This window comes from Pseudomonas sp. GW823-FHT02E01 (assembly GCF_058797535.1).
This window is the reverse complement of the sequence record NZ_JBXAJS010000001.1, coordinates 199,777-250,486: the sequence shown is the minus strand read 5'-3', so window position 1 is coordinate 250,486 and position 50,710 is coordinate 199,777. Positions and strand designations below refer to the sequence as shown.

At 61.5% G+C, this 50,710-nt stretch carries 48 protein-coding genes (1 of these 48 cut by a window edge); 16 read left to right on the top strand and 32 right to left on the bottom strand.

Annotated features, from left to right (window positions below):
• Nucleotides 1-698: 698 nt before the first annotated feature.
• From AC1RDQ_RS01135 to AC1RDQ_RS01125, 3 genes are all read right to left on the bottom strand, one after another.
• Nucleotides 699-1,568, bottom strand: a complete 870-nt coding sequence (locus tag AC1RDQ_RS01135; RefSeq protein ID WP_492585969.1) for an isocitrate lyase/PEP mutase family protein — start codon at nt 1,566-1,568, stop codon at nt 699-701.
• A 142-nt stretch (nt 1,569-1,710) separates the two neighbouring features.
• Nucleotides 1,711-2,745, bottom strand: coding sequence for an arginine N-succinyltransferase (gene astA, locus AC1RDQ_RS01130; protein ID WP_492585967.1), 1,035 nt, complete (start codon nt 2,743-2,745; stop codon nt 1,711-1,713).
• A gap of 49 nt (nt 2,746-2,794) precedes the next feature.
• Nucleotides 2,795-3,811, bottom strand: a complete 1,017-nt coding sequence (locus AC1RDQ_RS01125) for an arginine N-succinyltransferase (protein ID WP_492585965.1) — start codon at nt 3,809-3,811, stop codon at nt 2,795-2,797.
• Between the two features lie 564 nt (nt 3,812-4,375).
• Here AC1RDQ_RS01125 and AC1RDQ_RS01120 point away from each other — a divergent pair.
• The gene (locus AC1RDQ_RS01120; RefSeq protein WP_492585963.1) at nt 4,376-4,948 is read left to right on the top strand and encodes a histidine phosphatase family protein; all 573 of its coding nucleotides are present in this window, start codon (nt 4,376-4,378) and stop codon (nt 4,946-4,948) included.
• Nucleotides 4,948-5,703 carry a precorrin-6A synthase (deacetylating) gene (gene cobF / locus AC1RDQ_RS01115; protein WP_407516547.1) on the top strand — a complete coding sequence of 252 codons (756 nt, stop codon included), beginning with the start codon at nt 4,948-4,950 and terminating at the stop codon, nt 5,701-5,703. The genes AC1RDQ_RS01120 and cobF overlap by 1 nt, the downstream gene beginning before the upstream one ends.
• 63 nt (nt 5,704-5,766) lie before the next feature.
• On the opposite strand, the gene ftrA is transcribed toward cobF, so the two are convergent.
• Nucleotides 5,767-6,795 (bottom strand): transcriptional regulator FtrA, encoded by a 1,029-nt coding sequence (gene ftrA, locus AC1RDQ_RS01110; RefSeq protein ID WP_492585961.1) that lies wholly within the window; start codon nt 6,793-6,795, stop codon nt 5,767-5,769.
• 101 nt (nt 6,796-6,896) lie between these two features.
• On the opposite strand from ftrA, the gene AC1RDQ_RS01105 reads away from it, so the two are divergent.
• Nucleotides 6,897-7,331 (top strand): rhodanese-like domain-containing protein, encoded by a 435-nt coding sequence (locus tag AC1RDQ_RS01105; RefSeq protein ID WP_492585959.1) that lies wholly within the window; start codon nt 6,897-6,899, stop codon nt 7,329-7,331.
• A gap of 144 nt (nt 7,332-7,475) precedes the next feature.
• Here AC1RDQ_RS01105 and AC1RDQ_RS01100 read toward each other — a convergent pair whose 3' ends face one another.
• Complete coding sequence (locus tag AC1RDQ_RS01100) at nt 7,476-8,117, bottom strand: type 1 glutamine amidotransferase (RefSeq protein ID WP_407516551.1); 642 nt, start codon at nt 8,115-8,117, stop codon at nt 7,476-7,478.
• 330 nt (nt 8,118-8,447) lie between these two features.
• Between AC1RDQ_RS01100 and AC1RDQ_RS01095 the strand changes: the two genes are divergently transcribed.
• From AC1RDQ_RS01095 to AC1RDQ_RS01085, 3 genes are all read left to right on the top strand, one after another.
• Nucleotides 8,448-9,227, top strand: a complete 780-nt coding sequence (locus AC1RDQ_RS01095; protein ID WP_090456345.1) for an ABC transporter substrate-binding protein — start codon at nt 8,448-8,450, stop codon at nt 9,225-9,227.
• Nucleotides 9,228-9,419: 192 nt separating this feature from the next.
• Nucleotides 9,420-10,532: a succinylglutamate desuccinylase/aspartoacylase family protein gene (locus tag AC1RDQ_RS01090; RefSeq protein WP_218496439.1), complete on the top strand. Its 1,113-nt coding sequence runs from the start codon at nt 9,420-9,422 to the stop codon at nt 10,530-10,532.
• A gap of 181 nt (nt 10,533-10,713) precedes the next feature.
• Entirely contained in the window at nt 10,714-11,430 is a 717-nt protein-coding gene (locus tag AC1RDQ_RS01085) for an alpha/beta hydrolase (protein ID WP_223504861.1), read from the top strand.
• 3 nt (nt 11,431-11,433) lie between these two features.
• Here the strand turns inward: AC1RDQ_RS01085 and AC1RDQ_RS01080 are convergent, their stop codons facing one another.
• Nucleotides 11,434-12,000 (bottom strand): hypothetical protein, encoded by a 567-nt coding sequence (locus tag AC1RDQ_RS01080; protein ID WP_489338740.1) that lies wholly within the window; start codon nt 11,998-12,000, stop codon nt 11,434-11,436.
• A 138-nt stretch (nt 12,001-12,138) separates the two neighbouring features.
• On the bottom strand, nt 12,139-12,933 hold the full coding sequence (locus AC1RDQ_RS01075; RefSeq protein ID WP_492586392.1) for a hypothetical protein: 795 nt from the start codon (nt 12,931-12,933) through the stop codon (nt 12,139-12,141).
• 167 nt (nt 12,934-13,100) lie between these two features.
• Between AC1RDQ_RS01075 and AC1RDQ_RS01070 the strand changes: the two genes are divergently transcribed.
• Nucleotides 13,101-13,631 (top strand): chalcone isomerase family protein, encoded by a 531-nt coding sequence (locus tag AC1RDQ_RS01070; protein ID WP_492585957.1) that lies wholly within the window; start codon nt 13,101-13,103, stop codon nt 13,629-13,631.
• A 247-nt stretch (nt 13,632-13,878) separates the two neighbouring features.
• Here the strand turns inward: AC1RDQ_RS01070 and AC1RDQ_RS01065 are convergent, their stop codons facing one another.
• From AC1RDQ_RS01065 to AC1RDQ_RS01055, 3 genes are read right to left on the bottom strand one after another with little or no spacing between them, the layout of a single operon-like run.
• Complete coding sequence (locus AC1RDQ_RS01065) at nt 13,879-15,060, bottom strand: acetyl-CoA C-acetyltransferase (RefSeq protein WP_492585955.1); 1,182 nt, start codon at nt 15,058-15,060, stop codon at nt 13,879-13,881.
• A gap of 11 nt (nt 15,061-15,071) precedes the next feature.
• Nucleotides 15,072-15,737 carry a CoA transferase subunit B gene (locus AC1RDQ_RS01060; RefSeq protein WP_008021761.1) on the bottom strand — a complete coding sequence of 222 codons (666 nt, stop codon included), beginning with the start codon at nt 15,735-15,737 and terminating at the stop codon, nt 15,072-15,074.
• A gap of 36 nt (nt 15,738-15,773) precedes the next feature.
• Nucleotides 15,774-16,472, bottom strand: coding sequence for a CoA transferase subunit A (locus tag AC1RDQ_RS01055; RefSeq protein WP_034150336.1), 699 nt, complete (start codon nt 16,470-16,472; stop codon nt 15,774-15,776).
• 175 nt (nt 16,473-16,647) lie between these two features.
• Between AC1RDQ_RS01055 and AC1RDQ_RS01050 the strand changes: the two genes are divergently transcribed.
• Nucleotides 16,648-17,544, top strand: coding sequence for a LysR family transcriptional regulator (locus AC1RDQ_RS01050; protein WP_150814351.1), 897 nt, complete (start codon nt 16,648-16,650; stop codon nt 17,542-17,544).
• Nucleotides 17,545-17,664: 120 nt separating this feature from the next.
• Here the strand turns inward: AC1RDQ_RS01050 and AC1RDQ_RS01045 are convergent, their stop codons facing one another.
• Together AC1RDQ_RS01045 and AC1RDQ_RS01040 are read right to left on the bottom strand one after the other, a co-directional pair.
• Nucleotides 17,665-18,507 carry an NAD-dependent protein deacetylase gene (locus AC1RDQ_RS01045; RefSeq protein ID WP_429521519.1) on the bottom strand — a complete coding sequence of 281 codons (843 nt, stop codon included), beginning with the start codon at nt 18,505-18,507 and terminating at the stop codon, nt 17,665-17,667.
• Nucleotides 18,508-18,634: 127 nt separating this feature from the next.
• Nucleotides 18,635-19,681: a class I SAM-dependent methyltransferase gene (locus AC1RDQ_RS01040; RefSeq protein WP_154862055.1), complete on the bottom strand. Its 1,047-nt coding sequence runs from the start codon at nt 19,679-19,681 to the stop codon at nt 18,635-18,637.
• A 348-nt stretch (nt 19,682-20,029) separates the two neighbouring features.
• On the opposite strand from AC1RDQ_RS01040, the gene AC1RDQ_RS01035 reads away from it, so the two are divergent.
• Nucleotides 20,030-20,872: an HvfB family MNIO-type RiPP peptide maturase gene (locus AC1RDQ_RS01035; protein ID WP_218496446.1), complete on the top strand. Its 843-nt coding sequence runs from the start codon at nt 20,030-20,032 to the stop codon at nt 20,870-20,872.
• Nucleotides 20,865-21,620, top strand: coding sequence for an HvfC family RiPP maturation protein (locus AC1RDQ_RS01030; RefSeq protein ID WP_492585953.1), 756 nt, complete (start codon nt 20,865-20,867; stop codon nt 21,618-21,620). The genes AC1RDQ_RS01035 and AC1RDQ_RS01030 overlap by 8 nt, the downstream gene beginning before the upstream one ends.
• Nucleotides 21,621-22,405: 785 nt before the next feature.
• On the opposite strand, the gene AC1RDQ_RS01025 is transcribed toward AC1RDQ_RS01030, so the two are convergent.
• Nucleotides 22,406-23,998, bottom strand: coding sequence for a hypothetical protein (locus AC1RDQ_RS01025; protein WP_492585951.1), 1,593 nt, complete (start codon nt 23,996-23,998; stop codon nt 22,406-22,408).
• 335 nt (nt 23,999-24,333) lie between these two features.
• Here AC1RDQ_RS01025 and AC1RDQ_RS01020 point away from each other — a divergent pair, with 335 nt between their 5' ends.
• Nucleotides 24,334-25,434 carry a polyamine ABC transporter substrate-binding protein gene (locus AC1RDQ_RS01020; RefSeq protein WP_150814357.1) on the top strand — a complete coding sequence of 367 codons (1,101 nt, stop codon included), beginning with the start codon at nt 24,334-24,336 and terminating at the stop codon, nt 25,432-25,434.
• A 220-nt stretch (nt 25,435-25,654) separates the two neighbouring features.
• Here the strand turns inward: AC1RDQ_RS01020 and AC1RDQ_RS01015 are convergent, their stop codons facing one another.
• The gene (locus AC1RDQ_RS01015; RefSeq protein WP_223503793.1) at nt 25,655-26,443 is read right to left on the bottom strand and encodes an AraC family transcriptional regulator; all 789 of its coding nucleotides are present in this window, start codon (nt 26,441-26,443) and stop codon (nt 25,655-25,657) included.
• Nucleotides 26,444-26,528: 85 nt separating this feature from the next.
• On the opposite strand from AC1RDQ_RS01015, the gene AC1RDQ_RS01010 reads away from it, so the two are divergent.
• The gene (locus tag AC1RDQ_RS01010) at nt 26,529-27,527 is read left to right on the top strand and encodes a bile acid:sodium symporter family protein (RefSeq protein ID WP_218496456.1); all 999 of its coding nucleotides are present in this window, start codon (nt 26,529-26,531) and stop codon (nt 27,525-27,527) included.
• Nucleotides 27,528-27,571: 44 nt separating this feature from the next.
• Here AC1RDQ_RS01010 and AC1RDQ_RS01005 read toward each other — a convergent pair whose 3' ends face one another.
• From AC1RDQ_RS01005 to ribBA, 6 genes are all read right to left on the bottom strand, one after another.
• Entirely contained in the window at nt 27,572-29,287 is a 1,716-nt protein-coding gene (locus AC1RDQ_RS01005) for an amidase (protein WP_407516562.1), read from the bottom strand.
• A gap of 264 nt (nt 29,288-29,551) precedes the next feature.
• On the bottom strand, nt 29,552-30,706 hold the full coding sequence (locus tag AC1RDQ_RS01000; RefSeq protein ID WP_492585949.1) for an ABC transporter ATP-binding protein: 1,155 nt from the start codon (nt 30,704-30,706) through the stop codon (nt 29,552-29,554).
• Nucleotides 30,707-30,723: 17 nt separating this feature from the next.
• Complete coding sequence (locus tag AC1RDQ_RS00995) at nt 30,724-31,533, bottom strand: ABC transporter permease (RefSeq protein WP_090456315.1); 810 nt, start codon at nt 31,531-31,533, stop codon at nt 30,724-30,726.
• Nucleotides 31,534-31,539: 6 nt separating this feature from the next.
• Nucleotides 31,540-32,472: an ABC transporter permease gene (locus tag AC1RDQ_RS00990; RefSeq protein ID WP_173677950.1), complete on the bottom strand. Its 933-nt coding sequence runs from the start codon at nt 32,470-32,472 to the stop codon at nt 31,540-31,542.
• Nucleotides 32,469-33,494 (bottom strand): ABC transporter substrate-binding protein, encoded by a 1,026-nt coding sequence (locus AC1RDQ_RS00985; RefSeq protein ID WP_095967714.1) that lies wholly within the window; start codon nt 33,492-33,494, stop codon nt 32,469-32,471. The genes AC1RDQ_RS00990 and AC1RDQ_RS00985 overlap by 4 nt, the downstream gene beginning before the upstream one ends.
• Before the next feature lie 308 nt (nt 33,495-33,802).
• Entirely contained in the window at nt 33,803-34,912 is a 1,110-nt protein-coding gene (ribBA, locus tag AC1RDQ_RS00980; protein ID WP_349736722.1) for a bifunctional 3,4-dihydroxy-2-butanone-4-phosphate synthase/GTP cyclohydrolase II, read from the bottom strand.
• 70 nt (nt 34,913-34,982) lie between these two features.
• Between ribBA and AC1RDQ_RS00975 the strand changes: the two genes are divergently transcribed.
• Entirely contained in the window at nt 34,983-35,279 is a 297-nt protein-coding gene (locus tag AC1RDQ_RS00975) for a DUF1330 domain-containing protein (protein WP_090456308.1), read from the top strand.
• Nucleotides 35,280-35,413: 134 nt separating this feature from the next.
• Here AC1RDQ_RS00975 and AC1RDQ_RS00970 read toward each other — a convergent pair whose 3' ends face one another.
• The 11 genes from AC1RDQ_RS00970 to AC1RDQ_RS00920 form a co-directional block, all read right to left on the bottom strand.
• On the bottom strand, nt 35,414-35,977 hold the full coding sequence (locus AC1RDQ_RS00970; RefSeq protein ID WP_102671435.1) for an NUDIX hydrolase: 564 nt from the start codon (nt 35,975-35,977) through the stop codon (nt 35,414-35,416).
• Nucleotide 35,978: 1 nt separating this feature from the next.
• The gene (locus AC1RDQ_RS00965) at nt 35,979-36,731 is read right to left on the bottom strand and encodes a GntR family transcriptional regulator (RefSeq protein WP_015095667.1); all 753 of its coding nucleotides are present in this window, start codon (nt 36,729-36,731) and stop codon (nt 35,979-35,981) included.
• An 89-nt stretch (nt 36,732-36,820) separates the two neighbouring features.
• A complete protein-coding gene (locus AC1RDQ_RS00960) occupies nt 36,821-37,210 on the bottom strand; it encodes a carboxymuconolactone decarboxylase family protein (protein ID WP_007991919.1) in 390 nt (129 codons plus the stop codon).
• A 19-nt stretch (nt 37,211-37,229) separates the two neighbouring features.
• Nucleotides 37,230-38,681 carry an NAD-dependent succinate-semialdehyde dehydrogenase gene (locus tag AC1RDQ_RS00955; protein WP_223503801.1) on the bottom strand — a complete coding sequence of 484 codons (1,452 nt, stop codon included), beginning with the start codon at nt 38,679-38,681 and terminating at the stop codon, nt 37,230-37,232.
• A gap of 147 nt (nt 38,682-38,828) precedes the next feature.
• Nucleotides 38,829-39,314, bottom strand: coding sequence for a flavin reductase family protein (locus AC1RDQ_RS00950; RefSeq protein ID WP_046042555.1), 486 nt, complete (start codon nt 39,312-39,314; stop codon nt 38,829-38,831).
• A 12-nt stretch (nt 39,315-39,326) separates the two neighbouring features.
• Entirely contained in the window at nt 39,327-40,808 is a 1,482-nt protein-coding gene (locus tag AC1RDQ_RS00945; protein WP_492585946.1) for an aldehyde dehydrogenase, read from the bottom strand.
• The gene (locus AC1RDQ_RS00940; protein WP_090456298.1) at nt 40,805-41,638 is read right to left on the bottom strand and encodes an alpha/beta fold hydrolase; all 834 of its coding nucleotides are present in this window, start codon (nt 41,636-41,638) and stop codon (nt 40,805-40,807) included. The genes AC1RDQ_RS00945 and AC1RDQ_RS00940 overlap by 4 nt, the downstream gene beginning before the upstream one ends.
• A gap of 44 nt (nt 41,639-41,682) precedes the next feature.
• Entirely contained in the window at nt 41,683-42,273 is a 591-nt protein-coding gene (locus tag AC1RDQ_RS00935; protein WP_007978708.1) for an amino acid synthesis family protein, read from the bottom strand.
• 211 nt (nt 42,274-42,484) lie between these two features.
• Nucleotides 42,485-42,847 (bottom strand): hypothetical protein, encoded by a 363-nt coding sequence (locus tag AC1RDQ_RS00930; protein WP_349736725.1) that lies wholly within the window; start codon nt 42,845-42,847, stop codon nt 42,485-42,487.
• Between the two features lie 137 nt (nt 42,848-42,984).
• On the bottom strand, nt 42,985-43,617 hold the full coding sequence (locus AC1RDQ_RS00925; RefSeq protein WP_090456295.1) for a response regulator: 633 nt from the start codon (nt 43,615-43,617) through the stop codon (nt 42,985-42,987).
• A gap of 39 nt (nt 43,618-43,656) precedes the next feature.
• The gene (locus tag AC1RDQ_RS00920) at nt 43,657-45,015 is read right to left on the bottom strand and encodes a cache domain-containing protein (protein ID WP_492585944.1); all 1,359 of its coding nucleotides are present in this window, start codon (nt 45,013-45,015) and stop codon (nt 43,657-43,659) included.
• Between the two features lie 406 nt (nt 45,016-45,421).
• On the opposite strand from AC1RDQ_RS00920, the gene AC1RDQ_RS00915 reads away from it, so the two are divergent.
• The 3 genes from AC1RDQ_RS00915 (at nt 45,422) to katG (ending at nt 50,208) form a co-directional block, all read left to right on the top strand.
• Nucleotides 45,422-47,479 carry a carbon starvation CstA family protein gene (locus tag AC1RDQ_RS00915; protein WP_492585942.1) on the top strand — a complete coding sequence of 686 codons (2,058 nt, stop codon included), beginning with the start codon at nt 45,422-45,424 and terminating at the stop codon, nt 47,477-47,479.
• Nucleotides 47,480-47,481: 2 nt separating this feature from the next.
• Nucleotides 47,482-47,679: a YbdD/YjiX family protein gene (locus AC1RDQ_RS00910; RefSeq protein WP_007976534.1), complete on the top strand. Its 198-nt coding sequence runs from the start codon at nt 47,482-47,484 to the stop codon at nt 47,677-47,679.
• A gap of 315 nt (nt 47,680-47,994) precedes the next feature.
• Nucleotides 47,995-50,208 (top strand): catalase/peroxidase HPI, encoded by a 2,214-nt coding sequence (gene katG / locus AC1RDQ_RS00905; RefSeq protein WP_223503062.1) that lies wholly within the window; start codon nt 47,995-47,997, stop codon nt 50,206-50,208.
• 409 nt (nt 50,209-50,617) lie between these two features.
• Here katG and alr read toward each other — a convergent pair whose 3' ends face one another.
• Nucleotides 50,618-50,710, bottom strand: the 3' end of a protein-coding gene (gene alr / locus AC1RDQ_RS00900; protein ID WP_492585940.1) for an alanine racemase. It continues 1,137 nt past the right edge of the window; only the last 93 of its 1,230 coding nucleotides appear in the window; the start codon falls outside the window, past its right edge; its stop codon occupies nt 50,618-50,620.

Here is a 50,710-nt window from a genome sequence, read left to right as displayed (position 1 = left end):
CTCGCGATGGCGGCGGGTCAGGCGGCAGGGATGCTGGCTGTGACGGCCTCATCGCGAGCAAGCTCGCTCCCACGGGGATTCCGGGTGAATACAAGATTTGTGCTCAACAGAAATCCACTGTGGGAGCGAGCCTGCTCGCGATGGCGGCGGGTCAGGCGGCAGGGATGTTGGCTGTGACGGCCTCATCGCGAGCAAGCTCGCTCCCACGGGGATTCCGGGTGAATACAAGATTTGTGTTCAACAGAAATCCACTGTGGGAGCGAGCCTGCTCGCGATGGCGGTGTGTCAGGCGGCACGGATGTTGGCTGTGATGGCCTCATCGCGAGCAAGCTCGCTCCCACAGGGACTCCGGGTGAAAACAAGATTTGTGTTCAACAGAAATCCACTGTGGAGCGAGCCTGCTCGCGATGGCGGCGTGTCAGGCGGCAGGGATGTTGGCTGTGATGGCCTCATCGCGAGCAAGCTCGCTCCCACGGGGTTCCGGGTGAATACAAGATTTGTGTTCAACAGAAATCCACTGTGGGAGCGAGCTTGCTCGCGATGGCGGCGTGTCAGGCGGCAGGGATGTTGGCTTTGACGGCCTCATCGCGAGCAAGCTCGCTCCCACAGGGACTCCGGGTGAATACAAGATTTGTGTTCAACAGAAATCCACTGTGGGAGCGAGCCTGCTCGCGATGGCGGCGGGTCGGTTTAAACCGTCATTCCTTCACGCTCATGAACTCCTCCGCGAAACGGATGTATTCCTCGGGTTGCGTATAGGTGTGCGTCAGCTCGGTGGCGCTCAGGTCCGACGTCTGGGTGAGGATCTGGCGTTGTTCGCGCAGGCTGTCGTAGGTCGCCTTGATCGCGGCGAAGTACGCGCCATGGCCGTCGATGGTCACGCGCACACCCAGTTCGGCCAGGCGTTTGTCATCGCGCAGCAGCGGGTTGCCATAGGTCACCAGCATCAGCGGCACGCTCAGGTGCTCGGCGATCTGCTCCAGATGGTCGAAGTCCTTGATGCCCACCATGCAGATCCCGTCGGCGCCGGCGCTCTGGTATTGCCGGGTGCGGCTGATGATTTCCTGCACCGGCAGAATCCCGGCATGGGTGCGGGCGATGATTGCCATTTCCGAATCGCAGCGGGCTTCGAGCGCCGCGCGGATCTTGCCGACGCCTTCGGCGACCGTGATCAGGTCGGTGGATTTACGGCCGAACTGCGCGGGCAGCAGGGTGTCTTCGATGGTCAGCGCAGCCACGCCCGCACGTTCGAGTTCGACGATGGTGCGCATGACGTTGAGCGCGTTGCCGTAGCCGTGGTCGGCGTCGGCAATCACCGGCAACTGGGCGACACGGCCGATGCGAGTGGCCTGTTCAGCGAATTCGCTGAGGGTGATCAGGGCAAAGTCAGGGGCGCCCAGCACTTGCAGCGATGCGACCGAGCCCCCGAGGATCCCGACTTCGAAGCCCAGGTCGGCGGCGATGCGGGCCGACATCGGGTCGAAAACCGAGGCCGTGTGGTAGCAGGTGTTGGAGGCGAACAGTTGGCGAAAATTGTGGCGCAAATCTTGATGGGAAAGCCTGGACATATGAGTTCCACCAATGGAATGGAAGGGCTTGAGCAAAAGTGTCAACGCCGAAGAAATAAAAGGCTATCACGCGCGCAAGGGGAGAATGATGACGAATTTGCTGGGTCAGGCCGATTGACATCGCCGCGATGGAACTGATAGGTCACGCCGCCACGGCCTGTTGCCGCTGGTCAAGCAGCGGCACGGCGCGCACCGAGTCTCCGGGTTGCAGCTGCAGGCGCTTGGCGGTCAGGCGATCAACCACCAGGCTGTGGCCTACCTGTCGGGCCGGGGCGCAGGTAATGCGACAGTTTTCCAGGCGGCGGTTGTGAATCAGCCAGAGGGGCGCTTTATCGTCCGGCGAGCCGATGGCCAGTGACAGCGGTTGGCTGTCGCGCACGGTGCGGATCCCGGAAACCGGGGCTTCGATGACCGGCCCGCCGTCGAAGATATCGATGTAACCCTGGTGGGCAAAGCCTTCGGCGCTGAGGATTTTCAGGGCCGGCTCGGTATTGGGGTGGGCCTTGCCGATCACCGCCTGGGCCTGTTCGGTGAGCAGGCAGGTGTACAGCGGCTGGCGCGGCATCAGTTCGGCGATGAACGATTTGTTGCCCAGCCCGGACAAGTGATCGGCGTGGCTGAAATCCATCTTGAAAAAGTGCCGGCCGAGGCTGTCCCAGAACGGCGAGCCGCCTCGTTCGTCGGCACTGCCGCGTAATTCGGCGATGAGCCGGTTGCCGAACAGCTGGGTAAACTCGGCCACAAACAACAAGCGCCCGAGGGAAAGCAAACGGCCGTTGCTGCCCTGGCGCTGATCGGGGCGCAGGTACAACGAGCAGACTTCCGATTGCCCGGTCAATTCATTGCTCAGGAACAGGGTCTGGATCTGGCGCTGGATACCCAGGTCCGCCGAGGCGCTGACCGTCAGTCCGACCCGGTAGTTGTACCAGGGCTCGCGCAGACCGACGCCCCCCGTCAGGGCGCTGACGCCCACCACTTGCTGCTCGTCATCCTCGAGCACGAACAGGTAATCGGCATCGGCCCGGTCGACCTGTCCGGCGAAGGTGCGTTGGGCCCAGCGAATCCGGTAGGCCAGGCGTTCTTCATCGGCCGGCAGGCTGGTAAGCCCCGGAATGGCTTGCCGCACCAGCGTGAACAAGGCGGGCAGGTCGGTGATCTGGACCGGACGGACAATCATGGGGCGGTTCCTTGTGCGCGGGTGCTCGGGCGTTGAATCTGGCGGGTGTTCACAGGGCCACCAGCCGGACGGGGCTGCCCTCGGTCACCTTCAGCGCCGTGCACATGGCTGCGTCAAGGGTCACGGGTTGTCCGGGGATGTAATCAAGATCGGCGACGATGGCTCGGTAATCCTTCAAGGACTCGTTGCTCACCAGAAAGCTGCCGCGGGTGTCGATCACCGGGCCAGGCTGCGTTATGCCGCACTGGCTGTGGGCGATGGAGCGAATACTCGAGGTGCGCGCATAGAGCGTCGGGCCTCCATCGAACAGATCGATGTAACTGTTGGTTTCGAAGCCTTCCCGTTCGAGGATATCGAAGGCTTCCTGGCCATCGGGGTGGATGCTGCCGATGCAGTCCTGTGCCGCCTGGGGCAGCATGGGCACGTAGATCGGATACTGCGGCATCAGCTCGGCGAGAAAGGTGCGGCTCTGCAGACCGCAAAGCCGTTCGGCCTCGACGTAGGGCAAGTCGAAGAAATGCTTGCCCACGGCGTCCCAAAATGGCGAGTGGCCTTCATCACTGCTGTAGCCGACGATCTCGGTGATCACCGTTTCGGAAAAACGCCGGGCGTGGGCGGCGATGAACAACAGGCGCGCCCGCGACAGCAGTTCGGAATGCGCGCTGCGCACTCGCGCGGCATCGATATGAAAGCCCCGCAGCAAGGTGTGACCACTGAGGTCGTGACACAACGACAGGGCCGGTACACCGTGCTCGATGTTCAGTTCCCGCGAGGCACTGGTGAAGTGCCGGTTGCGCAGGCTGTAGAACGGCTCGTTGTAACCCGCCGTGGCGAGGATTTCCGAGCAGCCGGCCAGGTGCCGCGTCGTCAGGTCTTCAAGTACAAAGAAATAGTTTTCCGGGCCATGAGCCTGCACGTCCTTTTCGAACGAGGCACAGGAATCGAGGATTTTTCCGCGCAACCGTTCGCTATCGTCGGGCAGGGACGTGACGCCCACGAGGCTTTCACGGGCCAGCCTCTGCAACTGGGGCAGGTCGGCCAACTCGACTGGACGCAAGACCAGCATGGAGACACTCCTGTATCAAACGATTCGGCGGCTTGAGCCGAACCTGACTATCACTGTCGGTTTTTCCACACATTAAATCGGTGGTCATCTGAACGTTGTCAGGCGCCACGCTTTTTCTTATCGGATGTTTCTTGGGATGGACCGCATTAAACGAGGAGCAGGCGGTTCGGTCGGAGGTGGTGCCTGGCCAGGCGCGTTGATCGGGTGTTCGAGTAAAGGCATCCGGGCTCCTGCTGGATGAGTGTGGCACGTGTTTTAACAATCCGTTGAAAGGAGTATTTAATCATCGCGTACTGCCTGTCTAGTGAATTTTCGCGTGGTCTGCTGGTGCCCGAAAAAGGTGCGAAGTGCCTGTACTACGGGGCTACGCCGATGTCGTAAAGTCTTGTAGGCGATTGCCTGCATTGCGGTCAGCCATGACAGAAAATCTCGCAGGAAATGACTGAAGGAATCCGTTTCAAACAGGAAAATTAAACACCACCCGGGCCTGCTTTCTTGCGGCACAATTGCGCGATGGCGGTCACCTGACGCCGTCGTTTCTTTCCATCCCTGGAGTGATTGCTGGTGCAGGCAACCCGTTTAACCCTGATTTGCCACGCTCGAACCGTCGCACAGAAATTGGCGCGCTTTCCTCTGGACGAGCCTCTGGAGATGGATTGGCAAGCGCTCAGGCTTTCCCGTCGCAATCAGTTCAAGGGCGCTCAACGCCTTGTCTGTGGTCCGGAGTTGCGCACCCGGCAAACCGCTGGACTGTTCGGCAGTGCGCCGCAGATTGTCGACGCCTTGAAGGACTGCGATTTCGGGCGCTGGGGCGGTGAGCGCATCGGTGATCTGCAAAAAACCGAAGCCCAGGCGCTCCAGCATTGGCTGGACGACCCGGCTTCGGCCCCCCACGGTGGTGAGTCGCTGGTGCAACTGGGCGAGCGGGTGGGCGCCTGGCTGAAAACCTTGCAATCGACGCCAGGGCACATCGTTGCCGTTACTCATCCCTTTGTCATCCGCGCCGCGCTGACGCAAGTGTTGCAGGGGGGCGCGTCCAACCTGATTGATGTCGAACCCCTGTCGGCCGTCGAGTTGAGGTTCCATGACCGCTGGCGGCTGCGCTTTCCGGGCATCGATCCCGAGGAGCTGTTGTGATGAAAAAACTCCTGGTCATCGGGATCGGTGCCGGCAACCCCGACTACATCACGATGCAGGCCGTGAAGGCGCTGAATCAGGTCGATGTTTTTTTTCTCATGGACAAGGGCCAGAGCAAAGACAAACTCATCGATCTGCGCCGCGAAATCTGCGAGCGCTACATCACCGGCCACGACTACCGTTTTGTCGAAGCCCACAGCCCCGAGCGTGAGCGCGGTGAGGTGGACTACAAGAGCAGTGTCGACGACTTGAACCTGGCCAAACAACAGACCTTCGAACGGTTGATCAATGAAGAGCTGTCCGACAGCCAGTGTGGTGGTTTTCTGGTGTGGGGCGACCCTGCGCTGTACGACAGCACCATCCGTATCCTTCAGGCGATCCAGGCCTCGGGCGCCTGTGGGTTCGAGTTCGAGGTGATTCCCGGGATTACCAGCGTCCAGGCATTGGCGGCACAACACAAGGTGCCGCTCAACCAGATTGGCCGCTCCGTTGAAATCACCACCGGCCGGCGCCTGGCGGCAGGGCAGGTGAGCGATGCCGACAGCCTGGTGGTGATGCTCGATGCCCAGGATGCTTTCCATCAGGTGGTGGATCAGGACACCGAGATTTACTGGGGGGCCTATCTGGGGACGCCGGATGAAATCCTGATCAGCGGCAAGCTCAAGGATGTCGCGGATGAAATCGAACGGGTGCGCAAGGCGGCGCGGTTGGCCAATGGCTGGATCATGGATACCTATCTGCTGCGAAAACCCTGATCAGTCGGTGACCGGGCTGACGCCTTCGCGAGCAAGCCCGCTCCCACAGTGGATCTTCAGTGTTCACACCATCGGTGTGGGAGCGAGTCTGCTCGCGATTGGGCCTTGAAGGTCAACCGAAGGTGAAGTGTTACCCCCACGCCCAAACCGCTCCCGATACACCGAAGGCGGCACGCCAACCACCGTTCGAAACGCCACCCGGAAACTTTCCACCGAGCGATAACCACAGCGTTCGGCAATCTGCTCGGTGTTCTGGTCGCTGCTTTCCAGCAGTTCACGGGCGCGGCCCAGACGTTCGTGCTGCAACCAGGTTTTCGGTGACTGGCCGCTGGCTTCGGTGAAGCGGCGCAGGAAGGTGCGTTCGCTCATGGCGGCTTCGCTGGCCAGGTCGCGCACCTCCAGCGGCTCGTGCAAACGCTCACGTGCCCACTGCATGACGCGGGAAAGATCGTTGCGTGGTGCAGGACTGACCGGCGTCGGAATGAATTGCGCCTGACCACCGCTGCGTTGCGGCGACATGACCAGGCGCCGCGCCACGGAGTTGGCCACCTGGGTGCCGAAATCCCGCGCCACCAGGTGCAGGCAGGCATCGATGCCTGCTGCGCTGCCGGCGGAGGTGATCAATTGGCCGGAATCGACATACAGCACGTCCGGGTCCACGAGGATGCCGGGAAACCGCTCGGCCAGTTCCGAGGTATAGCGCCAGTGCGTGGTCGCACCGTGCCCGTCGAGCAACCCGGTGGCGGCGAGGACGAAAACACCGGAGCAGATCGACAGCAACCGCGCCCCCCGGGCATGGGCCTGGCGCAAAGCAGCGATCAGTTCTGCTGGCACCGTGGCGCTGCGGTCGCGCCAACCGGGGATGATGATGGTGCGGGCATCGGCGAGCAACTCCATGCCGCCATCGGCCAGTACCTGGATGCCGCCCATGGCCCGCATCGGACCTTGATCGACCGCGACGATACGATGCTCGTACCACGGAAAATCGAATTCAGGTCGTGGCAGGCCGAAGATCTCCACGGCAATGCCGAACTCGAACGTGCACAGGCCGTCGTAGGCCAGAATCGCGACCATTCCTGGAATGGGTTGCATTTGGCGGAAAGTTCCCGGTGAGTGTCTTGTACGCCACTGTAGCCGCAAGTGGCTGGCGGATAAAGTCTTTCCACACCCACCACCTCTTTGGAGTACAGCCCATGACCAGCCTGGTTCGCGAAATTCCCGCCGCCCCATCGGCCATCGCCCTGATGCATTTCAGTAACCGTCTGACGTTCGAAACCGACTGTTCCGACGTTTACGGCAGCCAGCAGGCTGGCGAAGTCGATTTCATTCTGGTGGATGTTCGGGGTCCGCTGGCGTTCGAACGCGGGCATGTACCGGGAGCGATCAACTTTCCCAGGCGCTTGCTGAGCGCCGAAGGTTTGGCGGGTTATCCGAAAAACAGCCTGTTTGTGGTCTATTGCGCCGGGCCTCACTGCAACGGCGCCAACAAGGCGGCGGTGAAACTGGCGGCCCTGGGTTATCCGGTCAAGGAGATGATCGGCGGCGTGACAGGGTGGCTCGATGAAGGGTTTGAGTTGAGTGTCGGGGTGCAGCGGCCGGTGAATGCTGTGATGGGTTGTGAATGCTGATATCCAAACACCATTGATCATTGTGGCGAGGGGGCTTGCCCCCGTTGGGTTGCACAGCAACCCCGGAATCTCTGAAATAGTCGAGAGTGTCGGGAGCGCTTCGCACTCCAACGGGGGCAAGCCCCCTCGCCACAGGTATGTATTTCAGCGAAAGGAAGCGGCCGCCCACCACTCATCCAGTGTCGCCTGCAACCACGCCAGCACATCGGCGTAGGCCGCATCGTCCTGCGGCCCTCGGGGCAAAGGCGACTCATCGCCAAAATGCGCATTGAGCAGGGCCACCGACTCGGCGTTCCACTCCGGATGAAACTGCAGACCCAGCCGCGCCGGCCCGGCGCGGTACATCTGCTGCACACAGTGCTCGCTGCTGGCCAACAGCTGCGCCGCAGGCGGCAGGTCGATGGCGTCTTCGTGCCACTCCAGCACCTTCAGCGTTTTCCCATCGATAAAGGTCACGGTGGTCCATCCGGTTTCGGTCCGGTCCATCCGCCGTACATTCCCGCCCAGGCTCAGCGCCAGCAACTGTGCCCCCAGGCATATGGCGAACACGGCCGCGTCCTGATCCAGCGTGCCTCTGAGCCATTGCCGTTCGGCTTCCAGCCAGGCCGGGCCGGCATTGGATTCATAAGGCCCGCCCAACAGGATCACGGGATCGGCGCTGACGGGCGGCAATTGGCCGAGGTCGGCGCGAAACACCTTCAGCGTCAGCCCTCGGGATTCGGCCCAGATGGCGATGGCGCCCGGACCTTCGGCGCAGTGGTGCTGGATCAGGTTCAACGTGGGCATCACGCTACTCTCGATGGGACGCAAGGGCGCTCAATGTGCCGCAAAACACCGGGCATCGCCAGCCGTCCCGTTCTGTCGGATGGAGCCGGAAAACCTGTAGGTTTGCTCTGAAAACGCGGCATGTCTGACAGACTTTGCACCGTCATGGCGCGTTCACCTCGGTGCCTCTCTCCGGGTGCCACTTTTCTATAAATATTTGTCGCCTTGGCGTAATTTACCCTCCTGTAGCCGCTCTAGACTGCCGGCCACTTCGGTTTCCGCTCACGAAGCGATGACCGAACGCTGCCAATCGAAGCTGCCAATAAAAGCCTCCGCACACAGGAGTTAAAAATGAAGAAGCTAGTGATGTTCGGTGCCCTGGCACTGTCGATGTTGTCCCTGACCGCCGTGGCCGAAGACGCCAAGCCGATCCGCATCGGTATCGAAGCCGGCTACCCGCCATTCTCGATGAAAACCCCTGACGGCAAACTCACCGGTTTCGACGTGGATATCGGCGATGCGCTGTGCGAGCAGATGAAAGCCAAGTGCACCTGGGTCGAGCAAGAGTTCGACGGCCTGATCCCAGCGCTGAAGGTCAAGAAAATCGACGCCATCCTGTCGTCCATGACCATCACTGACGACCGCAAGAAGAACGTCGATTTCACCATCAAGTACTACCACACCCCGGCGCGCTTCGTGATGAAGGAAGGCAGCGACGTCAAGGACCCGCTGACCGAACTCAAGGGCAAGAAAGTCGGTGTGCTGCGCGCCAGTACCCACGACCGCTTCGCCACTGAAGTGCTGCAACCGGCGGGGATTGTCCTGGTGCGCTACGGCTCCCAGCAGGAAGCCAACCTGGACATGGTCTCCGGCCGCATTGACGCGCTGCTGGCCGACTCGGTCAACCTGGACGACGGTTTCCTGAAAACCGACGCCGGTAAAGGTTTTGCCTTCGTCGGCCCTGAGTACAACGATCCGAAATACTTCGGCGGCGGCGCAGGCATTGCCGTGCGCAAGGGCGATAAGGAACTGGCGGACAAGTTCAACACCGCCATCACCGAAATCCGCGCCAACGGCAAGTACAAGCAAGTGCAGGACAAGTACTTCAAGTTTGACGTTTACGGCGAGTAAGCGAGCCGTTCAAGAAAGTGGTAGCCGTTGACGCGGCTGCCACTTTTTTTGTGCAATTTTTTCAGCGAAGAAGATACCTGTGGGAGCGAGCTTGCTCGCGATAGCGGTGGGTCAGGCAAAATGGCTTCGACTGAATGAACGCCATCGCGAGCAAGCTCGCTCCCACAGGTTTCTCTGTTTTCAGGAGTTTATATGCAACGCATCGACCACAAACTGCCCTGGAGCCACCTGGGCAGCGAGCGTACCCTCAGCGTGTTTCGTTATGGCGCGGGCACGCGCAAGGTGTACATCCAGGCCAGCCTGCACGCCGACGAATTGCCGGGCATGCGCACGGCCTGGGAGTTGAAGAAGCGCCTGACCGAACTTGAACAACAGGGACAATTGAAGGGTGTGATCGAACTGGTGCCGGTGGCCAATCCCATTGGCCTCGACCAGCACCTGCAAGGCAGCCACATGGGGCGTTTCGAGCTCGGCAGCGGCAAGAATTTCAACCGCTCGTTCGTCGAACTCAGTGCGCCGGTGGCCGCGTTGATCGGTGATCGTCTCGGCAGCGATGCCCAGGCCAACATTGCGTTGATTCGCCAGACCATGGGCCAGGTCCTCGACAGCTTGCCGGCAGCGGCATCGCAGCTGGAAGCCATGCATCGACTGTTGCTGCGCCATGCCTGCGACGCCGACATCACCCTCGACCTGCATTGCGATTTCGATGCGGCGATCCACATCTACGCGTTGCCGCAGCACTGGCCGCAGTGGCAATCCCTGGCGGCGCGTTTGCAGGCCGGCGTGGCGTTGTTGTGTGAAGACTCCGGCGGCAGTTCGTTCGATGAATCCTGTTCTTCGCCATGGTTGCGCCTGGCCAGGGCGTTCCCGGCGGCGGCGATTCCACCGGCCAACCTGGCGACCACCCTGGAACTGGGCAGCATGGGAGACACCCGCGTCAATCAGGCCCAGGCCAATTGCGAGGCCATTCTCGGGTTCCTCGCCGAGCAGGGATTCATCTCCGGCACCTGGCCGGCGGCACCGGCCGAATGCTGTGAAGGCATGCCATTCGAAGGCACCCAATACCTGTTCGCCCCGCATCACGGCGTGGTCAGCTTCCTGCGCGAGGCCGGGGAGTGGGTGGAGAAGGGCGATGCACTGTTCGAGGTGGTCGACCCGTTGAACGACAAGGTCACCACCGTGCAGGCCGGCACCAGCGGTGTGCTGTTCGCCATCGACCGTGGGCGCTACACCCAGCCAGGCAGCTGGCAGGCGAAGGTCGCCGGGCGCGAGCCGATTCGGGTGGGCAAGTTGATCAACGACTGAGCCAGGTACTTCGCCGTCTGTTCTGGCCTCTTCGCGAGCAAGCCCGCTCCCACAGGGTTTACGCGTTCCCTGTGGGAGCGGGCTTGCTCGCGAAGGCGGCATCGGCCACGCCTGAGATGTTCCTGTCTACTGCACAGTGTTAGGCTCTTGCGCGAATCCTGCATTCAGTGAAGGAAGACCCATGTTGAAGATTCTCGCGCTGCTTACGCTCCTGGTATCCACCGCTGTCCACGCCCAAACTCCGCTGCAAACCGACTTGCCGCTCAAGTATCTGGAGCAGGCCAACGCCGATTCGAACCATCAACCCCTGGTGATTTTCCTCCACGGTTACGGCAGTAACGAGCAGGACCTGTTCGGCATCAAGGATGACTTGCCCGCGTCCTACACCTACCTGTCGGTGCGGGCACCCTTGGTGATGGAGGCGGGGAGCTATCAGTGGTTTCGCAAGAAGGGCGAAGGGGCCTACAACGGCGAGACCGATGATCTGAAGTCCAGCGGCCAGTTGTTGCTGGATTTCGTCGCACAGGCCACGAAGAAATATCACACCGAACCGGAGAAGGTGTTCCTGGTCGGCTTCAGCCAGGGCGCGATCATGACCTACGAAACAGGCCTGCGGCATCCCGAGGCGCTAGGCGGGATCGCTGCGTTGAGCGGACGGATTCTGCCGGTGCTCAAGTCCGAGCTCCAGCCGGATGAAAAACGCCAGTCGCTGGCTATTTTCATCGGGCATGGCGAGCAGGACAAACGCCTTCCCTACAGCGACGGTACTGAAGCCAACAGCCTGCTGCAGAGCGTGTCACTCGAACCCGAGTTCCACGGCTACCCAGGTGTCGGTCACAGCATCAGCGCCGACGAGATACAGGACTTGAGCGCCTGGTTGCAGCGTCTCAACCCCTGACATTCATTTTCCGCTGACGATCTGCTTGACCAGGGTTTCGTGGGCCGCCATGTCGCCGGGGCGGGAAATCACCTGGATTACCGCCATGCGAGTGCCGGATGCGGCCATCAGCGTGGTGGTGAGGGTCATGCCACCGCCTTGCGTGGCAGTGCCGTCGATCTGGCGCAGGCCCAGCCCGGTTTTCTGGGTCAGGGCTTTCTCGCTGAGCTTGTTGTAGTCGGGCAGGGATTTGTGTTGCGCCGCATCGAAATCGGCCACGGTGCCGTCGAGGAACCCGCCGTCGTTGTCCTTGACGCTGATACCGTTGGGTAGAGTGTTTTCAGCGGCGATCACCACGGTCTTGGTGGTTTCATTGCTGTAGAGGGTGCCGCTGGCACCGTCCGGGCTGGCCGGCAGCGGGTTGGCGACGAAACCCTTGGGCAGGTTGAAGGTGAACTTGCTGCCGAGCATGGAGACTTTATGGGCGGGCGCATCGCTGGAAGTGGACTTGGCGGCCTGCGCATTCAAAGCCCCAAGGCCGGTAGCGGCTGCCAGCAGCAGTACAAGGGCTTTTTTACTCAACAATGACATCGGAATCTCCAGGGATGTGCGCGCGGTGGGGCGCGATCATCCCATGGAGGTTGCGATGCATTCCAGCGTGCTCTACCCAGCGGTCACCTTGGCTGAACACCCACCTATGCTCAGGGCCGCTCGATGAGCTGATGCAGCTTAGCGTTTGATGGCTGCTCTTTGAGTGTCAGTCGCCGGGCTGGCTGGCCGCGCCAGCAGGCGTTTGGTCACGCCCAACATGGCCACCGACACCGCGACGCCCAGCACAAAAGCGTTCATTCCCATCGTCGGCAGGGCCAGGGCCAACACCAGGCAGAAGGCGGCGAACGAGTACATGCCGGTGGCAGTGGCGCGCAGCAGCGCGGCGGTAAAGGCCGGGCCACGGGTTTGCTGGGAGAACACCGCCATCACGCTGCCCAATACGGGGAACACTGCCAGCAGGCCGCTCCAGCGGTCACCGACGGTGCTGGCCAGCAGTGTCACCACCAGGGTGAGCAATGCACCGGCCACCATGCGCAACAGGAGCTTGTCGGATTTCGGCACCGGGCCACTGAGCACGGGTTGCACAGTGGGGAACAGGTACGGTGCGGCGAGCAGCGCGGTGGCGGCGGCGCACACCGAAAACACCAGGGAGGCCGGGATCAACGACAGGACAACCGCCACCAGTGCCCAGACCGACAGCGAGCTCAACAGCGCCAGCGGCCATCCGGCCCGTTGTGCGACCTGGGCGTAGCTCACGCAAAACGCAATCATCGCGAACATGGCTGACAGCGCGGCGGTGGCTGATTGCGCAGCGAACGACTGGCCTTGTTCGAGGGCGAGGAACAACAGGATCGGCCCGACCACCACCGGCAACCCCGACAACCAACCGGCCACGCTCGGCCCCCAGCGTTTGCCAGCCAGGGAAATCAGCAGCAGGAAGCCTGGGATCACCAGCAGTTTGAGGATCAACACGCGCACGTCTCCGACCTTGTGAGGTGGCAACGGTAACATTGCAGCGGGTAGATTGCTTTATGTGCATGTAAGTTTTGTATACAAAAATAGAGATTTTCTCGAGTTCTACGAAAGGCTCTTTTGCGCAAACGTTTTATCAAGGCATCCCACGATGAGGACAGCTCACCTTGAAACGCCAACGTTCACCCCTGCGCCATGGTCTGTGGCTGCTTGTCTTGCTGAGCTGCCAGGCCCTGGCCAATTGGCAGGACTCGCTGCCCGGCGCGCAAATCCTCGGCAGTGGTGAGTTTCGCAAGTACGGCTTCGATGTCTACAGCGCACGGCTCTGGAGTACTTCGCGCCCCCTGGCGAACGATCAGCCGTTCGCCCTGGAGCTGATCTACCAGCGCAGCATTTCCCGTGATGACCTGGTGAATGCCAGCGTCAGGGAAATCAAGCGACTCGCCGGCACCTCGGTCAGTGCCGAGCAACTGGCGTCCTGGCACGTGCAGATGCAACAGTCGTTCGTCGACGTACAGGCCGGCACGCGGCTGACCGGTGTCTATCTGCCGGGGCAGGGCGTGCGGTTTTTTCTCGGTCAGCAGCTGCTGCGTGATGTGAAGGACCTGCAATTCGCCAAGGCGTTTTTTGCCATCTGGCTCGATCCGCGTACCGGCAACCCCAAGTTGCGTCAGCAGTTGTTGGGCGTGGCGCCGTAAACTTTGCGATGATCCGGGCCTCATCGCGAGCAAGCTCGCTCCCACAGTGTTTGGCGGTGTGGCTCCATTTTGTGACCAGTACAAAAACCTGTGGGAGCGAGCTTGCTCGCGATGAACGATGACGCGGTCCATCTGAAAAAAAACGCAGGCAAAAAAGAACCCGGTGCGACTTGCATCGCACCGGGTGTTTTTCCAGGCGGTCACGGATCTTCGTGGGTCCCCGCGCCGTCTGTTGAACGCTGTTGGCTTAAGCCCGTTCGAGCGCCAGTGCCACGCCCTGACCACCACCGATACACAGGGTGGCGAGGCCTTTCTTGGCGTCACGCTTGAGCATTTCATGCAGCAGGGTCACCAGCACGCGGCAACCCGAGGCACCGATCGGGTGACCCAGGGCGATGGCGCCGCCGTTGACGTTGACCTTGTTCAAGTCCCATTCCAGGTCCTTGGCCACGGCCAGCGATTGCGCGGCGAAGGCTTCGTTGGCTTCAACCAGCTCAAGCTGGTCGATGGACCAGCCGGCCTTGTCCAGGCAGCGGCGGGTGGCCGACACCGGGCCGATGCCCATGATCGCCGGGTCGACGCCTGCGTTGGCGTAGGCGGCGATTTTTGCAAGGACTGGCAGGCCCAGGGCCTTGGCCTTTTCGGCGCTCATCAGGATCACGGCCGCGGCACCGTCGTTCAGCGACGAAGCGTTACCGGCGGTCACCGAACCGTCCTTCTTGAAGGCGGCTTTGAGTTTGCCCAGGGATTCGGCGGTGGTGCCGGCCCGTGGTTGTTCGTCGGTGGCGAAGGACAGCGGATCGCCCTTGCACTGCGGGATCAGGATCGGCGTGATTTCATCGACGAAGCGCCCGGCTTCGATGGCGGCCACGGCTTTCTGTTGCGAGGCGGCGGCGAACGCGTCCTGTTGCTCGCGGCTCAGGCTGTATTTCTCGGCCAGATTCTCGGCGGTGATACCCATGTGGTAATCGTTGAACGCATCCCACAGGCCATCGCTGATCATGGTGTCGACGATTTGCGCGTGACCCATGCGCAGGCCGGTGCGGGCACCGGGCATGACGTAGTTGGCCAGGCTCATGTTTTCCTGGCCACCGGCGATGATCACGTCGGCATCGCCGCAGCGAATCGCCTGGGCACCCAGGTGCAGGGCCTTGAGACCGGAGCCGCAGACCTTGTTCAGGGTCAAGGCCGGCACGGCGAAGGGCAGGCCGGCCTTGATGGCGGCCTGGCGCGCAGGGTTTTGCCCGGCGCCGGCGGTCAGCACCTGGCCCATGATCACTTCATCGACTTGCGCAGGATCCAGGCCGGTTTGTGCGAGCAGCTGGCGGATCACCGCAGCGCCCAGGTCGACGGCGGACACATTGGCCAGCGAACCCTGGAAACTGCCGATCGCGGTGCGCGTGGCGGCAACAATGACGACTTCTTGCATGGAATGATTCCTCACTGGGCAGCGAACTGCATTTCCGGTACGTGGTCCGGCACGATCAGTTTACCTGCGGTCTTGGCGACGATCTCTTCGACGCTGACGCCCGGCGCACGTTCTTTCAGGATGAACGCGCCGTTTTCGATTTCCAGGTAGGCCAGGTCGGTCAGTACACGCTTGATGCACCCGGCGCCGGTCAGCGGCAGGCTGCATTGGGACAGCAGCTTGGACTCACCGTCCTTGGATGCGTGGGTCATGATGACGATGATGTTGTCTGCGCCGGCGACCAGGTCCATCGCGCCGCCCATGCCCTTGACCAGTTTGCCGGGGATCATCCACGAGGCGATGTTGCCTTGCACGTCCACTTCAAAGGCGCCCAGCACGGTCAGGTCGACATGACCACCGCGGATCATCGCGAAGGACTCGGCCGAGGAAAAGATCGAAGCACCGATACGTGCGGTCACGGTTTGCTTGCCGGCGTTGATCATGTCGGCATCGATGGTGTCTTCAGTAGGAAAAGGACCCATGCCCAGCAAGCCGTTTTCCGACTGCAGCATGACTTCCATGCCTTCGGGGATGTAGTTGGCGACCAGGGTCGGAATGCCGATGCCCAGGTTCACGTAGAAGCCGTCCTGCATTTCGCGGGCGACGCGTTGAGCCATTTGTTCGCGGGAAAGTGCCATTGTTTTTATTCCTTCATTCGGTCCGGGGGCAGGGGATCACTTACGCACGGTGCGCTGTTCGATGCGCTTCTCGAACGTGCCGCAGATGATCCGGTCGACGTAGATGCCAGGGGTGTGGATCTGCGCCGGGTCCAGCTCGCCGGGTTCGACGATTTCTTCGACTTCGACCACGGTGATCTTGCCGGCGGTGGCCGCCAGCGGGTTGAAGTTCTGGGCGGTGTGGCGATAGATCACGTTACCGAAATGGTCGGCTTTCCAGCCTTTGACGATGGCGAAGTCGCCGGTGATGGATTCTTCCATCAGGTACTTGCGACCATGGAATTCGCGGACTTCCTTGCCGTCGGCGACAGGCGTGCCAACGCCGGTGGCGGTGAAGAACGCCGGGATGCCGGCACCGCCTGCGCGCATTTTTTCAGCGAGAGTGCCTTGCGGGGTCAGGGTGACTTCGATTTCGCCCTTGAGCAGCTGCTCTTCGAACAGCTTGTTTTCGCCGACGTAGGACGCGACCACTTTGCTGATCTGGCGGTCGGTCAGCAGTACGCCAAGGCCGAAACCGTCGACGCCGCAGTTGTTGGAAACCACGGTGAGATCGCGGGTGCCCTTGCGCTTGATCTCGTTGATCAGGTTTTCCGGGATCCCGCACAGGCCGAAGCCGCCAGCGATCACGGTCATGCCGTCTTCAAGACCTGCCAGAGCTTCCTCGTAGGAACTCACGCGCTTGTCGAAACCTGCCATATGCACCTCTTTTATTCTTTGTGGGCGGCTGGCTAGCCGAATGGAATGGAGTGTCTCGCTGTCAGATTAATTTGTTAAGTTGTTTTTTAGAGCGGATTGATTGATAAAGCTCAATAATGTGCTGCCCAGTCTCTTGCAGCTTAGAACCTGTAGCTTACAACCGGAGCGTTGCCCCATGACCGTCAAGCAGATCCGCGCCTTTCTGGCCGTGGCCCAGAGCCTGAGCTTTGCCGTGGCCTGCGAGCGCCTGCACCTGTCGCAATCGGCCCTGAGCCTGACCATCAAGGCGCTGGAGGAGGGCCTGGGCGGGCGCTTGTTCACCCGCAACACGCGCAACGTGGCGCTCACCGCCGAAGGCGAATCCCTGGTGCCGCTGGCGCGCCGGTTGATCGCCGACTGGGACAATGCCGAGGATGAACTGCGTCAACGCTTCACCCTGCAGCGCGGTCGCGTGACCCTGGCGGCGATGCCGTCGTTCGCCGGCAACCTGCTGCCGCCGATCCTCAAGACCTTCCGCGCCCGTTATCCGAATGTCAACGTCACGGTCAATGACGTGATCAACGAGCAGGTGCTGGAAATGGTCCGTGACCGCCAGGTGGAGCTGGGAGTGGCCTTTGAACCGACCCAGAGTTCGTCGCTGCAATTCACGCCGTTGTACATCGACCGTTTCGTCGCGGTGGTGCCTCTGGATTCGGCACTGGCCGAACTCGATGACATCGACTGGCAGACCCTGCTCAAGGAGCCGTTCATTACCTTGCAGCGTCCGTCCACTGTGCGAGTAATGCTTGAAGAGCATCTGCAGGCCCGCGGCATGAAGCTGCCGGTGGAATTTGAAAGCCATCAACTGGCGACGGTCGGGCGCATGGTCGCCAGTGGCCTGGGCGTGAGCGCGGTGCCGGCCTTGTGCGCGGGGCAGATGCGTGAACTGGGGGCGCGTTGCATCACCTTGCGCGACCCGGTGGTGGAGCGGGCACTGGGGGTGTTGACGTTGCCGGGGGGCGAGCTGTCGGCGGCGGCGCAGGCGATGTTTGATGTGCTGAAAGAGGAAAACCTTGGGCAGCGATTTTCGTGAGTTGTATGGGGGACCTTGTGGGAGCGAGCTTGCTCGCGATGAGGCCAGCACATCCAGACAGTTTATTGGCTGATCCACCGTCATCGCGAGCAAGCTCGCTCCCACAGGGATCGGGTTTCGTCAGTTGCCAAGTAGCTTCGCCAATATTGGCAACAACCGCTCGCACGACCCCTCGATCTTCAAATCCAGAATCTCGTCCGCCCGGGTCTTGCCCAGGTTGATCGCAATCAACGGCTTGCCCTGATCCACCACCGCCCGGCACAAGCGAAACGCCGAATAAGCCATCAGCGACGAGCCGATCACCAACAGCCCGGCAGCCTGTTCGACGGCGGCCATCGCTTTCGCCGCCGTGGCCTGTGCGACGTTCTCGCCAAAAAACACCACATCCGGCTTCATCCGTTCCCCGGCGCAATGCGGGCAGTGCGGGACCTGGAAGCGTGCCTCAAAGGCCGGGTCGAGCAAGGTGTCGCCGTCCGGCGCTTGCACCGCGTCGACGCCGGCCAGGTAGGGGTTCTGTGTTTCCATCAAGTGCTGGATCGAATCGCGCTCGCTGTGCCGGCCGCAATCCAGGCACAACACCCTATGCAGACTGCCGTGGAGTTCGATCACGTCACGGCTGCCGGCCTGGTCGTGCAGGGTGTCGACGTTCTGGGTGATCAGCCCTCTGATCTGTCGCGTGTCTTGCAAGCGAGCCAGGGTGTCGTGGGCTTCGTTCGGCTGCGCCAGACGCACCCTCGGCCAGCCGAGCATCGCCCGCGCCCAGTAGCGTCGCCGGGACTCCGGGGCCGAGAGAAACTCCTGGTACATCATCGGCTGCCGGCCCCGTCGCACGCCCTGGCTGTCGCGATAATCCGGGATGCCCGAAGGCGTGCTGATGCCGGCCCCGGTCAGCACGGCAAACGGCTGATCCGCCATGAGCTGATGGAGGCGATCGAGCTGTTCATGGATCAGATTGTCGAACATGCTGTGCAGGCCTGTAGGAGCGAGCTTGCTCGCGATGGTCGTCAACGATAACACTGTAAGCCTGACACCCCGCGGCGTGATCGCGTTTATCGCGAGCAAGCTCGCTCCTACAAAAAGCAGACAGTATTTATTTACGCGCCTCCAGGATCAGGTTGAACGGTGTTTCCGTGGCCCGCCGGAAACGGGTGAAACCGGCCTCGCTGAACACCTTGCGCAAACGCGCCTCACCGGCCTGGGCACCGAGGCCGAGGCCGACTTCCTGGGACAGCGAATTGGGCGTGCAGATGAAGGTCGACGCCGCGTAGAACAGGCGTCCGATCGGGTTGACGTTGTCGTCGAGCAAATCGTTGGCGTAGGGCTCGACCAGCAGCACCGTGCCGTCGTCCTTCAACGACTCATAAGCATGCTTGGCCGCGCCCACCGGGTCGCCCATGTCATGCAGGCAATCGAAGTAGCAGATCAGGTCGTAGTCGCTGCCGGGGTAGCTTTTGGCCGTGCCCTGGAAGAACCTGGCCCGACTGGATACGCCCCCTTCTTCGGCCCGTTGGGTGGCAACGGTAACGGACGGCGCGTGGTAGTCGAAACCGACGAAGCGCGAATCCGGAAACGCCTGGGCCATGATCACCGTCGAGGCGCCATGGCCGCAGCCGATGTCCGCCACTTTGGCCCCGGCTTCCAGTTTGGCCACTACGCCGTCGAGGGCCGGCAACCATTCGGCGACCAGATGGGCTTTGTAGCCGGGGCGGAAGAAGCGTTCGGTCCCGCTGAACATGCACGGATGGTGATCGCCCCAGGGCAGGGCGCCGTTGCCGCGCATGGCGTTGACCAGTTTGTCCTTGTCATGGAAAAACGACGCGACCACGCCGATCCCGCCCGCCACATAAACCGGTGAGTCTTCTTTTGCCAAAGCCATGGCCTGCTCTTCGGGCAGGCGGAACTGGCCGTCCTGGTGTTCCATGTAGCCTGAGGCGGCGTGGGCACTGAGCCATTCGCGCAGCAGGCGGGTGTTGCAGCCGGTTTTCTCGGCAAGGGTTTCAGGGGTGATGGGCTGACTGTCGGCCATCGCCCGGTACAGGCCGAGTTCTTCGCCGAGGATGACGTTGGCGAGCATCGCCGCGCCGCCCATGTCATTAACCAGTTTGCCCATGAAATCGTTGAGTCTGGCCTCGTCCATCATGTGTGCTCCTTCAGTAGGATCACGGTCCAGAGGCATTGTCTGGCGAGGGGATCGCCACTGGGCGGTGGTCGTGGGAATGTACAGGGCACCAAGCGGGCCCTGTGTGCAGTAAGTTTAGTTCGGGCCTTGTACCGCGCGGTCTGGCGCGACGAAAGCAACGTTTTTTCTGGCGGTACACGACCCTGTGGGAGCGGGCGTGTATCCCACTGTATCCAGACCCCTTTTCGACACAGTGACCTCTAATTCCGGCCCCAGCCGAACACAGTCCTGATACACCCCTTCGATTAACTCTGTCTCATGGCGGGCACCGGCTCGCGTCCTTGAACATCTTGTGAGATCGACACCATGCAGACCTCCATTCCCCCCGTAGCCAAGGCCAGCGCAGGGCTTGGCCTGCGTCGCGGTTTACTCAAAGACCTCCAGGCCGCACCAGCAGGCGATTTCGACTTTCTGGAAATCGCACCGGAAAACTGGATCGGCATCGGCGGTGCCCACGGCGCGGCATTGCGGGCCCTGGCGGAACGCTATCCATTGTCCTGTCATGGCCTGTCCCTGTCCCTCGGTGGGCCGTCGCCGCTGGACGTTGGTTTTTTGCAGGAAGTTCGGGGTTTTCTCGATCACTACAACGTGCCGCTGTACAGCGAGCATTTGAGCTATTGCAGCGATGACGGTCACCTGTACGACCTGTTGCCGTTGCCTTTTACCGAAGAGGCGGTGCACCACGTCGCCGCGCGTATCCGCCAGGCCCAGGACATTCTCGGGCGACGCCTGGCGGTGGAAAACGTCTCTTACTATGCCGCGCCTCAACAGGACATGGACGAGGTGACCTTCACCAATGCCGTGCTGCGCGAGGCCGATTGCGACCTGTTGCTGGACGTCAACAACGTGTACGTCAATTCGATCAACCACGGCTTCGATCCGCAGGCGTTCCTGGCTGGCATCGATTCGGGGCGGGTGGTGGCAATGCACATTGCCGGACATTTCGATGAGTCTGACACCTTGAAGATCGACACCCATGGCGCTTCGGTCAAACCGGCGGTGTGGTCGTTGCTGGCCCAGGCTTATGCCCGGTTCGGTGCGCAACCGACCTTGCTGGAGCGGGATTTCAACTTTCCCGTCTTCGCTGAACTGGTGGCGGAATTGCAGACCATTCGCCGCCTGCAACAGGAGGGCGTGAACCGTGGGTAAGTCGAGTCTTTTGCATCAGCAAACCACCATGGGCCTGTACCTGCGCGACCCTGAACGCAACGGGCCACCCACCGAAATGGACCCGGCGCGGGCCCTGGTTTATCGCGATCTGGTGTTCGCCAACCTGTCTTCGCTGCTCAGTGGCACCTTTCCGGTGTTGGTGAAGATTCTGGGTGACGAGCACTGGCGTTCGCTGGTGCGGATCTTTCTACGGGACTACCGCGCCCGCACGCCGAAATTCGGTGAGATTGCCCAGGAGTTTGTCGAGTTTCTCGCGGCCGGGCCTCAGGCGTTGAGTGATGGGCCGTGGCCGCCGTTCATGGTGGAGCTGGCGCATTACGAGTGGGTGGAAATGGCGTTGCAACAGTCTGACGCCGAGCTTCTGGTGGGTGGTGATGCCGCGTTGCTGCTGGATCGGCCCTTGCGGGTATCGCCGCTGGCCTGGCCGTTGGCGTATGCCTGGCCGGTGCAAAGGGTGGGGCCGGATTACCAGCCTGATGTGGCGCCTGCTCAACCGACCTTGTTGCTGGTGCGTCGCGCCGAGGACTGGAGTGTGAGGTTTTCTGAATTGAGTCCGTTGGCGTGGCGGTTGTTGCTGCGAATTGGCGAGTTTCCCGAGTTGACCGGGCGTGAGCAGTTGCAAGGACTGGCGGTCGAGGCGGGGGCGGTGGGGGCTCCGGAGTTTCTGGAGGGTGGGGTGGTGTTGTTGCGGCAGTTGCATGGGGAGGGGGTTGTTGGTGTTGGTTGATATTCTTTGACCTTGGCGGCCTTTGGGCCGACCAGGTTCTTGGTTGATTGAGTACATATCCGTTGCTGCGGTAACGGCGGCTGGCGGTTTCGCCCTTACGGCGAGTCCCTTTGGCAAACGCCCCAAAGGAACCAAAGGTCTCGCCCCGAACGTACGGCCCCTCGCCAAGGCTCGGGGTTCCTTCGCTCCGGCATTCATCCGGGGGCATCGCCCTCCGGTTGGCTTCGCTGGCACCTACATGCGATGTGTTCGACTGCGTCGAACGGCGCTGCGCGCCAATCCCCGGATGAACACCTCCACTCAGCCTGCCGAGGGGGCGGGTGGATCAAGATCAAAAGCTGCAGGCGAGCTAACGCTCGACCTGATGAGTGGTGAAGAGCGTTTGTGTACGCCGATCTGCTTTTGCTCTTCTGTGGGAGCGAGCTTGCTCGCGAAGGCGGTCTGACAGCCGACCAATTTCTTGCTGATGTACACCGATCAAATTGTGGGAGCGAGCTTGCTCGCGATGGCGGCCAGCCAGCCGACCAATTTCTTTCGAGTGTACCCAGCCCAACTGTAGGAGCGAGCCTGCTCGCGAAGACGGCCTGCCGGCCGACCGAAATCTTGCAGATGTACTCGATACCTGTGGGAGCGAGCTTGCTCGCGATGACGGCCTGCCGGCCGACCGAAATCTTGCAGATGTACTCGATACCTGTGGGAGCGAGCTTGCTCGCGATGACGGCCTTGACAGCCGACCAATGTCTCAAAGGTGCCCCCGATCCCCTGTGGGAGGCTCGAATCGCTTTTCAGGGTTGGCTGCCACTGGCACTCACGCGTGGTTGCTCGTTTGTTGCATTCACACCCTTGTCCCAAAGAGCAACCAACCCACCGAAAGTCCCGACATAGGCCGTGCCGTCCGGCGCCAGTGTGATCGGCGACCAGTTGTTGTCGAAGGCCTGGCCGACCCCGCTCAGCGCCTTGAACCGGGTCTGGCCGCTGTCGAAATCCAGCGCCATCAGGTACCAGGCGTTCTCGCCGTCGGGCTGCGGCTCGAAGGTGTAGAAGTACAGCAGACCGTTGCTCACCGAGAGTTTGGGGACCACCGAAGGCGAACGTTCCTTCGATTCCCAGATCCGGTCGCAGCCCGACTCATCGTTGCGGATGTCGATGCGGCTGATGCCGCCGTGCACAGCCTGCCAGTCCTTCTGCGCGAAGGCGCTGGTGTAGCCGGCGTTGTTCTCGAGGATGATCGAGCGACCCCAGCCGATGGCCGAGTTGTCGGTGGCCGAGGCGTTGTTGTCGAACACCGGCAGCTTGCAGATCAGGCGATTGCCGGCGTAGTCCTGCTCGCGACGGTAGACCAGCAGGTTGATGCGTCCGTCGCTGTTGTCGGTGATGGTGACGTAGCGCTCGCCGAGCAGGGTCGGGGTGGTACCGCTGCCCTGATTGATCGCGCCGACCTTGCGCCCGGTGCCGCGGTCATAGACTTCGCGCCAGCCTTGCAGGGGCTTGCCCTCGGCATCGGCGACGAAGCGGTACATGGCGTGGTCGGACACCAGATAGACACCATCGGCCGCCACCGACATGCCGTTCTGGATTTCTTCGTTGGCCAGTTGAATGCCCTGGACCTTGCCGGTGTCGGGGTTCAGGGTGCCGATGCGGCCGCGCCGGGTGATCCACCAGATCAAGCCCCGGTGATCGGGCATGACCCCGGTGACGGGGTCGCATTCGCCTTTGGGGAACCAGTTGGCAGGCTTCACACAATCGTGGGGGACCTTGTCGCTCAGGTCCCAGTTGTCGACCGCTTCGAACGACCACGCACCGGACTCATCCTGACGATGCACGACGCGCTGGATGTGCTGCTCGGCATCGGCGATGACCACGCGATTCTGTTCGTCGACATAGAAATAGGCGCCGGAGGTGTCGGCCATGATCTTGTCCGGGTCCAGGGTAATCAGCGCGTGGAAAGTCGACGGACGCGGCGGCAGCGGATAGCGGGCCAGCAGCTTGAGGGTGCGTGGTTCGAGCAATTGCAGTTCGAACTGCATCAGGTTGGCGCACAACACCACCAGGCGACCCTGCTGATCGAAGGTATGAATCGGGCACATGCCGCCGGGCTTGCGGCTGCCATCGCGACTGTTCACCTGAACATCCCGGCCCAACGGACCTGGTCCCGGGTGCGTGTCGGAGCTGTAGCCATCGGAATGCATGTAGCTGCTGCCGTTGCTGGTCATGTAGGGGTTGGCGGGAATGGTACCGTTCAGCGGTTGCGCGACAGCGGCGCTACCGATCAAGGGTGTGGCGCTGCCGTTGCTGGCCAGCGGTTGCGGTTTATAGGGTTCGGAACAGGCACTGAGCAGGCCGAGCAGGGGCAGGGCAAGCAGGAGTGGAGCACGCATCGAAGCCTCGCGATCTTGTTATTGGTGTGTTGCGCAATAAGCAGCAACGGGGCTGCCCGGGCATCGGCTGTTTGGACTAACCTTCGGTGAAAGGCCTCGCACCGCTGATCAAAGCGGACATGTATTTTGGCCATTTCGATCTCCTTTTGGCCTGCCTCACGCTGTGAACCGGCGACGCCGTCAGCAAGAATCAGACGCGGGTGGCTGAGTCGGCAACCCAAGGTGAAAACCACAACCAGACGCTTCACTTCCTTGCCCTTGGCTGTTTTCAAGGCTGCTGCCGTGTACAGAACATAAAAACCATCGAACTCACGCCACACTTGGGGAAATGATCCATGGACTCAATGAAACGCATACTGGGCGCCACCGTTTGCGGACTGTCGCTGCTGGCCAGCGCGGTGCATGCCGAACAGCGCGAATTGCGGGTGTACAACTGGGCGGACTACATCCTGCCGTCCGTGCCCAAGGATTTCGCCAAGGACACCGGGATCAAGGTGACCTGGGACACCTTCGACACCAACGAGTCCCTGGAAGCCAAGCTGCTGACCGGCAACTCGGGCTACGACCTGGTGGTGCCGTCGAACCAGTTCATCGAAACCCAGATCAAGGCGGGCGTGTTCCAGAAGCTCGACAAGTCCAGGTTGCCGAACTGGTCGCACCAGGACCCTGCATTGCTCAAACTGCTGGACAAGAACGACCCGGGCAACCAGTACGGCGTGCCCTACATGTATGGCACCGTGTTGATCGGTTTCAACCCGGCCAAGGTCAAGGCGGCGCTGGGCGAGAATGCGCCGGTGGACAGCTGGGACCTGGTGTTCAAGCCCGAGAACATGGAGAAGCTCAAGGCCTGTGGCGTAGCGATGCTCGACTCACCGTCGGAGATCCTGCCGCTGGCCCTGCATTACCTGGGGCTGGATCCGAACAGCCAGAACCCCGATGACTACGAAAAAGCCAAGGCATTGATGCTCAAGGTTCGCCCCTACGTCACCTATTTCAACTCCGCCAAGTACATGACCGACATCGCCAACGGCGATATCTGCGTGGCCATCGGTTACTCCGGCAGCTTCTATCAATTCGGCAATCGCGCCAAAGAGGCGGGCAACGGCGTGGTCGTCGACTGGCGCCTGCCGAAAGAAGGCGCGCCGATCTGGTTCGACACCTTCGCTATCCCGAAAAGCGCGAAGAACGTCGCCGAGGCCCACGAATTCCTCAACCACCTGCTGGACCCGAAAGTCATCGCGCCGATCAGCGACTTCCTCGGTTACCCGAATGCCAACAAGGACTCGCTGGCGCTGATCAACAAGGACATCACCGGCAACCCGAACCTGACACCGACCAGCGAGGCATTGAAGACGCTGTACGTCGTGCAGCCATTGCCGCAAAAGCTTGAGCGGGTCCGTACCCGGGTCTGGACCAGTATCAAGTCCGATCAGTAACACCGGGATATTTATGTGAAATCCCTGTAGGAGCGAGCCTGCTCGCGATAGCGACCTGACAGTCAATGCAGGTGTCGACTGACCCGGCGCCATCGCGAGCAAGCTCGCTCCCACAGGTTTTTATGTCGAGCACAGGTTTTGTGTATACCCATGGCCCCTGTGGGAGCGAGCTTGCTCGCGATGGCGGACTGACAGGCAACAGAGGTGTACGGTGTTGGACTCAGCGAAAAAACTCCCCCGGTGTTTCGCCGAACTGCTGGCGGAAGGCAGCGATAAACGCTGACGTCGAATCGTAGCCACAGGCCAACGCGACGTCGGTCACTCGTTCGCCCTGTTCCAGTGGCGTCAGGGCGCCGAGCAGGCGCAAGCGCTGGCGCCAGGCGCGAAAGGTCAGGCCGGTGTCGCGCAGGAACAGGCGACTGAGGGTTTTCTCGGTGACGCCGAATTGGTCGCTCCAGTGGCTGAGCGTGGTCTGTTGCTCCGGGTGCGACTCCAGGCTTTGCGCGATTTGCCGCAATCGGCTGTCCTGGGGCAGCGGCAGCATCAAGTCGATCTGTGGCGCCTCGGCCAACTGATCCAGAATCACCTGGGCCAACCGACCGTGCGGCCCGTCCTGATCGTATTCCACCGGAACCTGACTGAAGGCGCGGATCAACTCGCGCAACAAATCACTGACCCCCAGTACATGACAGCCCGGCGGTGCCCACGTCGAGACACTGCAATCGATGTACAGGCTGCGCATTTCCGTGCGTGGCGAACTGAACACCCGGTGCGGCATGCCCGCCGGAATCCACACCGCACGCTCCGGCGGGGCCACGAAACGCCCGACGCCGGTCTGTATTTCGAGCACGCCCGCAATCGCGTAGGAAAGCTGCACCCACGGGTGGCTGTGGCGCCGGGTCAGTGCGCGATTGGGCAGCGATTCGGTACGGCCGTAGAGCGGTCGTGGCAGGCTGGACAGCCCGGGAATACTGCGTCGAACACTCTTGTCATGTCCTTTAGGCGGCATCAGCTGGCTCATCGGCGTTAGTCGGTAATTATCAGGCACGTTAGAGTCACTTTCATGTACTGGCAACCCCCGGATGATCAACCCCATGACTCGCCCCCGTTTGTTACCCGACAACTTCACCCTGACCCTGATCGGCGTAGTAACGCTCGCCAGCCTGCTGCCCGTCAGCGGCCAGGTCGCGCTCGGTTTTGGCTGGCTGACCAACATCGCCATTGCGCTGCTGTTTTTCCTGCATGGCGCCAAGCTGTCCCGCGAGTCGATCATTGCCGGTGCCGGGCACTGGCGCCTGCATTTGCTGGTGTTCAGCCTGACCTTTGTGCTGTTTCCATTGCTCGGTCTGGCGCTCAAGCCGCTGCTGTCGCCGCTGATCGGCAATGACCTGTACATGGGCATGCTGTACCTGTGCGCGTTGCCCGCCACGGTGCAGTCGGCGATTGCCTTTACTTCGCTGGCGCGGGGCAACATCCCGGCGGCGATTTGCAGCGCGGCGGCGTCCAGCCTGTTCGGAATTTTCCTCACGCCGTTGCTGGTGACCCTGCTGCTGAATGTCCACGGCGAAGGCGCCTCGACCCTCGACGCCATCCTCAAGATCAGCGTGCAGTTACTGCTGCCGTTCATTGCCGGGCAGATCGCGCGGCGCTGGATCGGCAACTGGGTGGCGCGAAACAAGAGCTGGTTGAAATTCGTCGACCAGGGTTCGATTCTGCTGGTGGTCTACGGCGCGTTCAGCGAAGCGGTGATCGAAGGCATCTGGCAGCAGATTCCGTTGTTGGATCTGCTTGGGCTGGTGCTGGTCTGCTGCATCGTTCTGGCGCTGGTGTTGGTGGCCTCGACCGTACTGGGCAAGGCATTCGGCTTCAACCAGGAAGACCGCATCACCATTCTCTTCTGCGGTTCGAAGAAAAGCCTGGCGACCGGCGTGCCGATGGCGCAGGTGCTGTTTGCCGGTAGCACCATTGGCTTGCTGATCTTGCCGCTGATGTTGTTCCACCAGATTCAACTGATGGTCTGTGCGGTGCTGGCACAGCGTTATGCCAAGCGGCCGGAATCGATTCCCGAGCTGATGGCCCAGGTTGATCCCTGATTTGCCAGCCATGGCGGCTCGAGTGAGCCGCCATGGTTTACGGGTCAGCGCTTGTCAGCGACCAATGGCGGGGTACGCGGCGGGATCATGCGTTTGCTGCCGGTCGATTCGAACGCCGACGCCAGGTGCAGCAGCGACGAGTCGTCATAGGCCCGCCCGGCAAACGTCAGGCCGACCGGCATGCCGATGTCCGGCATCACGCCCATCGGTACGGTGACCGTCGGCACACCGAGATGACGGATGGCGAGGTTGCCATTGGCGACCCATACGCCGTTGCTCCAGGCGATATCCGCCGATTGCGGATCGACATCGGCATTCGCCGGACCCACATCGGCCACCGTCGGGAACAGCACCGCGTCGAGGCCCAGGCGATCCATCCAGTCTTCCAGATCGATCTTGCGGGTCTTTTCCAGGCCGCGCAGGCCGTCCGGCACCGTGCTGATCTGATCCCACGGCGTGATGCCGCGTTCGGCCATGCGCACGTATTCGTCCATGCCGGCGGCCAGGTCACCCTCGCGGTTGGGCAGGGTGCCCGGGTCATGAGGGAAGATCTGCGGACCGTCGACATCGACGAGGCGATTCAGTTTGGGATCGCCGTTCGCTTGCAGGAAATCATCGAAGGCCCAGGCGGACAGGTCCCACAGTTCATGGTGCAAAAATTCCTTGGAGACGATGCCGCGATTGAACACGGTCGGCGCACCAGGACGATCGCCCTCGCAATTGGAGACCAGCGGGAAGTCCACTTCGAGTACTTCGGCGCCCGCGGCTTCGAGGGCCTTGCGCGCCTGTTCCCAGAGCCCGATCACCGAAGGACGGGTGTTGATGCGTTGGCCAGTCGGGCCACCGATGCCCGGTGCTTCGGAGGTGCCGGCTTCAGGGTCGGCGTTGATGTACATGCGCGGGATGCCGAATTTCTTGCCTTTGAGCGCATCGCTATTCGCGGCCAGCGCGGCATAGGACTCAGGGCGTACCGAAGAAGATTTCGGGATCGGTACCCAGGGCTGCAGGCGCCACAGGTCGCCACGGGTGTCCGGGTCATCGGCCACCACCACGTCGAGCACTTCGAGCAGGTCGGCCATGGTCCGGGCAAACGGCACGACCACGTCCATGGTCGGGGTCAACGGCCAGTTGCCGCGCACCGAGATCACGCCGCGCGAAGGGGTGTAGGCGCACAAGCCATTGTTCGAGGCCGGTCCACGGCCGCTCGACCAGGTTTCTTCCGCCAGGCCGAAGGCCGAGAAACTGGCCGCGGTCGCCGTGCCGGCACCGTTCGACGAGCCGGAGGCGAAAGGGGCGGTGAGGTAGTCAGCGTTGTACGGGCTCTCGGCGCGGCCGTAGACACCACGCTGCATCCCGCCGTTGGCCATTGGCGGCATGTTGGTCTTGCCCAGGCAGATGGCCCCGGCGGCGCGCAGGCGTTCGATGGTGAACGCATCGCGATAGGCGACCAGGTCCTTGAAGGCCGGGCTGCCGGAAGCGGCGGTGAGGCCCTTGACCAGATAGCTGTCCTTGGCGGTGTAGGGGATCCCGTCCAGTGCTCCCAGCGTCTGGCCCTTGGCGCGACGGGCGTCGGAGGCCTGGGCTTCGGCGAGCGCCTCGGGGTTGCGAACCACGACCGCGTTCAGCGCGGTAGGTGTTTCGGGGCCGTCAAAGGCGTCGATCCGCGCAAGATAAGCCTGGACCAGTTCAACCGAGGTGGTCTGGCCGGATTCGAGCGCGGCGCGCAGCTCGGCAATGGAAACTTCGGTAACTTCGATCATGCTGCCACCGCCGCTTGCAGGTGGAGGGTCCCAAACACTTCACTTTTCTCGAAATGGACTTTCATATCGTTATTCTCGTTGCACTGTGTGGCACGACAGGGTCGGGTGTTAAAAATACTGAGCACTATTTAGCATTAAACCGGGATTTTAGGAATCCGTTGTCCAATTTATCTTACAGGCGACAGAAAAAAGGCCACCACAACCCGACGTTGTGGTGGCCCGAGGGTGACTCATTATAGTGGCCCGCGCGCGCAGGCCAATGGATCAGTGAGCGCCGGCGGCCTTGTTCAGGTCGCTTTCGGCCCATTCGGTGTAGACGCAGGCATCCGCGGTAGCCCAGCGCACCCGCACCGGGTCACCGGACTTGAGCGGCATGCCGGCGGCGGACAGCGCCTTGACCGTCATCGAGGTGCCGCCAGCGGTGACCACGCTGCACGTCTGGCTTTCACCCAGAAACAGCACTTCCACGACCTTGGCCGAGACTTCGTTCCAGCCGGCAGCCAAGGGTTCGGCAACGGCCTGTTCATTGCTCAGGGCCAGGGCTTTTTCCGGACGCACCATCAGCAGCACGTTCTGATCAGTTTGCAGGCCGGCCGTGAGTCGGATCGACAGCGGTTGCCCCTCGAAGGTCGCCACCGCATTACCCTGGACCTTGAGTTTGAGGAAGTTGGAGTTGCCAAGGAACGAGGCGACAAAAGCATTCGGCGGATTCTGGTACAGGTCAAAGCCGCTGCCCAGGCCGACGATCTTGCCGTGGCTGAAAATCGCGATGCGCTGGGACAGGCGCATGGCTTCTTCCTGATCGTGGGTCACGTAGACGATGGTGATGCCCAGGCGCCGATGCAGCTGACGCAGTTCGTCCTGCAAGTCTTCGCGCAGTTTCTTGTCCAGTGCACCGAGGGGTTCGTCCATCAGCAGGATGCGTGGCTCATAGACCAGCGCCCGTGCAATGGCGACTCGTTGCTGCTGGCCACCGGACAGTTGCGAAGGGCGGCGATGGGCAAACTGCTCAAGCTGCACCAGCTTGAGCATCGCATCGACCCGGCGTTCGCGTTCGGCGGCGGCCAGTTTGCGGATGGCCAACGGGAAGGCGATGTTGTCGCGTACCGACAGGTGCGGAAACAGCGAATAGCGCTGGAACACCATGCCGATATCGCGTTTGTGCGGCGGCACATTCACCAGCGACTGGCCGTTGACCAGGATCTCGCCGCTGCTCGGGGTTTCGAAACCGGCGAGCATCGACAGCGTGGTGCTTTTGCCCGAGCCGCTGGAGCCGAGAAAGGTGAGGAATTCACCGTCCTTGATGTCCAGCGAGATGTCGTCCACGGCGGCAAAGTCGCCGTAGTATTTGTTCAGGTTGCGCAGGCTCACCAGGGGCTTGTCATTTTGCTGCGCGGTATCTTTGATCACTGCACTCATGTCGTACTCCTGCGCGCTCAGGCGCTGATTTCATTGCGCCGGCGCAGTGCGGCGGCGATCACCATGACCAATACCGAGAGGCCGATCAGCAGCGTCGAGGCGACGGCGATCACGGGCGTCAGGTCCTGGCGCAGGGTGGTCCACATTTTCACGGGAAGGGTTTGCAGGGTCGGGCTGGCCATCATCACGCTCAGCACCACTTCATCCCAGGAGACGAGGAAGGCGAAGAGGGCGCCGGCCACCATGCCCGGACGAATCGCCGGGAAGGTCACCTTGAACACCGCTTGCAGGCGCGAGGCGCCGCAGATCACCGCTGCATCCTCGATCGACTGATCGAACAGCTTCAGCGAATTGATGATCGAGATGATGGTGAACGGCAGCGCGACGATGACGTGGCTGACCACGAACGCGAACATGGTCCCGGTGTAGCCCAGTTTCAGGAACAGCGCGTACACCGCCACGGCGATGATCACCAGCGGCACGATCATTGGCAGAGTGAACAGACCGTAGAGCATTTCCCGGCCGGGGAAGCGGCCACGCACCAGGGCGAAAGCTGTGGGCAGACCCAGCGCGACGGCGAAGAACGTGGTCAGCACCGCGACCTTGAGGCTGGCCATGGCCGCGCTCATCCAGTCGGCGTTGGAGAAGAACTGGCCGTACCATTTCAGCGTCCAGCCCGGTGGCGGGAACACCAGCCATTGCGACGAGCCGAACGACAGCAGCACGATGAACACAATCGGCAGCAGCAGGAACAGACCGATCAGCCCGGTGGTGGCATACAGGCCGAAGCGCATGCGCCGGCTCATGGCATTGGGGGTCAGGAGCATGACGGCTTACCTCGCGTTGCTGGCGCCAACCGGGGATTCCGGCTGGAGCTTCAGGTAGAAGTAGAACAACACCAGCGTGATCACGATCAGCAGCGCGGCGCCGGCGCTGGCCAGGCCCCAGTTGAGGAACGACTGCACCTGCTGAATGATGAACTCGGGCAGCATCATGTTCTGCGCACCGCCCAGCAGCGCCGGGGTCACGTAGTAACCGAGGGACATCACGAAGACCATCAGGCCGCCGGAGAACAGCCCCGGCCGGCACAGCGGCAGGAACACCCGGAAGAAGTTGGTCCACGGACTGGCGCCGCAGATCGAGCCGGCCTGCAGGATCATCGGGTCGATGGCCTGCATGGTCGCCTGCAACGGCAGCACGATGAACGGGATCATGATGTAGCTCATGCCGATCACCACGCCGGTGAGGTTGTGCACCATCTCCAGCGGTTGATCGATGATGCCCATGGCCATCAACGCCTTGTTGATCACCCCGGAGGCTTGCAGCAACACCAGCCAGGAGTAGGTGCGGGCGAGCAGGCTGGTCCACATCGACAGCAGCACGATATTCAGGATCCAGCGCCCCCAGCCGCGCGGCACCAGGGTGATCGCCCAAGCCAGCGGGAAGCCCAGCAACAGGCTGAACAGCGTCACCAGGCCGGCCACCGAGAAGGTGTTGAGCAACACCCGCGCATAGGCCGAGTTGGCGAACAGTTGCTCATAGTTGCCCAGGCCCGGCACCGGTTCCAGCACGCCGCGCAACAGCAGGCCAATCAGCGGCGCGAGAAAGAACAGGCCGAGGAACAGCAGGGCGGGGATCAGGTTGCTCGATCCGCGCCAGCGTTGCGCCAGGGTAGGGGATTGCGTCATCGCAGCCGCCTTGCCGACAGCGCCGGAGGCGCTCCCGACTGGCGTGGATGGACGGGACGCGGTTACCGTCATTTTCATTTGACCAGCCATTCGTTCCACCGTGTCGCGATGGCCGGACCGTTCTTGGCCCAGTACGCGAAATCAAGAGTGATCTGATCCTTTGCGTAGGCGGTCGGCAGGTTCGGGGCCAGCGCCGAATCCAGGCGCGCCACACTGTCGACGTTGACCGGGGCGTAGGCGGTCAGGTTGGAGAAGTCCGCCTGTCCTTTGGCGCTGCTGGCATTGGCCAGGAACTTCATCGCCGCGTCCTTGTTTTTCGAACCCTTGGGAATGACCAGGATGTCGGCCATGACCAGATTCTGCTTCCAGCTTACGCCGACCGGGGCGCCGTCTTCCTGCAGGGCATGGATCCGGCCGTTCCAGAACTGGCCCATGCTCGCCTCACCGGAGGCCAGCAGTTGCTGCGACTGCGCGCCACCGCCCCACCAGACGATGTCTTTCTTGATGGTGTCGAGTTTCTTGAAGGCGCGGTCCAGGTCCAGCGGATAGAGCTTGTCCGCCGCTACACCGTCGGCCAGCAACGCCAGTTCAAGCACGCCTGGGCTTGGCCATTTGTAGAGGGCGCGTTTGCCGGGGTAGGTCTTGGTGTCGAACAGTGCGGACCAGTCCTGCGGCTTGTTGGCGCCGAGCTTGCCTTCGTTGTAGCCGAGGACGAAGGAGAAGAAGAACGAGCCGACGCCGTGATCGCTGACGAAGCGCGGGTCGATCTTGTCGCGTTCAATGACTTTGAAATCGAGGGGTTCGAGCAAGCCTTCGGCGGCGGCGCGCAAGGCGAAGTCGGCTTCGACGTCGACCACGTCCCACTGCACGTTGCCGCTCTCGACCATGGCCTTGAGTTTGCCGTAGTCGGTCGGGCCATCCTGCACGACGGTAATGCCGCTGGCCTTGCTGAACGGGTCGGCCCAGGCCTGCTTCTGCGCATCCTGGGTGCTGCCGCCCCAACTCACGAAGTTGACGCTTTCAGCCGCCAGCAATGCCTGGCTGGTCACGCTCAGCAGTCCCGCAAAAAGAACTGCGGTCGCACGTTTGTTCAACACCATTTTCACGCCCTCATTGTTGTGTTTATGAGCGGGGCTTTGGAGTGCCCGCCTATCGGGAGCAGTAGGTCCGTCGAGTCAGTGCTGACTGTCCGGTCTATGGAATATCATATTATGGTATTCCAAACTTTGTGCAAGCATTTTGCCGTACCGGCTATCAGCCAAACGTGGTTTTTCAGTGGCTCCGAAGATTGCCCGGCGACGCAATCCCTTGTGGGAGCGAGCCTGCTCGCGATGAGGGCGTGTCAGTCGATATCAATGTTGACTGACATACCGCTATCGCGAGCAAGCTCGCTCCCACAGGGGATGCGTCAACCCGTGAAAGGAATACTCTCCACCACTTCCAGGTCATACCCGGTCAAACCGGCATATTTCAGCGGCGGCCCGAGATGGCGCAGCTTGCCGACACCCAGGTTCTGCAGGATCTGCGCACCGGTGCCCACCTCCGAATAAATCCGCGACTGCGAACGGCTGAACTGTCGGGGCGTCTGGGTCAATTGCGGTACACGTTCGAGCAACGCCTGGGAGGATTCGTGATTGGCCAGCACCACCACCACGCCGTGACCTTCGGCGGCGACACGCTGCAAGGCGGCCCACAAGGTCCAGTTGGTCGGCCCGCTGTACTCGGCACCGACCAGATCGCGCAACGGGTCAATCACATGCACGCGCACCAGCGTCGGCTCATCACGGCGCAGATCGCCCATGACCATGGCCATGTGGACACCGCCTTCGATGTGATCCTCAAAGGTGATCAGACGAAAGGTGCCGTGTACGGTGGGCAGATCACGTTCACCGATGCGCACGATGGTGTGTTCGGTGCTAAGGCGGTAGTGGATCAGGTCGGCGATGGTGCCGATCTTGATCCCGTGTTTGCGCGCAAATACTTCCAGGTCAGGGCGCCGGGCCATGGTGCCGTCGTCGTTCATCACTTCGACGATCACCGAGGCCGGGGTATGGCCGGCCAGGCGGGCCAGGTCGCAACCGGCCTCGGTATGACCGGCGCGGGTCAGCACGCCGCCTTCCCGGGCACGCAACGGGAAGATATGGCCGGGTTGCACGATGTCGGCAGGGCCGGCGTTGGCAGCGACGGCGGCGGCCACGGTGCAGGCACGATCGGCGGCGGAGATACCGGTGGTCACCCCGACGGCGGCCTCGATGGACACGGTGAAGGCGGTGCTGAACACGCTGCCGTTGCTCGGCACCATCTGCTCCAGGCCCAGGCGCTTGCAGTGCTCGTCGGTCAAGGTCAGGCAGATCAGGCCACGGGCTTCGCGGGCCATGAAACTGATCGCCTCGGGCGTGCAGCAGTCGGCGGCCAGCAACAGGTCGCCTTCGTTTTCCCGGTCTTCGTCGTCGACCAGCAGGACCATTTTGCCGAGGCGGTAATCTTCGATGATTTCTTCGATGCTGTTGAAGGCCATGCTGGAGTCTCAGTGTTTGTTGGATGGGTATTGTGGTATACCATAATACAAAACAAACCGAGAGGTCACTATGAAGGCGTACTGGATTGCTCACGTGGACATCACCGACCCCGATCAATACAGCCAATACACCCAGCGGGCGCCGAAGGCGTTTGCTCAGTATGGCGGTCGGATTCTCGCGCGGGGCGGGCGCAGCGAGGCGATGGAAGGCCGGCCTACGCCGCAACGCAGCGTGGTGATCGAGTTTGATTCCTATGAGCAGGCGGTGGCTTGCTATCACTCGGCGTTGTATCAGGAGGCCAGGGGACATCGCGAAGGCGTGGCGAAGGCAGAGGTCATTATCGTCGAGGGCATGGCGCCGCTCTGACCAACACCGCTTGACCCTGTAGGAGCGAGCCTGCTCGCGAAAAACGTTAGAGCAACGCGTTCGGTCAGTCAGCACGCGTCATCGTTGACGACCATCGCGAGCAGGCTCGCTCCTAAAGGGGGAGTGGGGTTTTTTCAGCGAATGAAGTGAATCTTCCCGCTGTCGTCATTGCCCATGTAGATGCCATAAACCCCGGCCTGGCGCTCCTCGATATAGCGCTCAAGGATCTGCCGGATCGCCGGATAGTAGATGCTGTCCCAGGGAATGTCTTCGGGCGCGAAGAACTTGTAGTCGAGGGTTTCCGGGCCGTACTGCCCGGTAATCTCCAGCGCGATGGCGCGGAAGATGATGTACACCTCGCTGATCTTCGGCACGCTGAAGATCGAATAGGGCGAGACGATTTCGGCACGCACGCCGCTTTCTTCCCAGACTTCACGCAAGGCCGCCTGTTCGGTGGTCTCGCCACTTTCCATGAAGCCTGCCGGCAGGGTCCAGGTGCCCGGACGCGGCGGAATCGCGCGTTGGCACAGCAAATATTTGCCGTCCTGCTCGATGATGCAGCCGGCAATGATTTTCGGATTGATGTAATGGATGTAGCCGCAACCGCGGCACATCAGGCGCTCGTGCGTATCGCCCGGCGGCAACTGTGACCTGAGGTCTGCGCTGCCGCACTTGGGGCAAAAGCTCGGGCTGAACATTTCAACGACCTATGCGCGGTTCTTTCAGCGCGATGGGCAAGGTAATCGCCGGGATGTCGCCGGTTTCTTCCTGCTTGCGCTTGAGGTAGTCCAGGGCCACGGCAGCGGCCGCGCGCACGTGGTCGACGCAAGCCTGGTGGGCGGCCAGCGGATCACCGCCCTTGATCGCCTCGACCATGCGTTCCATTTCCTGGTTACTGGCGCCGCGACGGTTCTCCTGGGATACCGAGGTCGCGCGCAGGTAGCTGATGCGTGCCTGCAACTGGCGCAATTGAGTGGCCGCGACATGGTTGCCCGAGCCTTCGAGCAGCACATCGTAGAAACCTTGCACCGAGTCGATGACCTGTTGCAGCTCACCGTCTTTGAGCGCCTTGCGATTTTCTTCGAGGGCTTTTTCCAGGGCCTTGATGTCCTTGGCCTTGGCGCGCAGGGTGAACAGTTGCACGATCAGCCCTTCGAGTACGCAGCGCAGCTCGTAGATGTCCACGGCATCGGCCAGGGTGATGATCGCGACACGCGGGCCCTTGGCGTCGGCGAATTCCACCAGGCCTTCGGATTCCAGGTGACGCAAGGCTTCGCGCACGGAGGTACGGCTGACGCCCAGGCGATCGCACAGATCGCGTTCGACCAGACGGTCTCCCGGCAGGAGCTGGAAGTTCATGATGGCGCTTCGCAGTTTATCCAGCACGATTTCGCGCAGGGTAACGGGGTTGCGATTGACCTTGAAGCTGTCGTCGAGTGGCAGGCGTTTCATGGGGTCCGCTCTGATTGTGGCTGTCCATGCAAAAAAGAGCACTTCGATTACGGGAATCTGGGTGCCCGGTCAGATCAAACAGCCAAGGGTTAACTGGAGGCCTCGGCATCGGCTTCGGCGAAGGCTTCACGGGCGAGCCGGAAACTGTCTACGGCAGCGGGGACACCGCAATAAATGCCGACCTGAAGCAATATTTCGCGTATTTGCTCACGACTCAGGCCGTTACGCAAGGCGCCGCGTACATGCAGTTTGAGTTCATGGGGCCGGTTGAGGGCCGAGATCATCGCCAGGTTGATCATGCTGCGCTCCTTGAGCGACAAACCCTCACGACCCCAGACATGACCCCAACAATACTCGGTGACCATTTCCTGCAACGGTCGGGTGAAGTCGTCGGCGTTCTCGATGGAACGATTGACGTAGGCCTCACCCAGCACCTGGGTACGGATCTTCAGGCCTTTTTCATACTTTTCGTTGTTCATTTGCGTAGCTCCCGCGGGCTCAAAGGCCGCCCATCAAGGTGTATTTGAGTTCCAGGTAATCCTCGATGCCGTACTTCGACCCTTCACGGCCCAGCCCCGAGGACTTGATCCCGCCGAATGGCGCGACCTCAGTGGAAATCAGCCCTTCGTTGATCCCGACCATGCCGTACTCCAGCGCCTCGCTCATGCGCCAGGCGCGGCCCAGGTCGCGGGTGTAGCAGTAGGCAGCCAGGCCGAATTCGGTGTCGTTGGCCATTGCGACGGCCTGGGCCTCGGTGTCGAAACGGAACACGGCGGCCAACGGGCCAAAGGTTTCATCCCGGGCGACTTTCATCCGGGTGGTGACGCCGATGAGCACGGTCGGCTGGAAGAATCCATTGCCCAGGGCATGGCGTTCGCCGCCGCACAACAGTTGTGCTCCGTGGGCCAGAGCGTCTTGCACGTGTTCTTCGACCTTGGCCACGGCGCGCTCGTTGATCAGTGGCCCTTGGGTGACGCCATCATCGAAACCGCTGCCGACCTTGAGTTGCGAAACCCGCTCGGCCAGGCGTGCGACAAAGGCGTCGTGGATGCCGTCCTGCACCAGGAAGCGGTTGACGCAGACGCAGGTCTGCCCGGCGTTGCGGAATTTGGCTATCAGCGCGCCGTCAACCGCGCGTTCCAGATCGGCATCGTCGAAGACAATGAACGGCGCGTTGCCGCCCAGTTCCAGCGAGACTTTTTTCAGGGTCGGCGCGCACTGGGCCATCAGCAGTTTGCCGATGGCGGTGGAGCCGGTGAACGACAGTTTGCGCACAAGGCTGCTGCCGGTCAGCTCGCCACCGATGGCGATGGCATCGCCGGTGATCACGTTGAAAATGCCCGCTGGAATCCCGGCCTGTTCCGCCAGCGCAGCCATGGCCAGTGCCGAGAACGGTGTTTCCGGGGCTGGCTTGACGATGCACGGGCAACCGGCCGCCAGTGCCGGGCCGGCCTTGCGGGTGATCATCGCCGCCGGGAAGTTCCACGGCGTGATGGCCGCGACGACGCCAATCGGCTCCTTGCTGACCACGATGCGCGCATCGCCCTTGTGACTGGGAATGGTGTCGCCGTAGATGCGTTTGGCCTCTTCAGCGAACCACTCGATGAAGCTTGCGGCGTAGAGGATTTCGCCTTTGGCTTCGGCCAGTGGCTTGCCTTGTTCGAGGGTGAGGATGTGTGCCAGGGCGTCGGCGTTTTCCAGCATCAGCGCGTGCCAGCGCTTGAGCGTATTGCTGCGCTCCTTGGCGGTCAGCGCACGCCAGGCCGGCCAGGCCTTGTTGGCGGCCTCGATAGCCAGGCGCGCATGCTCGGCGCCGAGGTTCGGCACCTGGCCGATCAGTTCACCGGTGGCCGGGTTGAAGATGTCCTGACAGGCGCCATCCGGCGCGTCCAGCCACTGGCCATTGATGTAGGCCTGCTGACGGAACAATTGCGAGGCTGCTGGGCTCATGCCGGCTCCTGGAAAGAATGAAGACTTAACTGTCTGGTGCAGTACCTGTGGGAGCGAGCTTGCTCGCGATAGCGGACTGACATTCAACATCGATGTCGACTGATACACCGTCATCGCGAGCAAGCTCGCTCCTACAGAAAAGCAGTGTCAGGCCAGGGTGGGCAGGGGCCCCAGTTTGCCTTTGTGGTAGATCATCGGCGTGACCGGTTGCGCGGGCAGGATCAGGTTCTTCACCGCGCCGACGATGATCGCGTGATCGCCGCCGTCGTATTCGCGCCACAGTTCGCACTCGATGATCGCCGTGGCCTTGGCCAGGATCGGGTTACCCAGTTCGCTCAAGTGCCACTCGATCCCTTTGGCCTTGTCCTTGCCTTTACCGGCGAAGGCATAGGCCTCGGCGGTCTGCTCGGCGGACAGCAAATGAATCGCGAACTGCTTGCTGTCGCGCAACACCGGGTAGGTGTCGGAGCCGTAGTTGGGGCAGAACAGCACCAGTGCCGGGTCGATCGACAGCGCACTGAAGGCGCTGGCGGTGATGCCGACGATGCCGCCGTCCGGGTCCAGGGTGGTGACCACCGTGACCCCGGACGGGAACGAACTCATCACGTCTTTGTAAATGCCGGGTTCGATCATTTTCCAGGACTCCTAGCGCATCACGAAGGGATCAGGCATCGGTGCCTGGGACAGGTTGATCCACACCGTTTTCAGCTCGGTGTAGGCCAGCACCGAATCGATGCCGCTTTCGCGTCCATAGCCGCTGTTCTTGAAACCGCCGATCGGCGCCATGGCCGAGACTGCACGGTAGGTGTTGACCCAGATGATCCCCGAACGCACGTCCCGGGCCAGGCGATGGGCGCGGCCCAGGTCGCGGGTCCAGATGCCGGCGGCGAGGCCGAACTGCGAGTCGTTGGCAATTGCCAGCGCTTGGGCTTCGTCCTTGAATCGGATGACCGAAGCCACCGGACCAAAGACTTCTTCCTGCATGATCTTCATCGAATTGCGGTCGCACTCGAACAGCGTCGGTTCGTAGAACCAGCCGTCACCCAGATTCTCTGGACGCTTGCCGCCCAGGCGCAGGCGCGCGCCTTCGGCGATGGCATCGGCCACCAGGCCTTCGACCACGGCCAGTTGCTGCGCGGTGGCCATCGGGCCCATTTCGCTGCTGTCGTCCTGCGGGTTGCCAATGCGGATGCGCTTGGCGCGTTCCACCAGACGACCGACGAACTCATCGTAGATTTCGTCCTGCACCAGCAAGCGCGAACCGGAGACGCAGCTTTGCCCGGAGGCGGCATAGATCCCGGCGATGGCGCCGTTGATCGCGCTGTCGAGGTCGGCGTCGGCGAAGATGATGTTCGGCGATTTGCCCCCCAGTTCCAGCGACAGCTTGGCGAAGTTCTCGGCACTGCTGCGCACCACATGCCGAGCCGTCGCCGCGCCGCCGGTGAAGGCGATCTTGCGGATCAGCGGATGGCGGGTGAGAGCGGCGCCGGTGCTTGGGCCGTAACCGGTGACGACGTTGACCACCCCCGGCGGAATCCCGGCTTCCAGTGCCAGGCGCGCCAGTTCAAGAATCGTTGCCGAGGCGTGTTCCGACGGCTTGATCACGATGGTATTGCCCGCGGCGAGGGCCGGGGCGAGTTTGATCGCGGTCAGGTACAGCGGGCTGTTCCACGGAATGATCGCGGCAACCACACCCATGGCTTCGTGCACGGTGTAGGCAAACAGGTCCGGCTTGTCCAGCGGCAGGGTGCCGCCTTCGAGCTTGTCCGCCAGGCCTGCGGTGTAGTGGAAGAACTCCGGCAAATAGCCGACCTGGCCACGGGTTTCGCGGATCAGCTTGCCGTTGTCACGGCTTTCGAGCTGTGCCAGTTGTTCTTTGTTCTCGGCGATCAGGTCGCCCAGGCGTCGCAGCAATTTGCCGCGAGCGGTGGCCGTCAAACCGCGCCATGCCGGGCTGTCGAAAGCCGTCTGCGCAGCCTGCACGGCACGCTCGACATCGGCTTCGTCGGCATCGGGCAGTTCAGCCCAGGCTTCGGCCAACGCCGGGTTGAGGCTTTCGAAGGTCTTGCCGGACAGGGCATCGACCCATTCACCGCCGATGCACATCTGGAAGCGTGCGAGTGTCATGCAACGATCCCCTTGATCTGGTTTTGTTTGGAGTGCGCGGTCTGCAGAAACTCCAGCAACAGCTGGTTGACCAGGCGCGGCGACTCTACCGGCATCATATGCCGTTGCTCGGCGAGTACGGCAACGGTCGCGCCGGGAATGCGTTCGGCCAGTTGCCGGGCCATTTCCGGGGTTGAGCCGGGGTCCAGTTCGCCGGTGGCGATCAGCGTCGGCACCTGGATGCTGGCCAGGTCGTCGGCGCGGTACATGTCCTGGGTGGCGAACAGTTCATAAGTGGTCAGGTAGCCCTGAGGGTCATTGCCGGCCAGGGTCTGGCGAATCGCGGCGATCTGCGCCGGGTTCGCGGCCTGGTATTCACGGCTGAACCAGCGCGACAATGCGGCTTCGGCATTGGCGTCCGGCCCGTGTTCGGCAGCCTGGCTGGTGCGGGCGATGACCCCGGCACGCTGTTCGGCACTGCGGTTGAACACGCTGTTGAGCACCACCAGGCCTTCCAGGCGTTGCGGGTAGTGCAGGGCAAAGGCCCGCGCCACCAGCCCGCCCATGGAAAAACCGATCACCGTTGCCTTGGGCAATTGCAGGTGGTCGAGCAGCTCCAGCAACTGGTCGGCATAGCCGAGCAGTTGCGTACCGTTCTCCGGTCGCGGGCTGGCGCCATGGCCGAGCATGTCGTAGGCGATGACGCGGTACTTCGTGGCCAGGCCAACGATCTGGCCGCCCCACATTTCTTTGTTCAGGCCCACGCCGTGGATCAAGACCACGGGCTGGCCTTGGCCGGTCGCCAGGTAACTGGTGCCAGCCGGGGTGAGTTCAGCGGTGAGCCGAATCATGGAGCGCTCCTGCAATGCCTTCTTGTTGTCGTTCTGCTGGCCGGTTACTGGGCTTTTTCGGCGGCCAGTTCTTCCAGGTCGATGTAGCGGTTGCCGATGCGCGGGTGCAGGCGGCCGCCGTCGGCGCAACCCAGGACCACGACGATTTCGTCGGCACGCGGCGCGTCTTCGATCTGCATTTCCAGGGTGATGTAGTGCGAGCGCAGGCCTTCGTCGTCCTTGTGCATCATCGGGATCTGAATCGAGGTGCCCGGGCCGCCGCGCTTGTTGGTGAAGCTCAGGTAGCTCTTGGCCTTGACCGCTTCGCGGTAATGGTTGCCGAAGCGCAGGGTGTGGATCACCGCCGAAGCGTGCTCGATTTCGCCATCGGCGCCGACCACCGCAGCCTTGCCGTAGGCCTCGATTTTCTCGGCGCCGCCAATGATGCCCACCAGGCGCTCGACCATCAGCGCGCCGAGGTCGGAGCAGTTGGCGCGGATCTGTGGTTTCAGGTCTTCGACGAAACCGTTGCCCAGCCAGGGGTTCTTCATCACCACGGCCAGACCGACCATGGTCACAGGCTTATCGGTGGCTTTGCCGCCTTCAATAAAGGTTTCTTCGACATAGCTGACGATCTTGCGGATTTCGAAACTCATGAGCTGCTCCGTAGAGGTTTGGGTGTCTGTGCGTCTGATGGTATACCATAATACCAGAAGCACAAGTCCCCGAACGGAGTTTCTGGCTGGATGGCGATAAAAGGGGGGCGGGCGAGGCGCTATGCGTGGCGGGAAGGACTTATAAAAGACGTAAAAAAACCCGGCTGATGAGGCCGGGTTTTTCGTCGAGTCCTGCGGTAAAGCACTGCATTCAGACAGCGCGGCTTTCGATCAGACGATCCGAACCGCCTTCGGCTACACGGTTTTGCAGCAGTTTGTCGGAACCGCCTTCAGCGACGCGGTTTTGGATCAGTTTGTCCGAGCCACCTTCGGCAACGCGGTTTTGCATCAGTTTGTCGGAGCCATCGGCGGCGACGCGGTTTTCGATCAGGCGATCCGAACCACCTTCGGCGACACGATTCTCGATCAGGCGATCGGAACCACCCTCGGCCACACGGCTTTCAATCAGACGATCCGAGCCGCCTTCAGCGACCACAGGTTGAGCGGCGGTAGCGGCGAAAGCGTTAACTGCGAAAACCGAGAAAGCGATGCCGAGAAGGGTTTGGCGTTTCATGATGGTGTGCTCCGGGGTGCTGATGGGTTGGTATGGAGCAGATGTTACGCCGTGGATTTTTTAAGAGAACTTCATTGAATCAATGGTGACTATCGACGCAGTCAATGGTGGATTCGATGCTCCTTGTGGGAGCGGTACTAGCGGGAAATAAGCCCGTGATCGATGGCGTACTTGACCAGCGCCGCCGGCTTGTCGATGTTGAGCTTGCGCCGGATGCTCAAGCGGTGTGTCTCCACCGTGCGCACGCTGATGTCCAGTTCCCGGGCCATTTCCTTGTTGTTCAACCCCTGCGCCATCTTCGACAGCACCTGGCTTTCCCTAGGGGTCAGTTCGTTGTCGGTGTTCCTGTCGGCGATCAGCCGCTGGGCGATTTCCGCGCTGTAGAAGGTTCCCCCGCTGGTGATGGCCTCGATGGCGGCGATGATTTCCCGTGACGGGGCGTTCTTCAGCACGTAGCCGCTGGCACCGGAGCGCACCGATTCACTGACGTATTCGTAATTGTCGTACATGCTCAGCACCAGCACCTTGAGCGACGGGTACTGGCTGCGCAGCACGCGGGTCAGTTCCAGGCCGTTCATGTCCGGCAGGCTGATGTCGACCAGCAGCAGGTCCGGCTGGCAACGTCCGACCATCTCGATGGCCGCGGCGCCGTTTTCCGCTTCGCCGACCATTTCCAGGGGCGACATCACGGCCAGCAGCGCCTTGATGCCGTCGCGGACCAGGGAGTGATCGTCGACCAGGGCGACGCGGATCGGGGAGGGCAGGTTCATCGCAGCTATTCACTCTTGTAGTTTTGGGCCGGGTCAGCGTTATGCGTCTGGTTTCATTGGCAACAGTACGTCCAGCTCACTTCTGCCCGGCATCGAGATCAATTCGAAGCGCCCGCCAAAATGTTCGACGCGTTCGCGGATGTTACGCAGGCCAATGCCGGCCTGACGACGTTCGACCTGGGCGACGTTGAAACCGATACCGTCGTCGACCACCGTCAGCCGCACGGAGTCGTCGCAGCCGCGCAGTGTAATGGACACGTTCTTCGCCTGGGCGTGGCGTTCAATATTGGTCAGGCCTTCCTGGACGATTCGGAACAGCGAAACAGCCGCGCCTTCGACCAATTGGCAGTCGAATTCATTTTCGTCATAGGTCACGGTCAGCCCGCTGCGCTGTTCGAATTCGGCAGCCAATTGGCCGATGGCCGCTGGCAGGCCGAGGGTGTCGAGCAGGGATGAGCGCAGGTCGTGGGAGAGACTGCGAACTTCGCCGATGGCATCGCCCAGGCGCTCGGTGGCGTCTTTCAGCGTGCTCAAGCCCTTGTCGGGGGCCTGTCCGCGCTCCAGCAGATGGCTGGCCAGTTCGAACTGGAACTTGATCGAGACCAGCACCTGGCTGATGCCGTCGTGCAACTCGCGGGACACTCGGGATCGTTCCTCTTCCTGCAGGCTGACGATGCGCTGGGTCAGGCGCTGCAGTTTCTTGTCCGCCAGCCGATGTTCGCTGACGTTGAGGGTCATGCCCGTGGCGAATACGAACAGCACTGCGACGAGGGCAACCACGGCAATCGCCATCATGGTCTTGCGAATTCCCATGGCCACTTCGGCACGGGCCTGCTGGGTGGCGCGTTCGACGTCTTCGAGGTAGATGCCGGTACCGAGCATCCAGCCCCAGCGATCGAGCATCACCACGTAGGCGAGCTTGTCGGTCACCTGACCGGAGGAGGGTTTGTTCCAGGCATAGCGTTGAAAACCTTCGCCCGATTGCGCGCTTTTGAGCAGCGCCTGGATCACCGGCAGGCCGTGGGGATCTTTCATGTCCCACAGGTATTGGCCCACCAGTTCCGACTGGCGCGCATGCATCAGGCTGCGGCCTTCGTGGTCGTAGACGAAGAAGTAGCCGTTGATGCCAAAGCTGAGCTTGCGCAGTTCTTCCAGCACTTGTTGTTGGGCACGGGCGTCGCCGTGGCCGTCGTCGTACAGGGGCGCGATCAGGCTCTGGGCCATTTCCACGTAGTTTTTCAGCTCCGCGCGCTTGCTCGCCAGAATGCTGTCTTCGATCAGTTGTGCCTGTTGATCGCCCAATTGGCGATTGAGGGAAATCACCAGCGCGCAGATGACGGCAATGGCCAGCACCAGCGGCAGAATCCCGAGGGCGACGATCTTGTGTTTGAGCTGCATGTTGACTCCTGCCCGCGCGAAGGCTCGGGATCATATGCCAAAGAGGTGTTCGGCCAGTAGCGTTGCTGGACGGAATGACCGGCGGCCGGGATGCCATTCAGTTGAAATACAGAACCTGTGGGAGCGAGCTTGCGCGCGATGAGGGCGGCACATTCAACATTGATGTGTCTGACAGCCCGCTATCGCGAGCAAGCTCGCTCCCACATTTGATCGGGGATGGCCCCCGGGTCCGGTGGTGAACCCACATGAGATCGGCGTCATCTACGTAGAACTACGTAGACGCCGCGTACGTAGTAACGCGGATTTATTTGTGGACGACATGCGCAGATATTGGGCCAGCTCCGCACTGCGGACACAATTATAAAAATTACCGCCGCAGTCACTGGCTGTCGGCAGGAGACACGCTATGCCCCGTCTGGCTAAACACCTCGCCTGGTTTGCCGTGGCTGTCCTGGGAGCGATTGCGCTGAGTGTCGTGGCCCTGCGCCGCGGCGAAGCGATCAACGCCCTGTGGATCGTAGTCGCAGCCGTCGCCATCTACCTCGTTGCCTACCGCTACTACAGCCTGTTCATCGCCAACAAAGTGATGCAACTCGACCCCAATCGAGCCACTCCGGCTGTGCTCAATAACGATGGTCTGGACTACGTGCCGACCAACAAACATGTCCTGTTCGGTCACCACTTCGCGGCCATTGCCGGTGCAGGTCCGCTGGTCGGCCCGGTGTTGGCGGCGCAGATGGGCTACCTGCCCGGCACGCTGTGGCTGATCGCCGGCGTGGTGCTGGCCGGTGCGGTGCAGGACTTCATGGTCCTGTTCATGTCCACCCGCCGCAACGGTCGTTCCCTGGGCGACATGGTCCGTGAAGAAATGGGCCGCATCCCCGGCACCATCGCACTGTTCGGCTGCTTCCTGATCATGATCATCATCCTCGCGGTGCTGGCGCTGATCGTGGTGAAGGCCCTGGCCGAAAGCCCTTGGGGCATTTTCACGGTAATGGCGACCATCCCGATCGCGATGTTCATGGGCATCTACATGCGCTACATCCGCCCGGGCCGCATCGGTGAAATCTCCATCATCGGTGTGCTGTTGCTGCTCGGTTCGATCTGGCTCGGGGGGCAGGTTGCCGCCGATCCTGTGTGGGCCAAGGCCTTTACCTTTACCGGTATCCAGATCACCTGGATGCTGATCGGCTACGGTTTTGTCGCGGCGGTACTGCCGGTGTGGCTGATCCTGGCACCCCGTGACTATCTCTCCACCTTCCTGAAAATCGGCACCATCGTCGCCCTGGCGATTGGCATCCTGGTGACCATGCCCGAGCTGAGAATGCCGGCCCTGACCCAGTTCGTCGACGGCACCGGTCCGGTTTGGAAGGGCGGTCTGTTCCCGTTCCTGTTCATCACCATCGCCTGTGGCGCGGTCTCCGGTTTCCACGCGCTGATTGCTTCCGGCACCACGCCCAAGCTGCTTGCCAGTGAGGGGCATGCCCGCTACATCGGTTACGGCGGCATGCTGATGGAGTCGTTCGTCGCGATCATGGCCATGGTTGCCGCGTCGGTGATCGATCCGGGTGTGTACTTCGCCATGAACAGCCCGGCCGCTGTAGTCGGTGCCGATGCGGTGACCGTTGCGCAAACCGTCAGCAGCTGGGGCTTCGCCATTACCCCGGAAGCCTTGCAAGCCGTAGCCCATGACATCGGTGAAACCACCATCCTGGCCCGTGCCGGTGGTGCGCCGACCCTGGCGGTCGGTATCGCGCAGATCCTGCACAGTGTTCTGCCGGGTGAAAACACCATGGCGTTCTGGTACCACTTCGCGATCCTGTTCGAAGCGCTGTTCATCCTCACCGCAGTGGATGCCGGTACCCGTGCCGGTCGCTTCATGCTCCAGGACTTGCTCGGCTCTTTCGTCCCGGCGCTCAAACGCACCGAATCCTGGACCGCCAACCTGGTGGCCACCGCCGGTTGCGTGGCCATGTGGGGTTATCTGCTGTACCAGGGCGTGATCGATCCACTGGGTGGCATCAACACCCTGTGGCCGCTGTTCGGTATCTCCAACCAGATGCTGGCCGGTATCGCGCTGATGCTCGGCACCGTGGTGCTGATCAAGATGAAGCGCCAGCGTTATGTGTGGGTGACCTTGCTGCCGGCCGTATGGCTGCTGATCTGCACCACGACAGCGGGCTTCATCAAGCTGTTCGACGCCAACCCGGCGATCGGCTTCCTGGCCCTGGCGAAGAAGTACAGCGATGCGCTGGCCAATGGACAGGTGCTGGCCCCGGCCAAGAGCATCGATCAGATGCAGCACGTGATCTTCAACGCCTACACCAACGCGACCCTGACTGCGCTGTTCCTGTTCGTGGTGTTCAGCATCCTGTTCTTTGCGCTCAAGGTCGGCATCGCTGCCTGGGGCACCAAGGAACGCACGGATAAAGAAGCGCCATATCAAGCGCTGCCGGATGCCTGATCATGTTCAATGACCTGAGTCGCCTCGGTAAATACCTCGGTCAGGCCGCGCGCCTGATGGTCGGCATGCCCGACTACGACAACTACGTCGAGCATATGCAGACCAAGCACCCGGACAAACCGGTGATGGACTACGAGGCGTTCTTCCGCGAGCGCCAGGAGGCCCGTTACGGCAGTAAAGCCGGACCGAAGTGCTGTTGAGTGACATAAAAAAAACCGGCTGAAAGGCCGGTTTTTTATTGAATACAGGAATGCCCCGATGACAACGTCCTTGCAGCCAATGCTGTTCATCCACTGTGCAACTCGTTACTGATTTGAACTGTTTATCAGCTATCTCCAAAGATGAAGCGACAGTTTCCCCGACCGGGACTTTAATGGAGGGTCTGGAGCGACTGATCGCGGGGCTGTCATAGCCTCAAGGCTATGGATCCCATACCGAAAAGCTATTTCATCAATCGGTGATCCGGAGCCACGCTCAAAGGTGGTTAGCTGAAAACAAAATCAAGAGGAGATGCCATGTCAACTGAATCGAAATGCCCGTTCAATCACGCCGCTGGCGGTGGCACGACGAACCGCGATTGGTGGCCGAACCAACTGAACCTGAAGATCTTGAGTCAACACTCGCCCAAGTCTGACCCGCTGGGAGGCGACTTCAACTACGCCGAAGCCTTCAAGAGCCTGGACTTCCAGGCGCTGAAAAACGACCTGACTGCGCTGATGACCGATTCCCAGGATTGGTGGCCAGCGGACTTCGGTCACTATGGGCCTTTCTTTATCCGCATGTCCTGGCACGCCGCAGGCACCTATCGCACCGGTGACGGCCGGGGTGGCGCCGGCTCCGGCCAGCAACGTTTTGCACCCCTCAACAGCTGGCCGGACAACGTCAGCCTCGACAAGGCCCGTCGGCTGCTCTGGCCGATCAAGCAAAAGTATGGCAACAAAATCTCCTGGGCCGACCTGATCGTCCTCGCCGGCAACGTCGCACTGGAATCCATGGGCTTCAAGACCTTTGGTTTTTCCGCTGGCCGCCCCGATGTCTGGGAACCGGACGAAGACGTCTACTGGGGGGCTGAAGGCAAGTGGCTGGGTGGCGACGTGCGTTATGGCAAGGATGCCGGGCAAAATCCCGTAGAGCGCACTCTGGAAACCCCCCTCGCAGCCGTGCAGATGGGCCTGATCTACGTAAACCCGGAGGGCCCTGAAGGCAACTCCGATCCGGTTTCCGCCGGGATAGATATCCGTGAAACCTTTGCGCGCATGGCAATGAACGATGAGGAAACCGTCGCGCTGATCGCGGGCGGTCACGCCTTCGGCAAAACCCACGGTGCGGGTCCCGTCGATCATGTCGGACCTGAGCCCGAAGCCGCCGGCCTCGAACTGCAGGGCCTGGGCTGGAAGAGCACGTTCGGTACCGGTAAAGGTGGCGACACCATCTCCAGCGGCCTGGAAGTCACCTGGACCACCACGCCAACCCAGTGGAGCAACAACTACCTGGAGAACCTGTTCGGTTACGAATGGGAACTGACCAAGAGCCCGGCGGGGGCAAACCAGTGGACGCCGAAAAACGGCGCTGGCGCCGGTACCATTCCGGATGCCTTTGACCCGTCCAGACGGCGCGATCCGACCATGCTGACCACGGACCTGTCACTACGCTTCGACCCGATCTATGAGCCGATTTCGCGGCGTTTCCTGGCCAATCCAGACCAGTTGGCCGACGCCTTCGCCCGTGCCTGGTACAAGCTGATTCACCGTGACATGGGTCCGCTCTCACGCTACTTCGGCCCGGAAATGCCGAACGAAGAACTGCTGTGGCAAGACCCGATCCCTGCCGTCGATCATCCGCTGGTCAATGACAGTGACGTGGCGGGCCTGAAAAGCAAGGTGCTGGCGTCCGGTCTGTCGGTCTCGCAGCTTGTATCTACAGCTTGGGCGGCGGCTTCCAGCTTCCGTGGCTCCGACAAGCGCGGCGGTGCCAACGGCGGGCGTCTGCGCCTGGCACCGCAAAAGTCCTGGGAGGCCAACCAGCCAGAGCAACTGGCCAATGTGCTGGCCAAACTTGAAGGCATCCAGAACGAGTTCAATAGCGCGCAAACCGATGGCAAGAAAATCTCCCTGGCCGACCTGATCGTGCTCGCTGGTGGCGCGGGTGTCGAACAGGCTGCGAAAAACGCCGGCCACAGTGTGACGGTGCCGTTCAGCCCGGGACGCATGGACGCCAGCCAGGAACAGACCGATGTCGAGTCCTTCGGTTTCCTTGAACCGATTGCCGACGGCTTCCGTAATTACCTGAAGCAACAGTACCGGGTGCCGGCCGAAAAATTGCTGATCGACAAGGCACAACTGCTGACGCTCAGTGCGCCGGAAATGACGGTATTGCTGGGTGGCTTGCGCGGGTTGGACATCAATGTCGGCCAGAGCAAACACGGTGTGTTCACCACGCGTCCGGAAGCCTTGACCAACGACTTCTTCACCAACCTGCTGGATATGGGCGTGGAGTGGAAGCCCGTGTCGGATGCCCAGCAAGAGTATGAAGGGCGTGATCGCAAAACCGGTGCAGTGAAGTGGACGGGGACGCGGGTTGACCTGGTCTTTGGTTCCAATGCGCAGTTGCGTGCGTTGGCTGAAGTCTATGCCTGCGCCGATGCGCAGCAGAAGTTCGTCAAGGACTTCGTCGCTGCGTGGACCAAAGTGATGAACCTGGACCGATTCGACTTAAACCGCACTGTCTAGAGGGGATGTTGTCATAACGCTGGTTGTTGATGTTTGGTGGGCTGGCATGGGTAGTTTTAATGTGGTTCCTGCAAGCTATGATCGATACACACACTCAACACAAAAACCCGGCCACCGTGCCGGGTTTTTTGTTGCCCGTTCATCTGCTCGAATGCACCCTGCAATCCACACAGCTTCAAACCAATACGACTTGCGCTGTGACAAGACGCCCGGTGGGATCGATCGGCGAGTCAAGTAAGTCGCGACACGTTTCGCGAATCGCAAGCGTCTGGCCAAGGCATGATGGTCACCTTCCGACAAGAGAAAGCGAGCTCTCTCCTGTCAGTCCCTTTCCTACATTGGAGCTTGTCAGCGCTCGGCAAAGCTGTGCCCGAATGATCGCGCCCTGTGATTTACGATAATGGCGGGATTACTTCTCGACCAGTATTTTCGGGTTGGCGCTGCCCCAGACGGTATAGAGGTCGGCCAGTAGCGCACCGTTGATCTCTTCGACTTCAGCCTG

Bases quoted from the DNA above. Each gene is read 5' to 3' on its own strand.
- AC1RDQ_RS01090 (WP_218496439.1), top strand. From the start codon at position 9,420: ATGCAACGCATCGACCACAAACTGCCCTGGAGCCACCTGGGCAGCGAG.
- AC1RDQ_RS01045 (WP_429521519.1), bottom strand. From the start codon at position 18,507: ATGTTCGACAATCTGATCCATGAACAGCTCGATCGCCTCCATCAGCTC.
- AC1RDQ_RS00995 (WP_090456315.1), bottom strand. From the start codon at position 31,533: ATGCTCCTGACCCCCAATGCCATGAGCCGGCGCATGCGCTTCGGCCTG.
- AC1RDQ_RS01010 (WP_218496456.1), top strand. From the start codon at position 26,529: ATGACTCGCCCCCGTTTGTTACCCGACAACTTCACCCTGACCCTGATC.
- AC1RDQ_RS01105 (WP_492585959.1), top strand. From the start codon at position 6,897: ATGACCAGCCTGGTTCGCGAAATTCCCGCCGCCCCATCGGCCATCGCC.
- AC1RDQ_RS00965 (WP_015095667.1), bottom strand. From the start codon at position 36,731: ATGAAACGCCTGCCACTCGACGACAGCTTCAAGGTCAATCGCAACCCC.
- katG (WP_223503062.1), top strand. From the start codon at position 47,995: ATGTCAACTGAATCGAAATGCCCGTTCAATCACGCCGCTGGCGGTGGC.
- AC1RDQ_RS01055 (WP_034150336.1), bottom strand. From the start codon at position 16,472: ATGGCAGGTTTCGACAAGCGCGTGAGTTCCTACGAGGAAGCTCTGGCA.
- AC1RDQ_RS01085 (WP_223504861.1), top strand. From the start codon at position 10,714: ATGTTGAAGATTCTCGCGCTGCTTACGCTCCTGGTATCCACCGCTGTC.
- AC1RDQ_RS01040 (WP_154862055.1), bottom strand. From the start codon at position 19,681: ATGGACGAGGCCAGACTCAACGATTTCATGGGCAAACTGGTTAATGAC.
- AC1RDQ_RS01050 (WP_150814351.1), top strand. From the start codon at position 16,648: ATGACCGTCAAGCAGATCCGCGCCTTTCTGGCCGTGGCCCAGAGCCTG.
- AC1RDQ_RS01060 (WP_008021761.1), bottom strand. From the start codon at position 15,737: ATGGCACTTTCCCGCGAACAAATGGCTCAACGCGTCGCCCGCGAAATG.
- AC1RDQ_RS01015 (WP_223503793.1), bottom strand. From the start codon at position 26,443: ATGCCGCCTAAAGGACATGACAAGAGTGTTCGACGCAGTATTCCCGGG.
- ribBA (WP_349736722.1), bottom strand. From the start codon at position 34,912: ATGGCCTTCAACAGCATCGAAGAAATCATCGAAGATTACCGCCTCGGC.
- AC1RDQ_RS01000 (WP_492585949.1), bottom strand. From the start codon at position 30,706: ATGAGTGCAGTGATCAAAGATACCGCGCAGCAAAATGACAAGCCCCTG.
- AC1RDQ_RS01080 (WP_489338740.1), bottom strand. From the start codon at position 12,000: ATGTCATTGTTGAGTAAAAAAGCCCTTGTACTGCTGCTGGCAGCCGCT.
- AC1RDQ_RS01065 (WP_492585955.1), bottom strand. From the start codon at position 15,060: ATGCAAGAAGTCGTCATTGTTGCCGCCACGCGCACCGCGATCGGCAGT.
- AC1RDQ_RS01020 (WP_150814357.1), top strand. From the start codon at position 24,334: ATGGACTCAATGAAACGCATACTGGGCGCCACCGTTTGCGGACTGTCG.
- cobF (WP_407516547.1), top strand. From the start codon at position 4,948: ATGAAAAAACTCCTGGTCATCGGGATCGGTGCCGGCAACCCCGACTAC.
- AC1RDQ_RS01125 (WP_492585965.1), bottom strand. From the start codon at position 3,811: ATGCTGGTCTTGCGTCCAGTCGAGTTGGCCGACCTGCCCCAGTTGCAG.
- AC1RDQ_RS01135 (WP_492585969.1), bottom strand. From the start codon at position 1,568: ATGTCCAGGCTTTCCCATCAAGATTTGCGCCACAATTTTCGCCAACTG.
- astA (WP_492585967.1), bottom strand. From the start codon at position 2,745: ATGATTGTCCGTCCGGTCCAGATCACCGACCTGCCCGCCTTGTTCACG.
- AC1RDQ_RS00920 (WP_492585944.1), bottom strand. From the start codon at position 45,015: ATGCAGCTCAAACACAAGATCGTCGCCCTCGGGATTCTGCCGCTGGTG.
- ftrA (WP_492585961.1), bottom strand. From the start codon at position 6,795: ATGCAACCCATTCCAGGAATGGTCGCGATTCTGGCCTACGACGGCCTG.
- AC1RDQ_RS00950 (WP_046042555.1), bottom strand. From the start codon at position 39,314: ATGATCGAACCCGGCATTTACAAAGACGTGATGAGTTCGTTCCCGTCC.
- AC1RDQ_RS00955 (WP_223503801.1), bottom strand. From the start codon at position 38,681: ATGAGCCCAGCAGCCTCGCAATTGTTCCGTCAGCAGGCCTACATCAAT.
- AC1RDQ_RS01095 (WP_090456345.1), top strand. From the start codon at position 8,448: ATGAAGAAGCTAGTGATGTTCGGTGCCCTGGCACTGTCGATGTTGTCC.
- AC1RDQ_RS01005 (WP_407516562.1), bottom strand. From the start codon at position 29,287: ATGATCGAAGTTACCGAAGTTTCCATTGCCGAGCTGCGCGCCGCGCTC.
- AC1RDQ_RS00990 (WP_173677950.1), bottom strand. From the start codon at position 32,472: ATGAAAATGACGGTAACCGCGTCCCGTCCATCCACGCCAGTCGGGAGC.
- AC1RDQ_RS00975 (WP_090456308.1), top strand. From the start codon at position 34,983: ATGAAGGCGTACTGGATTGCTCACGTGGACATCACCGACCCCGATCAA.
- AC1RDQ_RS00930 (WP_349736725.1), bottom strand. From the start codon at position 42,847: ATGAAACGCCAAACCCTTCTCGGCATCGCTTTCTCGGTTTTCGCAGTT.
- AC1RDQ_RS01035 (WP_218496446.1), top strand. From the start codon at position 20,030: ATGCAGACCTCCATTCCCCCCGTAGCCAAGGCCAGCGCAGGGCTTGGC.
- AC1RDQ_RS00915 (WP_492585942.1), top strand. From the start codon at position 45,422: ATGCCCCGTCTGGCTAAACACCTCGCCTGGTTTGCCGTGGCTGTCCTG.
- AC1RDQ_RS00940 (WP_090456298.1), bottom strand. From the start codon at position 41,638: ATGATTCGGCTCACCGCTGAACTCACCCCGGCTGGCACCAGTTACCTG.
- AC1RDQ_RS00945 (WP_492585946.1), bottom strand. From the start codon at position 40,808: ATGACACTCGCACGCTTCCAGATGTGCATCGGCGGTGAATGGGTCGAT.
- AC1RDQ_RS00985 (WP_095967714.1), bottom strand. From the start codon at position 33,494: ATGGTGTTGAACAAACGTGCGACCGCAGTTCTTTTTGCGGGACTGCTG.
- AC1RDQ_RS01025 (WP_492585951.1), bottom strand. From the start codon at position 23,998: ATGCGTGCTCCACTCCTGCTTGCCCTGCCCCTGCTCGGCCTGCTCAGT.
- AC1RDQ_RS00910 (WP_007976534.1), top strand. From the start codon at position 47,482: ATGTTCAATGACCTGAGTCGCCTCGGTAAATACCTCGGTCAGGCCGCG.
- AC1RDQ_RS00935 (WP_007978708.1), bottom strand. From the start codon at position 42,273: ATGAGTTTCGAAATCCGCAAGATCGTCAGCTATGTCGAAGAAACCTTT.
- AC1RDQ_RS01100 (WP_407516551.1), bottom strand. From the start codon at position 8,117: ATGCCCACGTTGAACCTGATCCAGCACCACTGCGCCGAAGGTCCGGGC.
- AC1RDQ_RS00925 (WP_090456295.1), bottom strand. From the start codon at position 43,617: ATGAACCTGCCCTCCCCGATCCGCGTCGCCCTGGTCGACGATCACTCC.
- AC1RDQ_RS00970 (WP_102671435.1), bottom strand. From the start codon at position 35,977: ATGTTCAGCCCGAGCTTTTGCCCCAAGTGCGGCAGCGCAGACCTCAGG.
- AC1RDQ_RS00960 (WP_007991919.1), bottom strand. From the start codon at position 37,210: ATGAACAACGAAAAGTATGAAAAAGGCCTGAAGATCCGTACCCAGGTG.